Source organism: Brevibacterium marinum (assembly GCF_011927955.1).
In the GTDB taxonomy this organism is placed as follows: Bacteria; Actinomycetota; Actinomycetes; order Actinomycetales; family Brevibacteriaceae; genus Brevibacterium; species Brevibacterium marinum.
This window is the reverse complement of the sequence record NZ_JAATJN010000001.1, coordinates 1-57,085: the sequence shown is the minus strand read 5'-3', so window position 1 is coordinate 57,085 and position 57,085 is coordinate 1. Positions and strand designations below refer to the sequence as shown.

General features: G+C 64.0%; 52 protein-coding genes and 1 pseudogene (1 of these 53 cut by a window edge). 24 read left to right on the top strand and 29 right to left on the bottom strand.

Annotated features, from left to right (window positions below):
* The 4 genes from BKA07_RS00255 to BKA07_RS00240 form a co-directional block, all read left to right on the top strand.
* Positions 1–239, top strand: partial view of a bifunctional glycosyltransferase/CDP-glycerol:glycerophosphate glycerophosphotransferase gene (locus BKA07_RS00255; RefSeq protein WP_167949109.1) — the 3' portion only. Its footprint begins 2,374 nt before the window's first position; 239 of the gene's 2,613 nt are visible here — the last part of the coding sequence; its start codon lies off the left edge, out of view; the stop codon is at positions 237–239.
* A 606-nt stretch (positions 240–845) separates the two neighbouring features.
* The gene (locus BKA07_RS00250; RefSeq protein WP_167949108.1) at positions 846–1,655 is read left to right on the top strand and encodes an SDR family NAD(P)-dependent oxidoreductase; all 810 of its coding nucleotides are present in this window, start codon (positions 846–848) and stop codon (positions 1,653–1,655) included.
* A gap of 26 nt (positions 1,656–1,681) precedes the next feature.
* Positions 1,682–2,881 carry a serine hydrolase domain-containing protein gene (locus BKA07_RS00245; RefSeq protein ID WP_209043816.1) on the top strand — a complete coding sequence of 400 codons (1,200 nt, stop codon included), beginning with the start codon at positions 1,682–1,684 and terminating at the stop codon, positions 2,879–2,881.
* A gap of 36 nt (positions 2,882–2,917) precedes the next feature.
* Entirely contained in the window at positions 2,918–5,170 is a 2,253-nt protein-coding gene (locus BKA07_RS00240) for a cytochrome P450 (protein ID WP_167949107.1), read from the top strand.
* Between the two features lie 4 nt (positions 5,171–5,174).
* Here the strand turns inward: BKA07_RS00240 and BKA07_RS00235 are convergent, their stop codons facing one another.
* From BKA07_RS00235 to BKA07_RS00225, 3 genes are all read right to left on the bottom strand, one after another.
* Complete coding sequence (locus BKA07_RS00235) at positions 5,175–5,771, bottom strand: TetR/AcrR family transcriptional regulator (RefSeq protein ID WP_167949106.1); 597 nt, start codon at positions 5,769–5,771, stop codon at positions 5,175–5,177.
* Positions 5,772–6,672: 901 nt separating this feature from the next.
* Positions 6,673–7,854, bottom strand: a complete 1,182-nt coding sequence (locus BKA07_RS00230) for a YbfB/YjiJ family MFS transporter (protein ID WP_342448941.1) — start codon at positions 7,852–7,854, stop codon at positions 6,673–6,675.
* 112 nt (positions 7,855–7,966) lie between these two features.
* Positions 7,967–9,961, bottom strand: a complete 1,995-nt coding sequence (locus BKA07_RS00225; protein WP_167949105.1) for an FAD-binding monooxygenase — start codon at positions 9,959–9,961, stop codon at positions 7,967–7,969.
* 118 nt (positions 9,962–10,079) lie between these two features.
* Here BKA07_RS00225 and BKA07_RS00220 point away from each other — a divergent pair, with 118 nt between their 5' ends.
* Complete coding sequence (locus BKA07_RS00220) at positions 10,080–10,844, top strand: IclR family transcriptional regulator (RefSeq protein ID WP_167949104.1); 765 nt, start codon at positions 10,080–10,082, stop codon at positions 10,842–10,844.
* Here BKA07_RS00220 and BKA07_RS00215 read toward each other — a convergent pair.
* Both BKA07_RS00215 and BKA07_RS00210 read right to left on the bottom strand, forming a co-directional pair.
* Entirely contained in the window at positions 10,834–12,579 is a 1,746-nt protein-coding gene (locus BKA07_RS00215) for a CocE/NonD family hydrolase (RefSeq protein WP_167949103.1), read from the bottom strand. The genes BKA07_RS00220 and BKA07_RS00215 overlap by 11 nt on opposite strands.
* Positions 12,572–14,023 carry an MFS transporter gene (locus BKA07_RS00210; protein ID WP_209043815.1) on the bottom strand — a complete coding sequence of 484 codons (1,452 nt, stop codon included), beginning with the start codon at positions 14,021–14,023 and terminating at the stop codon, positions 12,572–12,574. Before BKA07_RS00210 ends, BKA07_RS00215 begins: the two co-directional genes overlap by 8 nt.
* Positions 14,024–14,137: 114 nt before the next feature.
* Between BKA07_RS00210 and BKA07_RS00205 the strand changes: the two genes are divergently transcribed.
* The 3 genes from BKA07_RS00205 (at position 14,138) to BKA07_RS00195 (ending at position 16,646) form a co-directional block, all read left to right on the top strand.
* Positions 14,138–15,085 (top strand): MBL fold metallo-hydrolase, encoded by a 948-nt coding sequence (locus tag BKA07_RS00205; RefSeq protein ID WP_167949102.1) that lies wholly within the window; start codon positions 14,138–14,140, stop codon positions 15,083–15,085.
* A 161-nt stretch (positions 15,086–15,246) separates the two neighbouring features.
* A complete protein-coding gene (locus tag BKA07_RS00200) occupies positions 15,247–16,005 on the top strand; it encodes an SDR family NAD(P)-dependent oxidoreductase (protein ID WP_167949101.1) in 759 nt (252 codons plus the stop codon).
* Complete coding sequence (locus tag BKA07_RS00195; protein WP_167949100.1) at positions 16,005–16,646, top strand: NAD(P)H-binding protein; 642 nt, start codon at positions 16,005–16,007, stop codon at positions 16,644–16,646. The genes BKA07_RS00200 and BKA07_RS00195 overlap by 1 nt, the downstream gene beginning before the upstream one ends.
* 87 nt (positions 16,647–16,733) lie before the next feature.
* Here the strand turns inward: BKA07_RS00195 and BKA07_RS00190 are convergent, their stop codons facing one another.
* The 6 genes from BKA07_RS00190 to BKA07_RS00165 form a co-directional block, all read right to left on the bottom strand.
* The gene (locus tag BKA07_RS00190) at positions 16,734–17,663 is read right to left on the bottom strand and encodes an alpha/beta hydrolase (protein WP_167949099.1); all 930 of its coding nucleotides are present in this window, start codon (positions 17,661–17,663) and stop codon (positions 16,734–16,736) included.
* A gap of 73 nt (positions 17,664–17,736) precedes the next feature.
* Complete coding sequence (locus BKA07_RS00185) at positions 17,737–18,861, bottom strand: FAD-dependent monooxygenase (RefSeq protein ID WP_167949098.1); 1,125 nt, start codon at positions 18,859–18,861, stop codon at positions 17,737–17,739.
* 22 nt (positions 18,862–18,883) lie between these two features.
* Complete coding sequence (locus tag BKA07_RS00180; RefSeq protein WP_167949097.1) at positions 18,884–19,837, bottom strand: phosphotriesterase family protein; 954 nt, start codon at positions 19,835–19,837, stop codon at positions 18,884–18,886.
* A gap of 34 nt (positions 19,838–19,871) precedes the next feature.
* Complete coding sequence (locus BKA07_RS00175; RefSeq protein ID WP_167949096.1) at positions 19,872–20,855, bottom strand: phosphotriesterase; 984 nt, start codon at positions 20,853–20,855, stop codon at positions 19,872–19,874.
* A 228-nt stretch (positions 20,856–21,083) separates the two neighbouring features.
* Positions 21,084–21,827, bottom strand: coding sequence for a GntR family transcriptional regulator (locus BKA07_RS00170; RefSeq protein ID WP_167949095.1), 744 nt, complete (start codon positions 21,825–21,827; stop codon positions 21,084–21,086).
* Positions 21,828–22,051: 224 nt separating this feature from the next.
* Complete coding sequence (locus tag BKA07_RS00165; RefSeq protein WP_167949094.1) at positions 22,052–23,425, bottom strand: cation:dicarboxylate symporter family transporter; 1,374 nt, start codon at positions 23,423–23,425, stop codon at positions 22,052–22,054.
* A gap of 190 nt (positions 23,426–23,615) precedes the next feature.
* On the opposite strand from BKA07_RS00165, the gene BKA07_RS00160 reads away from it, so the two are divergent.
* The 4 genes from BKA07_RS00160 to BKA07_RS00145 all read left to right on the top strand — a co-directional run bounded on the left by BKA07_RS00160 (position 23,616) and on the right by BKA07_RS00145 (position 27,283).
* Positions 23,616–24,044 carry a hypothetical protein gene (locus BKA07_RS00160; protein ID WP_167949093.1) on the top strand — a complete coding sequence of 143 codons (429 nt, stop codon included), beginning with the start codon at positions 23,616–23,618 and terminating at the stop codon, positions 24,042–24,044.
* Positions 24,045–24,078: 34 nt separating this feature from the next.
* Positions 24,079–25,788, top strand: coding sequence for an ATP-binding protein (locus BKA07_RS00155; RefSeq protein WP_342448940.1), 1,710 nt, complete (start codon positions 24,079–24,081; stop codon positions 25,786–25,788).
* The gene (locus BKA07_RS00150) at positions 25,775–26,485 is read left to right on the top strand and encodes a response regulator (protein ID WP_167949091.1); all 711 of its coding nucleotides are present in this window, start codon (positions 25,775–25,777) and stop codon (positions 26,483–26,485) included. Before BKA07_RS00155 ends, BKA07_RS00150 begins: the two co-directional genes overlap by 14 nt.
* A gap of 123 nt (positions 26,486–26,608) precedes the next feature.
* On the top strand, positions 26,609–27,283 hold the full coding sequence (locus BKA07_RS00145; protein WP_167949090.1) for a phosphatase PAP2 family protein: 675 nt from the start codon (positions 26,609–26,611) through the stop codon (positions 27,281–27,283).
* Positions 27,284–27,321: 38 nt separating this feature from the next.
* On the opposite strand, the gene BKA07_RS00140 is transcribed toward BKA07_RS00145, so the two are convergent.
* Entirely contained in the window at positions 27,322–28,275 is a 954-nt protein-coding gene (locus BKA07_RS00140; RefSeq protein ID WP_167949089.1) for a LysR family transcriptional regulator, read from the bottom strand.
* A gap of 105 nt (positions 28,276–28,380) precedes the next feature.
* On the opposite strand from BKA07_RS00140, the gene BKA07_RS00135 reads away from it, so the two are divergent.
* Positions 28,381–29,931: an aminotransferase class I/II-fold pyridoxal phosphate-dependent enzyme gene (locus BKA07_RS00135; RefSeq protein ID WP_167949088.1), complete on the top strand. Its 1,551-nt coding sequence runs from the start codon at positions 28,381–28,383 to the stop codon at positions 29,929–29,931.
* Between the two features lie 84 nt (positions 29,932–30,015).
* On the opposite strand, the gene BKA07_RS00130 is transcribed toward BKA07_RS00135, so the two are convergent.
* Positions 30,016–30,792 carry an AraC family transcriptional regulator gene (locus BKA07_RS00130; protein ID WP_167949087.1) on the bottom strand — a complete coding sequence of 259 codons (777 nt, stop codon included), beginning with the start codon at positions 30,790–30,792 and terminating at the stop codon, positions 30,016–30,018.
* On the opposite strand from BKA07_RS00130, the pseudogene BKA07_RS19655 reads away from it, so the two are divergent.
* A pseudogene (locus BKA07_RS19655) lies at positions 30,694–31,080 on the top strand (DUF2000 family protein); the annotation flags it as partial. The gene BKA07_RS00130 and the pseudogene BKA07_RS19655 overlap by 99 nt on opposite strands.
* A 74-nt stretch (positions 31,081–31,154) precedes the next feature.
* A complete protein-coding gene (locus BKA07_RS19090) occupies positions 31,155–31,319 on the top strand; it encodes a DUF2000 family protein (protein WP_342448939.1) in 165 nt (54 codons plus the stop codon).
* Positions 31,320–31,321: 2 nt separating this feature from the next.
* Here the strand turns inward: BKA07_RS19090 and BKA07_RS00120 are convergent, their stop codons facing one another.
* The 4 genes from BKA07_RS00120 to BKA07_RS00105 form a co-directional block, all read right to left on the bottom strand.
* On the bottom strand, positions 31,322–31,975 hold the full coding sequence (locus BKA07_RS00120; RefSeq protein ID WP_167949086.1) for a histidine phosphatase family protein: 654 nt from the start codon (positions 31,973–31,975) through the stop codon (positions 31,322–31,324).
* 290 nt (positions 31,976–32,265) lie between these two features.
* Complete coding sequence (locus BKA07_RS00115) at positions 32,266–32,967, bottom strand: GntR family transcriptional regulator (protein ID WP_245161777.1); 702 nt, start codon at positions 32,965–32,967, stop codon at positions 32,266–32,268.
* Positions 32,968–32,973: 6 nt separating this feature from the next.
* Positions 32,974–33,909 carry a beta/alpha barrel domain-containing protein gene (locus tag BKA07_RS00110; protein WP_167949084.1) on the bottom strand — a complete coding sequence of 312 codons (936 nt, stop codon included), beginning with the start codon at positions 33,907–33,909 and terminating at the stop codon, positions 32,974–32,976.
* Positions 33,909–35,129: a CoA transferase gene (locus tag BKA07_RS00105; RefSeq protein WP_167949083.1), complete on the bottom strand. Its 1,221-nt coding sequence runs from the start codon at positions 35,127–35,129 to the stop codon at positions 33,909–33,911. The genes BKA07_RS00110 and BKA07_RS00105 overlap by 1 nt, the downstream gene beginning before the upstream one ends.
* Positions 35,130–35,284: 155 nt before the next feature.
* Between BKA07_RS00105 and BKA07_RS00100 the strand changes: the two genes are divergently transcribed.
* A complete protein-coding gene (locus BKA07_RS00100; RefSeq protein ID WP_167949082.1) occupies positions 35,285–36,637 on the top strand; it encodes a 2-hydroxycarboxylate transporter family protein in 1,353 nt (450 codons plus the stop codon).
* Positions 36,638–36,677: 40 nt separating this feature from the next.
* Here BKA07_RS00100 and BKA07_RS00095 read toward each other — a convergent pair whose 3' ends face one another.
* The 7 genes from BKA07_RS00095 to BKA07_RS00065 all read right to left on the bottom strand — a co-directional run bounded on the left by BKA07_RS00095 (position 36,678) and on the right by BKA07_RS00065 (position 44,153).
* The gene (locus BKA07_RS00095; RefSeq protein WP_167949081.1) at positions 36,678–37,571 is read right to left on the bottom strand and encodes an oxidoreductase; all 894 of its coding nucleotides are present in this window, start codon (positions 37,569–37,571) and stop codon (positions 36,678–36,680) included.
* A gap of 41 nt (positions 37,572–37,612) precedes the next feature.
* Positions 37,613–38,347, bottom strand: a complete 735-nt coding sequence (locus BKA07_RS00090; protein ID WP_167949080.1) for an SDR family NAD(P)-dependent oxidoreductase — start codon at positions 38,345–38,347, stop codon at positions 37,613–37,615.
* Positions 38,348–38,422: 75 nt separating this feature from the next.
* Complete coding sequence (locus tag BKA07_RS00085; protein WP_167949079.1) at positions 38,423–39,547, bottom strand: mandelate racemase/muconate lactonizing enzyme family protein; 1,125 nt, start codon at positions 39,545–39,547, stop codon at positions 38,423–38,425.
* The gene (locus tag BKA07_RS00080; protein WP_245161776.1) at positions 39,544–40,710 is read right to left on the bottom strand and encodes an alcohol dehydrogenase family protein; all 1,167 of its coding nucleotides are present in this window, start codon (positions 40,708–40,710) and stop codon (positions 39,544–39,546) included. Before BKA07_RS00080 ends, BKA07_RS00085 begins: the two co-directional genes overlap by 4 nt.
* Before the next feature lie 68 nt (positions 40,711–40,778).
* Positions 40,779–40,922 (bottom strand): hypothetical protein, encoded by a 144-nt coding sequence (locus BKA07_RS00075; protein ID WP_167949078.1) that lies wholly within the window; start codon positions 40,920–40,922, stop codon positions 40,779–40,781.
* A gap of 78 nt (positions 40,923–41,000) precedes the next feature.
* A complete protein-coding gene (locus BKA07_RS00070) occupies positions 41,001–42,527 on the bottom strand; it encodes an MFS transporter (protein ID WP_245161775.1) in 1,527 nt (508 codons plus the stop codon).
* A gap of 333 nt (positions 42,528–42,860) precedes the next feature.
* Entirely contained in the window at positions 42,861–44,153 is a 1,293-nt protein-coding gene (locus tag BKA07_RS00065) for a flavin monoamine oxidase family protein (protein ID WP_167949077.1), read from the bottom strand.
* Positions 44,154–44,635: 482 nt separating this feature from the next.
* Between BKA07_RS00065 and BKA07_RS00060 the strand changes: the two genes are divergently transcribed.
* From BKA07_RS00060 to BKA07_RS00040, 6 genes are all read left to right on the top strand, one after another.
* Positions 44,636–46,051, top strand: coding sequence for an LLM class flavin-dependent oxidoreductase (locus BKA07_RS00060; RefSeq protein WP_167949076.1), 1,416 nt, complete (start codon positions 44,636–44,638; stop codon positions 46,049–46,051).
* Between the two features lie 109 nt (positions 46,052–46,160).
* Complete coding sequence (locus tag BKA07_RS18975; RefSeq protein WP_209043813.1) at positions 46,161–46,724, top strand: flavin reductase family protein; 564 nt, start codon at positions 46,161–46,163, stop codon at positions 46,722–46,724.
* The gene (locus BKA07_RS18970; RefSeq protein WP_209043812.1) at positions 46,721–47,176 is read left to right on the top strand and encodes an ester cyclase; all 456 of its coding nucleotides are present in this window, start codon (positions 46,721–46,723) and stop codon (positions 47,174–47,176) included. The genes BKA07_RS18975 and BKA07_RS18970 overlap by 4 nt, the downstream gene beginning before the upstream one ends.
* Positions 47,166–47,948, top strand: a complete 783-nt coding sequence (locus BKA07_RS00050; RefSeq protein ID WP_167949075.1) for a 2-keto-4-pentenoate hydratase — start codon at positions 47,166–47,168, stop codon at positions 47,946–47,948. Before BKA07_RS18970 ends, BKA07_RS00050 begins: the two co-directional genes overlap by 11 nt.
* Before the next feature lie 140 nt (positions 47,949–48,088).
* Positions 48,089–49,546 carry an aldehyde dehydrogenase (NADP(+)) gene (locus tag BKA07_RS00045; protein ID WP_167949074.1) on the top strand — a complete coding sequence of 486 codons (1,458 nt, stop codon included), beginning with the start codon at positions 48,089–48,091 and terminating at the stop codon, positions 49,544–49,546.
* A gap of 56 nt (positions 49,547–49,602) precedes the next feature.
* Positions 49,603–50,220 (top strand): riboflavin kinase, encoded by a 618-nt coding sequence (locus BKA07_RS00040; protein ID WP_167949073.1) that lies wholly within the window; start codon positions 49,603–49,605, stop codon positions 50,218–50,220.
* Between the two features lie 104 nt (positions 50,221–50,324).
* On the opposite strand, the gene BKA07_RS00035 is transcribed toward BKA07_RS00040, so the two are convergent.
* The 3 genes from BKA07_RS00035 to BKA07_RS00025 form a co-directional block, all read right to left on the bottom strand.
* Positions 50,325–51,101, bottom strand: coding sequence for an IclR family transcriptional regulator (locus tag BKA07_RS00035; protein ID WP_167949072.1), 777 nt, complete (start codon positions 51,099–51,101; stop codon positions 50,325–50,327).
* A 162-nt stretch (positions 51,102–51,263) separates the two neighbouring features.
* Complete coding sequence (locus BKA07_RS00030; protein ID WP_167949071.1) at positions 51,264–51,896, bottom strand: NAD(P)H-dependent oxidoreductase; 633 nt, start codon at positions 51,894–51,896, stop codon at positions 51,264–51,266.
* A 53-nt stretch (positions 51,897–51,949) separates the two neighbouring features.
* Positions 51,950–52,498, bottom strand: coding sequence for a TetR/AcrR family transcriptional regulator (locus BKA07_RS00025; RefSeq protein ID WP_167949070.1), 549 nt, complete (start codon positions 52,496–52,498; stop codon positions 51,950–51,952).
* A 93-nt stretch (positions 52,499–52,591) separates the two neighbouring features.
* On the opposite strand from BKA07_RS00025, the gene BKA07_RS00020 reads away from it, so the two are divergent.
* Both BKA07_RS00020 and BKA07_RS00015 read left to right on the top strand, forming a co-directional pair.
* Positions 52,592–54,064 (top strand): MFS transporter, encoded by a 1,473-nt coding sequence (locus BKA07_RS00020; protein ID WP_245161774.1) that lies wholly within the window; start codon positions 52,592–52,594, stop codon positions 54,062–54,064.
* A 375-nt stretch (positions 54,065–54,439) separates the two neighbouring features.
* A complete protein-coding gene (locus BKA07_RS00015) occupies positions 54,440–55,648 on the top strand; it encodes an NAD(P)-dependent malic enzyme (protein WP_167949069.1) in 1,209 nt (402 codons plus the stop codon).
* A 131-nt stretch (positions 55,649–55,779) separates the two neighbouring features.
* On the opposite strand, the gene BKA07_RS00010 is transcribed toward BKA07_RS00015, so the two are convergent.
* Together BKA07_RS00010 and BKA07_RS00005 are read right to left on the bottom strand one after the other, a co-directional pair.
* Positions 55,780–56,202: an organic hydroperoxide resistance protein gene (locus tag BKA07_RS00010; RefSeq protein ID WP_167949068.1), complete on the bottom strand. Its 423-nt coding sequence runs from the start codon at positions 56,200–56,202 to the stop codon at positions 55,780–55,782.
* A gap of 56 nt (positions 56,203–56,258) precedes the next feature.
* Positions 56,259–57,085, bottom strand: an 827-nt coding sequence (locus BKA07_RS00005) for an SPFH domain-containing protein (RefSeq protein ID WP_167949067.1), incomplete at its 5' end; no start/stop codon positions are given.

Genomic DNA, 57,085 nt, shown 5'->3' with positions numbered 1-57,085 from the left:
GCGCCGGTTTCGGACCTGTCGCGCTCGAACATGACCAGGTGCTGGAAGCTCTGCACATGACTCTCGGTCATGGCAAAGAACCGGCACCGGAATACATGCGAAGAATTGAACGAACCTTTGTCACCCCCGGCCACGCATGCAGCCGAGTCACAGAGATGATCGAAGAACTCGACCATCCGGTGTGCATCGGCGACCATCGCCCTACCCCGAAGGCTCCAGAGATCCAGTACACCAACTGATTTGCTCGACAGAGTGACTTCGCGCCCAAGCGCACGGGCGACCGACCTGCCTCAGCCCCACACGCCCTCGGTCTGGTGGGCGATCGTCGACCTCGTCGCGGAGGCCGAAGCCCACCAGCTCCTCGGGGGATTGCGGGTTCGGACATCATCCCTCCGTGGCTGTTTTTCAAGTTCTAAGACTTCTTCTCGGGCTTCCTTATGTCTGGAGAAATCGCTCTGGCTGCCCAGCGACTGCGGCCCGTCAGGGTTGGTCACCGCAGCAGAAGTGTGCACGCGTCGGTGGACTGCCACCGGATCTGCTCGGGCGCTGCCCAGATCCTTGAGTGATCCGAGGGTAGAGGCCATTTTCTTCAGCTTTGCCATTGCGAGTCTTCCCAACTTTCAGAATCGACGATCATCTGAGACTGCAAGCATAAATGTGAGTCATGCACTTACTTCGTCTGGGAACTTATAATGTAGTGCTTTTCATTGACTTCGGTAGAACGTCATCGATCCGTCCGCCTCGGAGAGGGCAGATATCGGCCGGAGAGGGCAAGGGTCCTCACTTGACATGTGTCTACTGAAACAGAAGACTGTTCTCCACATCACAACCAAGGGGGCAGTGCAATGAAGCTGGCAGACAAGGTCGCCATCGTCACGGGTGCGGCATCGGGTATGGGACAAGCCGCTGTCGAGGAACTGGTCGGCAACGGTGCCACCGTCTACGCAATCGATCTTCGAGAACAGCCTTTGGCTCAGGCATTTGCCGACGAGGCAGCAGTCCACACCCTCGCCTTGGACATCTCCGATTCGGCTGCGGTCTCCCGCGCAGTTGGACGCGTCAAAGATGAGCAGTCACGGCTGGATGTCCTGATCAATGCGGCTGGGGTATCCACACCGAACCGCGAGAAGCAGGACTGGGTCGACGAAATCAACCAGGAGATGATCACCGCCGCGAAAGAAGGGCGGGAATACCACCCGGATTTCCTCTCGGGAATCTCGGACGAGGACTTCCGTCGGGTCGTCGAAATCAACCTCAACGGCACCTTCTTCATGATCCGCGAAGCCGCGCCGCTGATGAAGGCGACCGGCGGCTCCATCGTGAACTTCGCATCGGTCGCGGGACTCATGGGCCTGCCGATGCCCGCCTATTACCCGGCGTCGAAGGCAGCGATCGTGGGGATGACCAAAGCCATCGCGGCCGAACTCGCCCCCTACGGCGTTCGCGTCAACGCCCTCGCTCCCGCCGGAATCAACACTGCGATGTTCGCCGCCTCAGGTGACGAGCACATGGACGCGCTGCTGGCCCTGCAGCCCCTCAAGCGTGTGGCCGAACCCGAGGAGATCGCCAAGACCGTCCTGTTCCTGGTCTCCGAAGACTCCGGACATTACACCGGTCAGACACTGTCGCCCTCCGGCGGCGCAGTGATGATGTGAACCCGCCCAGCGAAAGGAATCGACATATGGATATGCACAGAGATGTCATCATCAATGATGTCGACGGCATGGAATCGCGTTTCGTCAACCGCCTCGACGAAGCGATCGTCGAAGACCTGCACGCACAGTCCTATTATGGCGCCAGCGTGGTCGTCGCCCGGGGTGGGGAGATCGTGCTGAAGGGAACCTACGGGCAGTCGGACCGACACCGAGGTCGTGCCACCGGACCCGACGACGTCTACCGAATCCTGTCGATGTCCAAAGGATTCACCAACGCCCTCGTCTTCCGCGCCCTCAGTGAGGGCCGGATCATGCTCTCGACCCGAGTCGTCGACCTCATTCCGGAATTCTTCGGCACCGAGCCGTTCCGCGCCGCTCGGAAGGAACGCATCAATCTGGCGCACCTGCTCACACACCGTGCGGGAATGCCGGCCACTCCCAACCCGGGACTGGGACCGGAGTCCTTTGCGGTCCTCGCCGATGTCATCGACGCCCTCGCCTCGGTGGATGTGGTCAATGAGCCCGGAGGCAATCTCAACTACTCGGCGGCGATCAACCATGCCCTCATCGGTGAGATGCTGCGCCGAGCCTACGGTGCCGAGTCGTTCCGCGATCTCATGCATGAGAAGATCTTCGCTCCGGCCGGGATGGACACGACTCGATTCGGCCTGACCGACGAATGGGCGGATCGGGCGGTTCCGCTCGAGGTCATCGTCGCCAACGACTCGTGGCTGAAGCCCGAAGACATCGAAGTGCTCAACGAGGTCATCGCCCGCCCCGATGCAGAGATGCCATGGGTCGGGGCCGTCTCCACGATCGACGACGTGTTCACCTTCACCGAACTCTTGCGCAACAAGGGACGCACCGCCTCGGGGGAGTTGCTCTTCAGCCCCGCGGTGCTCGACTTCGCCACGACGAAGCAGACGGGCGATCAGATCAACGACCTCTACGGCATGGTCGCCGCAGCCCGCCACTGGGACGCACCCGAAGGAAACATGGGCCTGGGCATGGCGCTCGCGGGCACCGGCACCTACGCTCGCTTCTTCGGGCCATTCGTATCGCCCCGGACGTTCGGGTCCTATGGCGCCGGCTCGTCCCTGCTCTGGGTCGACCCGGTCTCGGACGTCAGCTTCTGCTTCCTGTCGAGCGGCGTGATGGACGAAGGCGACAACGTCGCCAGGTTCCAGCGCCTGTCATCCATCGCCGCCTCCGCGGTCATCGACTGACCGGCCCGCCCCGACGAGAGGAAGACTTCGATCACCATGACAACCACATCACACGACACCCGCCCCGTCGGCCGCTGCCCAGTCGCGCACGGCTTCGACGTGATGGGCGATGACTACTACACCGATCCAGCCGTCCACCTGGCTGAATTCAGGGAGCAGACCCCCGTCTTCTGGTACGAACCTCTGCACGCCTGGATCGTGACCAGACGCGAAGACTGCCTCGAAGTCCTCTCGGACTGGCAGACTTTCTCCTCGGCCTCGAACTCCGCCGCGGACGTTCCCGAGCGTCACCGGAGCGTCTACCCGCCGGAACTCGTGGCCAAGATGATCGTCGGCATGGACCCGCCCGACCACACTTCGGCGCGATCGGTGGCCCAGAAAGGCTTCGTCAAGGAGCGGATGGACCGGCTCCAGCCAGAGATCGAGGCCCGAGCCAACCGCATCATCGACCGCTTCGAGGAACGCGGAGCGGCGAACCTCCTCGAGGAGTATTCCCTCGAGCTGACGACACAGACGATCATGGCGCTCCTGGGATTGGACTACGAACATGAAGACATGCTGCGCCAACTCCGTGATGACCTCTTCTCCATCCTCTCCTCGGCCCATGCGCCGATGGAGGAGCCCGAGAAGTCCATCGTCTGGGACCGCTTCGTGGAAGCCAATCTCGTCCTCCGCAGCATCATCGACGCCCGTCGCGACTCGAATGCCGATGACCTCATCTCCGTGATGGCGTCGTCGCGGAACTCCGATGGGTCATACGCGCTGTCGTCGGAACAGATCGGCCTGCACATCTCGGAATTCTCGGCAGCGGGCACGGACACCACGGCGCAGGCGATGACGAATGCCGTGCTCTTCGTGACACAGCACCCGGATTCACTCGACGACGCCTTGATGGAACCTCAACTGTGGTCGAACGTCTTCGAGGAGACGATCCGGCGTCGCCCATCATCGACCTTCACGTCCCGCAAGACCACGGTCCCGGTGACGCTGTCGGGTGTCGAGATTCCAGCCGGCGACATGATCTTCGTCGGCCTGGCATCGGCCAATACGGACCCGTCCTACGTGCGCGATCCCTTCGAATTCGACATCCACCGGCCGGCCCCGACCGACCATTTGGCGTTCACCTCCGGGCGCCACACCTGTCTGGGCAATCCGCTCGCCCGTGTGCAGGGCGCCACGGGGCTGCGAGTGCTCTTCGAACGGCTGCCCTCGCTGCAGCCCGACGACGTCGCCGAACTCGACTTCGCGCGTCTGCCTCTCCTCCCGATCCGCCGCTCGCTGCAGGTGCATTGGGATGTCGAGGACGTGCACCGCAACCGTGCGCAGACCGTGCGACAGCTCAACCTTCGGGTCGCTGAACGCACCGAGCTGACCGCCTCGGCGGCGGCAATCACTTTGAAACATCCGGACGGAGGGATCCTTCCGCGGTGGAAGGCAGGGGCCCATATCGATGTGAACCTGACCGACGCGAACGGCGAAACACTGGTGCGACAGTACTCGCTGTCATCCGACCCGGCCGACACCACACGGTATCGCATCGGGATCCTACGGGAAGACGATGGGCGAGGAGGTTCGACACTGGCTCATAAGCATCTGCAGCCCGGAACCGATGTCACCGTGTCATGGCCGCGCAACAACTTCCGCCTGTCGGGAGCGAAGAAGTATCTCTTCATCGCCGGTGGAATCGGAATCACGCCCATGCTTGCGATGATTCGTGAGGCAGAGGCCGCCGGTGCCGACTGGAAGCTGCACTACGCAGGGCGCTCGCGCGAGACCATGGCCTTCCTCGACGAGCTCTCCGGGTTCGAGGACCGCGTCACCCTCCACCCGGGTGACGAGAACAGCCGACTGTCGCTGGACCGGATTCTCGAGCATGCGCAGGACGACTGCCTGGTCTACGTCTGCGGGCCCGAATCACTGATGGACGCCGCAGAGCAGGCGATGGGCCATTGGCCCGATGACGCGTTGCGGCTCGAACGATTCGCTCCGAAGACGATCGAACGCACCGAACCCGACATCCCCTTCGAAGTCCGTTTCGAAACCAGCGACGTGACCGTCGAGGTCGATGAAGATCAGACGATTCTCGAGGCAGCCGCCGAGGTGGGGCTGCCCGTGATCTCATCGTGTCAGGAAGGCACCTGCGGAACGTGTGAGACCCGCGTGGTCTCCGGCGACGTCGATCACCGGGATTCGATCCTCAGTCCCTCGGAACAGTCGGCGAACGAGACGATGATGATCTGCGTCTCCCGCGCCCAGGGAACCTGCCCGCTGCTCGTGCTCGACAGATGACGCCTCAGCCGAGGAAAGCAGCCCACTGTTCTGCGAGGCTCCGCAGGATGAGGCGTTCGGGGATCGACTGTCCGCGCACATAGAGATAGTAGAAGTTATGTTCCAGGCCGATCATCAGGGTGATGAGGTGGGCCTCCCACTGATCGCGGTCGACATCGCTGCGGGAACCGATCAGCGCTGCGGCCTTGGTCTGCGAGATGCGCCGGTGGAGTTCGAGCCATTCGGCGAACACCTCGGTGTCGACGGTCATGGCACGTGAAATGGCATCGAACTCGGCCCGATGCGACTTCCACAGCCGTGCGGCCTCCTCCAACCACGTCACGACATCGTCGACCGTGGGCTCCACGTGGTCCAGTCCGTCGTAGAGACCGAGGACCTCGGTTTCCAGCTGTCGCATGCGATGCAGAACGATCTGCGACTTGCTGGTGAAGTGCAGATACAGGTTGGCCCGGCTCGTTTCGGCGCTCCGGGCAATCCGCACCATCGAGGTGGTCTCGTAGCCGGTGGTCTCGAACAGCTCGAGCGCGGAGTCGACGATGCGCTGCTGCGTCTGCAGCTTGTCGATATCGCGCTGGGTGGCCACCCGTCTCCTCTTCGTCATTCGTGTTCGACCCTACAAGACTAGCGAATCCGGCGACGCTGAGTCTCCCGAGGTTGTTGACCGACCGGGCTTGGTTGCCTGGATGATGCGCGGTTCGGATATGCGAAGATGAAGTGAGCTGCAACCGACTCCTCTTTGCATCTGACACTCGTGGACCGGAAGCCACCCTGTCCGTCTCGGAAGAGAACACTCAGAAGAGCTTCCGCGCGGACAATATCGGCCTCTCGCTCGAGTCCACAGTGCTCGCCGACACCCGACTCGACCCCGACGCCCCGATCATCGGTCCCAATGTCTACGACGGTGCCTGGATGGAGGCATTCGCACAATCCGGTGTCACAGAGAAGACAGCGCTCTCACAACACTGGTATCAGCTCCCGGAATGCGAATCCGACGCCGTCCCAGGACGCGGCCCGCAGGCACAGAACCTCGTCGATACGCTCGCGAAGAAATCCGCGCAGAAGAACTTCGGCATCGGCAAGGACCACGCCGATGCGGCAGGACTGCCGCTGTGGCTCGAAGAGACCGGCCGCACCAGCTGCCCGGGAACGAATGACACCTCACTGACGAACGCCTCGGCGCTATGGGCGGCAGACTATGCTCTCTTTGCGGCGACTCTCGGCGTTGAGCGGATGGCCATGCATTCGATGCGCGGTGCGTGTGAGGGTGGAGCGCCGATGTCGCTGGTCTGCGACCCCGCCGATCACGGCACGCGTTCCGATGCCTTCCAGGAGCCACCCCACTTGGCCGGGATGCGTCTTGTGGTCCCGAGCATCGGTGGAATGTTCACACAGACTGCCGTCACTGGCGATGGGAACATCAGCGCCTACACCGTGGTCAAGAACGATGGCCGCCCCCTGGTCACGACGGTGACCAATGCGAATGATGCTGCGAAGGTCGGCGGTCATCTCTCGACGTTGCCGATCAGCAAACCGAACAGGGTCAGAGCCATCGCGAGAACCAGAGCGATCGCGGCGGCGATGAAGCTGCCGACGATGGTCTCACTCAGCGCGAGGGCAACCAGGGCGGGACCGGCGATCTGGCCGAGGCTGTACCAGGTAGTGAGCTTCGCAGCAGCGGCGGTGATGCCCATCTGTGTGCCCTCTCCGATGGTCATCATCACTACTCCGACGAAGGTCCCACCGAACAGTGCCGCAGAGATGAGGAGCAGGACCGGGTCGGTGCCGAAGACCGCGAGAAGGGCACCGCCGACCTGCAGGCTGTAACACACGACGAGGCCGCGGCGAGAGCCGATGCGGGCGGACACGCTCGACCAGATCAACGGTGAAGCTGCGGTTGCAAAGCCTGCGACGACCCAAGTCGAAGCGGCGGCCGTGTCGCCGAAGACGGGTTCGGCCAGCACGACCAGATAGGTGCCGATGATGATGTAGCCGAAACCTTGGAAGAAATATCCTGCGGTCAGGACCGCCATGGCCCGGCGGACGTGTGGGGCAACGGCTGTGACGGTGGGTTGATCGCGTGGGACAGCCACCTCTGCGGAATGAGTGACATGTATGGTTTCGCCGCGTGTAGGCAGGGGCCAGGTCCACGCGATGGCGGTGAAGACGGCACTGAGCAGTGCACAGATCAGCCAGAGTCCGCGCCAGTCGACGAGGCCGCCGGCGGTGAGGACGATGGTTCCGGAGATGAGGATGCCGGTGCCGATTCCCGCATAGACGAGGCCGGAATCGACCGGTCTGCGGGCCACGAACGGGATGCGCTGGGTGATGCAGACGAAGATCAGGCCCGAGGCGATTCCGGCCAGTGTGCGCACCGATCCCTGCCAGACCAAATTCGACGTCAGGGGAATGGCAGCCAGGCACAGGGTGGAGACGATGAGGCTCGAGCGGTAGACGCCCCGGGTGGGCTCAACCCAGTCGCGGGCGATGACCAGGGAACCGATGAAGTATCCCACGTAGTTGAGTGTGGCGATCCAGGCACCCGGAGCCGAGGTCCAGTGGAGTGCGACGACCATGAGTGGGAGGACGGGTGTGTAGAAGAACCTGCCCATCCCCATGGCCAGCGCCAGCCCGAGGGTGCCGCGGACGGCGGTGGGATTGATGGCGCTTGGGGAAGTGGGCCCCACAGCTGCACCCTCTTTCGTTCGGAAATGCGTGGTCTCGTGACCTCAGCATGTCACCGATTCGATTCGGGTGGTGCCGAAACGACGCGGGGCGCATTTCGTGCTCCCACCAACCCTACGGCGTCATCAGGTTCATGTTCCCAGCGAAGAAATCTGACAGTTCGGCATGTGCGTTCAGCGGGAGTACGTGAGCAACATACTGGTCGGGGCGAACGATGACCAGCGCACCTCGTTCGCGGCTGATGTCGCGGCGGGTGAAGATGTCCGCTTCGGCTGCGAGGTCGGCGCAGAACATCTTCTCGTAGTCGATGAGACCGAGACGACCCTTGCGCGGGAGCAGGAAGGCCGGCATCGTCTCGAGCGCGAGATCACGGTGACCCTGCTGGAAGACGGCCCGCACATCGAAAACCGCATCGGGGTCTGTGCCAGCAGTGTGGCGACGAATCGGCGAGTCGCGAGCCTCGTCGAGGAAGCTGCACAACCGCGCGATCGGCGAGTCCGCTGACTGCGGGTCGGAGCGATCAGCGAAGGCGTAGAGGCGCCAGCGCCCGTCTGCCTTCGCCTCGTGGCCGAGTTCCACGGGTTTGGCATCGGCGAGGCGGATCACGGGTGCCGAGTGGAAGCGCTCGCCGACGGGGAATCCCGCAGCAAGGTGCTCGTTCCGATCGTGGCCGGTGATCATGTTCGGCGGATAGTCCGTGGCGAACCCTGCGGTGAACCGGCCGCCGGCGGTGAAGATCTCCTGCCGCTCCTGCGCGCTCATCCCGCCCGCCTCGGGGTCGTTCGGATCGGCGGGTCTGGCCGCCATGGCCTCCGACCACTTGAGGTCGAAGTCGATGAGCTCCTGGGCGATCGCCTGCCGCTCCTGAGCGTACGTGTCGAGCAGGCTCTCCGGGCTGAGCCCGCGCAGGACCGAGCCGAGCTTCCAGCCGAGGTTGAACGCGTCCTGCATCGACACGTTCATGCCCTGCCCGGCCTTCGCGCTGTGGGTGTGGCAGGCGTCGCCGGCGATGAAGACCCGAGGAGAGCGCGTGCCGCGGTCGGCCTCGGTCACGTCATCGAAGCGGTCGGCGATGCGCTGTCCGACCTCGTAGACAGACCACCATGCGTTCTCTTTGACCTCGAGAGAGTAGGGGTGGAAGATGCGCTGCGCGGCGGCGATGATCTCATCCGAGGTGAACCGTGTCCGGGCCGCGCGGTCGGTCGGATCGAGATCGCCGAGGTCGACGTAGAGGCGGACCATATAGCCGCCCTCACGCGGGATGAGGAGGACGCTGCCGCCGGTCGCCGACTGGATCGCCGACTTGAGGCGGACATCGGGGAAATCCGTGACGGCGAAGACGTCCATGACGCCCCAGGCATGGTTCTTAGCGTCGCCATTCATCTCGATGCCCAGCGAGCGGCGCACGGCCGAGCGTGCGCCGTCGCAGCCGATGACGTATTTCGCACGGATCGTCGTCGACTGGGCTGCGTCGGTGTCGTCTGCATTGCCGGTACCGACTGTGTCGTCGGTTCGGGCCGGTGCCACGGTCACCGTGACGGGATGGTCGGAGGAGTCGTCGAGCTCGAGGGAGGTGACCTCGAGTCCGTAGTCGGGGACGAGGCGTGACGACGACTTCGCCATGCGATCGAGGAGGAAGTCCTGCATGCGGGCCTGATTGACGATGACATGCGGATACTCGGACAGGCCCTCCTCCACATCGTCGATGCGTCCGGTGCGCACGATGTGGGAGGAATCAGAGGGATCGGGTCCCCAGAACGTCGTTTCGTTGACCCAATAGGCCTCGCGGATGAGCCTGTCGGCGAGGCCGAAGGCGTCGAACATCTCTACGGTGCGGCAGGCGACGCCGTCGGCATGGCCGAGTTCGAGGGGGCCGCCTCGGCGCTCGACGACTCGGGTGGTGATGTCGGGGAACTCGGCCAGTTGGGCGGCGAGGACCGTTCCGGCCGGTCCGGTGCCGACGATGAGGACGTCGACGGTCTCAGCGGAATTTACGGGATGGTGGCCCGGAGTGGAGGACGCCACCTCGGCGGGTTCGCGGTCGGCCGTCGGTGCGGCGGGGCGGATCTCGGGATCTCCGGGACGGAACCCGTCGAGGTAGAACTGCATGGTGCTCCAATCGTCTGGGAATCGTCGTTGATCGGCGACGTGCTCCCGATCACTGTCGCGTCATCCCGAGGTCGATGCAATCATTTTCTGCACAGTGGAAAACAACTAGAGTCGAACCATGGAACGCCGCGTGGTTGCCGAGAAGCCGACTCATCTGCTCGCCTCGGTCGACAGCGCTCTGCGGCTGCTGCAGATCCTGCGGGACACCGGTGCGCTGCGGATCACCGATGCCGCTCGCGAGCTCGGCATCAGCGTGTCCACGGCTCATCGGCTGCTGAGCATGCTCGTCTACCGCGGGTTCGCCGTCAGGGACGAGTCGCGGGTCTACCATCCCGGCCCGGGAATCGTGGCGAATGCGCGGGCGCAGTCGGAGCATCGCGGTGTGCTGTTGAGGATGCGGCCCAGGCTCGCCGAGCTCTCCGAGGTGACCGGTCAGACCTGCAACCTCATGGTGCGTGTGGGCACGACGACGAGGTTCCTCGACAGCCACGAGGGCGCTGACCGGCTGGGAATCGGGTCACGGGCCGGTGAGATCCTTCCGGCGTCCCTGACCTCCGGAGGGCAGGTGCTGCTGGCCGAGGCCGAGCCGGCCGTCCTCGAGAGCCTCTACCGGTCGAACTCCGCACGCACCTCGGGCGACTATCTCGATGACGCGGCCTTCGTCCGATTCCGTCGACGGCTGGAGTCCATCCGAAGAACAGGGTGGGCACTCAACCGGGAACGCACAGAGCGGGGCGTCGCCGCCCTGGGGATGGCGGTGCGGGAGACCGACGGCGCGGCCGTGGCCGCCGTGAGCATCTCCGTGCCCGCCCGGCATGCCACGATGCTCGATGCGCCCGAGATCCACGCGGCGCTCGGGCGGGCATGCCGGCTCAGCGTCTGAGGATTTCCGACTCACCGACGCTCTTGGTCACCGGCAGCACGAGTCGGGACTGATGCTTCGCGTCGCGGTAGATCTTGTGCGACACCGGGCGTCCGATCGGGAGGTGGAACGCGTCCGGGGGCAGCAGCGAGTTGTGGTCGTCGACGAGCGGTTCGACGTTCGACAGTTCCGCCACCAGGCGATGCCCGGTGTGGAAGGTCGCCGCGAAGGGATAGAGCCTGAGGATGTATTCGTTGATCACGCCCGGCTCGACCGGCACCGCACGTGTATGCGGATGGTACGGGTCGCCGGGGCTCGTCTTCTCCTCGTCGAGTTCGCGGTGCGTGGCCTTGAGGTACCCGGTCGTGATGAGCTGACGGGCACCTCCGGGGGCGACGTCCCACATGCGGAGGATGAAGTTCGTGTCCTCCTGGTCGATCTCGGCGAAGATGTGCGCCGCACCGGTGCCCATCATCTGTGTGTCGGTGTCGAAGACGGGAGTCGACCACGTGAGGATCTGCACCTCGTCTGTCACTGTCAACGGTGCCTGGTAGAAGCCGTCGGGTGCGGCATAGTCGGCGGTCATCGGTTCCGGCTCGATCGACAGCTTCCCCCGAGGCCGCAGGTAGAAGGACTGATGCTCCGGAGCCTGTGGCGGCCACTGCGACCCGGAGACGATCTCACGGGAGCCTTCGACGAAGATGTTGACGCTCGGTTCGTCCATGATGCCGTTGTCGATGCCTTTGAGCCAGTACTCGTACCAGCGGAACATCGTGTCGTGCTCTTCGACGAACGGCCGCGACTGCATCGGCGGGTAGGCGCCGATGTCGAGTCGCTTGGGCCCGCCGAGGTTGTCGAACGTCTCGATGGTCGAATCGATCGTCCATCCGCGGCCCTGGTCGATCTGCAGCCATGTGGGGATGTCGATGTTCGTCGCCAGGTTGACCGGGTTGCGTTCCTCGTACCACTGCCCGTCGAGTTCGTTGGTGATGATGTCGAACCAGGCTTCGTGGTGCTTCGGATAGTTCAGGGTGTGGACGAGGTTCGGCCAGGCCTGGACGTCGGGGTCGGCGAGGCGCTTGTCGACGATGGTCTTGAGCTTCTCTGGCGAGTACTCCTCGAGCATGCGAGACTTCGTCCGGTCGGTGAATGCCCAACCGGAGTCACCGCCGCGGCCCTCCCGGGCGGCTCTGGGCATGAACCACATGATGCCGCCGTGGTAGGTCGTCTCGTAGAAGTCGTAGTGGCCGCCGGAGACGAAGATCGCCTTGAGGTGCGGCGGTCGTTCCGCCGCGGCGATGACCTGCATGGAGCCGAAGTAGGAGATGCCGATCATGCCGACATTGCCGTCGCACCAGGGCTGTTCGGCGACCCACTCGATGAAGTCGTAGGCATCCTCGCCCAGGGAGACCCCGCCGGCGTTGTAGTTGCCGATGTGCTCGCCTTCCGAGGCACCTGAGCCGCGGAGGTCGCCGATGACGTGGACGTAGTCCTCGGCGACGACGCGGGAGATGTCGCCGGCCTCGATGCAGCCGTCCCACAGGGGGCTCGGGCGCTTCTGCGGAGGCATCGTCAGGGCCATGGCCTGCAGCTCCTTGCCGTACGGGCTGAGTGCCACCAGTGCCGGGCGAGGCTTCTGGTCGTTGCCTTCATAGGCGTCGGCGGCCAGGAGCGTTCCATCGCGCATGGGCACGCTGAGGTCCTTGCGGATGCGGATGTCCTGGCGTCCGTCGTTCCAGGTGCGGGTGTCAGTCATGAGAGGAAGCCCTTTCATCGGTCGGGGTGGTGGTGGTCGTGGGGTGCACCGTTCGGCGCGGTGCCTGATCGGGGTCCGATCGCCTCGGCGGTGTGGTGGCGCGGGCGAGCGGGACGCAGGCGAACGCCGCGGCTGCGATGAGGCCGGGGACGGCGAAGAAGAGGAACGTCGACTGGACGGGAAGCTCGAGTGCCTGGAGGAATCCGCCGAAGGTGGGGCCGAGGATGGCGCCGGCGCGGCCGATCCCGGAGGCCAGCCCCAGGGCCGTCGACCGCACCGAAGACGGGTAGAACTGGGAGACGAAGGCATAGGAGATGTTCTGCGAGCCCATCGTGCAGGCACCGGCGACCGCGACGAAGAGGAGCAGGAAGACGATGTCGGCGCGCACACCGAGGAGGACGAGGGAGACGGCGGCGATGACGAACATCGGCACGAGGACCCGCTTCGTCCCGATTCGGTCGGCCAGGCGCCCGAGCGAGAGTGTGCCGACGATCGCACCGACGTTGAGCACGATCATGAACGTCAGGCTCGAGTCGAGGGCGTAGCCGGCGGTCATCATGAGATTGGGCAGCCAGGTGGTGACTCCGTTGACCATAAGCAGGCACATGAAGAACGCGATCCAGATCATCACCGTGGCCAGGCCGCGGCCGTGCCCGAAGATCAAGGCGAGAGACGCTCGCGGATGCGCCTGGCGGGAGTCGCGGGCGGTCGGCTCGGCAGCAGTGGCCGCGGTCGCCTCGGTGCTTCCCATATACAGGTCCGCGATCCCGAGGTCACCCGCGGTGGGCGCGAGGCGGTGCAGGGTCGTCCGCAGCGTCTCGATGCGGCCGCGGCGGATGAGAGTGGTGGGGGAGTCGAAGAACCAGCGTGCCGCCAGCGGCAGGGTCAGAACCGGGATGAGTGCCACCCAGTACACGCTCTGCCAACCGAAGGCGGGGATGAGTCCCATAGCGGCGAAGGCCGCGACGATGCCGCCGACCGAGAACAGGCAGGTGACGATCGCGACCATGGTGTTCGCTGTCCGCTTCGGGGCGTAGTCGGTGATCATCGCGATGATGTTCGGCAGGATCCCACCGATGCCCACACCGGCGATCGCCCGCAGGGCGCCGAAGACCTCCGGGCCGGATGCGAAGGCGCAGCCGAATGTCGCGAGGCTGAAGATCAGCACACTGGCGATGAGCATCCGCCGGCGCCCGAAGCGGTCGGCGAGGAAGCCGAAGCAGATCGCCCCGATCATCATGCCGAAGAGGCCGACGCTGCCGATCACCCCCGCCTCGACGGGGCCGATCGCCCATGCGCGCATGAGGATCGGCAGCACAGAGCCGTAGACGACGAGGTCGTACATATCGAAGAGGACAATGAAACACGACCAGAACAGCAGCCAGCCGTGGAAGCGGTTGGGTCGGGCATTCTGGATAAACGCAGCAGCATCGATGGTTCTCACAGAGACGGTCTTTCACAGAAGGAGTGGCGCCAAAGGCGTATAGACAATATTATTATGACAAAGATTGGATCGAGAATCCACCACGGCAGTTCGACGACGAAAGCAGGAGCCTCCATGGCAGTCACCGTGTCCCCTCTCTTCTCTCCCTGGGGCCGATTCGGCCTGTACTCGTTCCTCATCGATGCCGAGGAGCCGGCCATCGTCGATGCGGGAGTGACCTCGACAGTCGACGGCACCGTCGCTGAACTGGAGAAGTCAGGCCGGCGCATCGAGGACGTCCGCTGGATCCTGCTCACTCACGGACACATCGACCACCTCGGCGGAGCTCATGCTCTGTGGGAGCTGACCGGGAGGAAGGCGAAGGTCGTCATCCACGAGGCGGACCTCGACTATCTGCGCAGACGTCGGGCCCACGTGGAGAACTACCTCGAGCTGCGCGACCACTACCTCGACAATCCCGAGGCGGAATCGCAGCAGACCGCCGCGACCGAGGCGGCGATCTCCGGCGAGATGAACGCCGATGTCATCCTGCGCGGAGGAGAGAGCCTCTCGCTGGGCGGCGGGGTGAGCGTGAGTGTCCACGGCATCCCCGGGCATACCGCCGGATCGGTCGCCTATGTCATCGACGGTCAGAACGACGTCTTCGTCGGAGATGCGGTGCAGATCCACGGGGCGGCCAACGGCTTCCCCGGCTATGAGGACCCCGATGCCTACCGCGGCAGTCTCGAGTTCCTCCGCGACACCATCCGGCCCGCCCGCCTCTTCCTCGGCCACCCGTACCGCGATTCGACCGGAGAGCCCTTCGAGATCGGCCTTGACGCCGAGGGCGCTGCTCGTGCGATCGACGAATCGCTCGAGATCGAAGCCCGCATCCGTGCGGCGGCCGCGAGAGCGATCGAGCACGGGCTTTCTGAGTCCTCCTCACCGTATTCGCCGTTCGAATCCGTGGCCGCCGAGCTCGGCTACACCAGTGACCCGAGCCTCGAACCCTCTCCGTTCTTCACGACCATGGACGGGTACCGGCGACGGATCGCACTTCGCGAGCAGCCGCCGCGAACCTGACCGTCGAACAGGTGTGGAGAGACAGCCGAACCGACGCTTTTCCCGCTCGTCGCGAGCACGGCCAGAACTTTCAACTGCTGCATCGTCAGTTCGCAGGCAGAGGAGTACAGTGAAGAAGGCTGAGACGTACACACTTGCGCATCGCACCAGAAGGAGCCAGTTTGTCTGACCAGGAACCGATCGTGGTGGTCACCGGGGGCGGCAGCGGCATGGGCCGCGACATCGCACTGTCGCAAGTGGCCGCCGGCAGGCGCGTAGCGGTGATCGGGCGACGCGAGGATGCCCTGGAAGAGACCATCGAGCTCAGCGATGCTCGGAGTCGGATGCAGGCCGTCTCCGGTGACCTCTCCACTGTCGAAGGCGCAGAGAGCGTCGTCGCTCGACTCGGCGGAGCACCGGTCATCGGTCTCGTCACGGCGGCCGGCGGTCAGGGCGACTTCTTCCGCACCGACGAGCGCTCCCTTGCCCAGGTCGCCTCCGACTGGTCCGAGGCGATTGCGAAGAACTTCACCAGCGCCTTGCTCATCGCCGAGGCACTCGCCGACAGATACATCGAGCACCGATCCAGGGTCGTCCTCATCGGCTCGACCGCGGGTATCGACGGGGCGGGTGGCCCCTATTCTGTGGCGAAGGCCGCGGTGCATGCCTATGCGCGAGACCTCGCCCGCCGCCTCGGGCCGCGGGGGATCACCGCGAACGCGATCGTCCCGGGGTTCGTCGCCGACACCGAGTTCTTCGAAGCAGGTGGCTTCGGCTCGTCGGACCCGATGGTCGACCGCGCTGCGCAGTCCACACTGGTCGGCCGCGTCGGCAGGCCACGCGACATCACGGCCGCCGCTGATTGGCTCCTCAGCGAGGACGCCGGATGGGTGACCGGACAGAGCATCGTCGTCGACGGCGGCACACAGTTGGCCCGCTGATGCGTATCCTCGTCATCGGAGCACATGGCCGAACCGGCTATCGCATCGTCGAACAGCTGAGAACTCACGGACACGAGGTGCTGGGGACAGTCCGCCAGACTCAGCACCTCGACACGCTTCGTGCCATCGGTGCCGAAGGAGCCGTCCTTGACCTGATGACTGCCACGACGACTGAAATCGAAGCACTGGCCGCGCGAGCGGATGCTGTCGTCTACGCTGCAGGAAGCGGCCACGGAAGTCCCCCGAATGAAGTCCTCCGCTTGGATCGCGACGCGATCATCGCCGCAGCTGATGCGAGCATCGCCGCTGGAGCAGACCGATTCATGCTGATCTCTGCCCACCGTGCCGACCAGGACTACGGCGTCCCCCACATCGACCATCTGCTCCGCGCAAAACGAGCTGCTGACAGTCATGTCAGTCGCCTCGACTTGGGTTGGACCATCGTCCGACCCGACGATCTCGTCGATGACCCAGGTCAGGGCACGGTGACTATCGCCGATGAAGTCCCTCAAGGTGTGCTTTCCCGAGACGACCTGGCGGCCGTCCTCGTGACGGCGATCGAACTCGACCTGGCCCGCTGCAGACGATTCGAAGTGATCGGTGGAACCCGAGAGATCGAGAAAGCTCTCCACGACCTTTAGCGCCCGTCCTCCGATGGCCTCGACGTGGCGGCCTTCGCTCAGCTTGTCAGCGAAGGAGATATGTGGTTCGCCGCTGCGCAAGCCCACTCAGCCGCGCAGGAATTCGCCGATCTCCGCGAAAGCGGGGTAGAACTCGGGCAGCTGACCGAAGTTCGCGAGGAACCCGTGGTTCGCCGTCTCATACCGGTGGACGGTGACGTCGACTCCGGCTTCTTGCAAGTGCTGACCATATTGCTCGCCCTCATCGCGCAGCGGGTCGAACTGGGCGGTGATGATGAGCGTCTTCGGCAGGCCAGTGAGGTCCTCCCGCTTGATGGGGGAGACGCGAGGGTCGGCCGTGTCGGCTCCGGACTCCAGATAGAAGGAGTTGTGAGGTTTCAACCCCGCCGTCTCGAGCCCATAGCCGCGAGCGTTCTCCCGCAGCGAAGGGTAGCGGTCGAGATCGAAGTCGAGGTCGACCGAAGGGTAGAGCAGCACCTGGTGAGTGATCGCATCGATCCCTTCCTCCAAGGCCCGGGCCGCGACGACCGCGGCGAAGGTTCCACCGGAGCTGTCGCCGACCACGGCCAGACGGTGAGAGTCCCAGTCGAGGTCCCTACCGTGGCCGATCGCCCATTTCAATGCGGCGAAACAGTCCTCGAGTCCCGCAGGGAAGGCCGCCTCGGGTGCCCTGCGGTATCCGACGGCCACGACGGTGAACCCGGTCTCCACGGCCAGCGACCGGGCGACGACGTCATGGGTCTCGAGGCTGCCGGAGAAGAAAGCGCCGCCGTGGAAGTACAGCAGCACCCCGGTGGGCTCGCCCGGGCGCTGCCGGTAGATGCGCAGCGGCAGACCACCGGCGGTCGTGTCGATGCTCGTGTCCTCGACACGAGTCACCGGCAGACGATCGGCCAGCGGCGGCACGCGTGCTTCCTCATCGGCGCGCCACTGTTGCGGGTCGACGGTCGCGGTTCCGTCCTCGGGGGTCGGCGGGATGTCGGCCACCACCTCGGCGATCACCGGGTGCAGGGGCATGTCATGTCCTTTCCGTTGCTGTGTCTCCCGCAGCGCGAGAGTGACGTCGGCTGCGAGCCGGGCCGAGAAGCACTCAGGCGATGTTGCCCTTCTCGGGAAACGCAGTGCTGAGATCCTCGATGGTCGGCCAGTTCTGTCGCGAGATCGCCTGCAGTGCCTGGGTATCGGGCTTGCGACGCTGGGTATAGGCGGCCAGGGCTTCGGGAATCGTATCGAATTCGACGAGGCAGTCGGCCAGCTCCGAGGAGTCCTGGATCGTCTGATTCGCCCCCTGCCCCTGGTGATGGAGCATCGCATGGGCGGCGTCGCCGATGAGGACGACGGAATCCGAATGCCAGGTCTCGACCTGATCGATGTCATAGACTCCCCGCGAATTCACCAACTCGAGGTCGAGTTCGGCGGTGATCGCCTGGAGACGGTCGTCGAATCCTTCGACCGCCTCGGCGAGGATCTCGCGGGTCAGGGTCGGGGCCCAGGAGTCGTCGTCGCTGTTGCAGGTGATGTCGAAGGACAACTGCCCGTTCGGTCCTCGATGGCGCAGCGGCAGGAAGTAGATGAGTGTGCCGTTGGCACCGACGTACATGCGCAGATTGTCATCGGTGAGCATGCCGTGAGTGTCCGCACCGTCGACGATGACCCGGTGTGCGTGGGCCCCGGCGAAGACGGGCTGGTAGTCGCCGAAGAGCTGCGAGCGGACCTTCGAGCGGATGCCGTCGGCCCCGATGACGAGGTCGACCGTCGTGGACTCGCCGTTGGCGAAGGTCACCGTCGCCGAATCGCCGTGGTCGTCGATCTCGGTCATCTTATGGCCCAGATGGAAGCGTTCGGTCGGCACATTGCGGATGAAGGTATCGATGAAGTCGCCGCGGTGGATCATCCGGGTGCGGGCGTCGAAGTCGAATTCGTCCATCTTCGGCCAGGTCTCGCGCACGACCGGCGTGCCGTACCCGTCGAGGATCTCGAAGAACTCCGAGGCCGAGCTCACGGCGTTCATCTCCTCGAGGATGCCCCATTTGCGGAAGACCTCGAGGGTCTTCGGCCGCATGCCGATGCCGGCACCGACCTCTTTGATGTCCTTGGCCTGTTCGTACAGATGCACATCCGCGCCGAGGCGGTTGAGGAAGACGGTTGCGGCCGCGCCGCCGAATCCGCCGCCGATGACGGCGATGCGCAGGTTCTTGATGTCGGTGTCGTTCATGGTGATGTCCTTGGGATCGAAGTCAGTTCGCGATGGTGAGGAATGCGGCCGGGTTGTCGACCAGGAGGCGGTGGAGTGAGTCGTCGTCGACTCCGGCGCTCTTGAGGTCGGGCAGCAGCTGCTCGAAGATGTAGTTGACGGTGTGGCCCTTGACGCCGGGCCAGCCGAGCGGGGAGCAGTTCGCATCCGCGGACACGAGCAGGCGGTCGAACCAGCCTTCTTCCGACAGTCGCAGGAAGTGGTCGAGGCGCTCCTGGCGCGGTCGTGCCCAGAACGGCGGGTCCGGCAGCTCGGTCTCGTAGCCGAAGGTGTCGAAACCGAGGCGGGCCCCGGCGCCGAGGATGCGGGTATCGGGCGTCAGCGGGGCGTTGACGCCGTCGTCGGCATGACCGAAGAGCACCTTGTCCAAGGGCATGCCCTCCTCGGCGAAGATCGCCAGCGCCGGTTCGGGATCGATGGCCAGATGGGTGAGGATCGAGACCCCGGTGGTCGCTCCAGCACGGGCTCCGGCCCGGTAGATCTTCTTGTCCAGTTCGGTCATCCGTCCCCCGCGGGAGACGCCGACCTTGATGACTCCGGCCTTCGCGCCGGTGTGCCCGATCTCCTCGGTGATCTCGTGGACGAACACCTCGGTGATGTAGTCGACGGAGGCGCGGGCGAAGTGCGGCAGCGCGGTGTCCCCGCCGACGAAGCCGGTCGCTGCGACGATGTGCACGCCGGTCTTCTCCGACAGCGACTGGTAGTAGTCGACGTCGCGGCCGTTGCAGATGCCGGTCGCGTCGACGAAGGTGCCGCCGCCGTAGTCGTGGAAGGCGCGCAGCTTCGGAATGGTCTCGGTATAACGTTCCTCCGGAGACTTCCACCAGGTGGTGTCGAGCTCCGAACCGGGCATGCCGTAGCCGATGTGTTCGTGGATGGCGACTGCGCCCAGCTCTGCGGGGGCGACTGGTCCCAGTACTGTGTTGATCTTTGACATGTCTCTCACCTGTCAGTCGTGGAAGGGCGGCCGGTCAGCGCCGGGTCAGCAGTGCGCGCGGGTTGGCGGTGACGAGGCCGCGGGCGGCGGCGTCGCTGACTCCGCGGGAAGTCAGCATGGGCAGGAAGTCCGTGAGTACGAATCCGAAGCCGATGTCGTTGGCCGGCACGCCCCGGGCCGCTCCCGTCGCCGAGGCGGACAGCAGGATCCGTTCACCGTGGCCGTCGGCGATGAGGCCGGACACGAGATCGGCGCGGGCGCCGTCGGTCAGCCAGCCGTCACCGTTCGAGCCGACGTGGTCGAGAAGGACGAAGGCGCCCCGGTCGAGGGCCCGGACGATCGCGGCTCTGTCGACTTCGGAGCGGTCGAGACCGGCGATGACCGCGCGCTCGGCGCTCAGTCCCTCGTCGAGGAGGACATCGAGATCGGCCACGGGATCGGCTCCGAAGCGAGCGATGACGGGAGCCCCGGTGCTCAGGGCCGTGCGCGCTGCGCCCCGGAAGAGACTCTCCTCGGTGGGGGTCATGCCCTCGGTCGCTGCGGCGGTGACGACGAGTCCGGCTGGGCCCCGACGTTCGATGCGAGGCACGACCATGCCCTCGGCGATCTCCTTTGTGAACAGGTCGGCGAACTTCTCGGCGGGCCACGGGGTGGGAGGGTTCGTCTGCGGAGTCAGGAAGTAGCCGCCCAGCAGCTCCTCGGGCCCCATCCCGGTCGAGGCCACGATGGTGACTCCCGTCGACCGGGAGAGTGCCTCGAGGAGGGGGACGTCGCGGCCGTGGAACATGCCCGTCGTGTCGACGACGGTCGATCCGCCGGCTTCACGGAAGGCGTTGAGCGCGGAGGCCGCCTCGGCGAAGATCTGGCTGCGATCCATGCTGATGTCGTGGGCGTGTTCGGCTCCCGGCAGGACCGACAGCAGCGCTTCGCTGACGGCGATGACGCCGAGCTCGTCTGCGGGGATCGGACCCAGAACCGTGGTGACCGTGGTGGCGCTGTTCTGAGCGTCGTTACTCATTGGTTTCTGCTCTTTCTCGGCGGATGCCGTGCTGACATCACACGCCGGTGTGTGGTTGTGCGAAGCCCGCGATGGGGCGATGTCAGTCGAGGAGGCGAGGCACCAGGAGGATGACGACGATCATCATCTGCAGTGCGCTCGGCGAGGAGGTGTGAGCTGCCTCGCAGGTTTAGTTTTACATATTGTCATACTAAAGTCAAAGTGGGCATCGTGTCGCCGGGCGGTCGATCAGCGTCCCGTGAGGAAGTGGAACTTGAACTCGTCGGGGCGGTGCATAGCCGAACGCCACCCCAGTGGGCGACCGTCTCGGGCGTAGAAGACCGAGTCGATCGAGAGGACGGGCGTGCCCACCTCGATTGCGAGAGCCGAAGCCAGGCTCTCGTCGGCTCCGGTCGCCCAGGCCTCGTTCGCTGCCCGGACGACTGTCAGGCCGAAGCGGTCCTCGAGCAGGGCGAATACCGACCCGGCGTCGATGAGCTCGTCGACGGTCGTCTCGAACCCTTCGGGGGTGATGACGTAGACCTCGTTGGCGGCTAATGGTTCGCCTTCGACGGAGATGATCCGGCGGAAATGGAGCACCTCGGCGGTATCGGCGAGTTCGAGCAGAGAGCGGACGTGCTCCGGCGGGCGAACGCGGCCGAGGTTGTTGACGACCGAGGTCGGGTGCATGCCGCGTTCGATGAGGTAGTCCTGGAAGCCGCCGGGACGGATGTCGGCGGGACGATGGACCTGGGCCCCGGGAACGGGGAAGGTTCCCTTGCCCTGCCGGCGATAGACGAAGCCTTCGTCGGAGAGTTCTTTCAGCGCCTGCCGGATCGGCGCGCGACTGACCTCGAAGCGGTCGAGCAGCAGCGCCTCGGTGATGGGGGTCTGGCCGTCGACCTCCCCGTTGGAGATCTCATGGCGGAGGATGTCCTTGATCTGACGGTAGAACGGCACCCCAGATGATGAGTCGAGTTCCCGAACAGGCATGAGCGCGCATGCCCCCTCTCCGTGATGCTGTGCCGCTGGACAGTTCTCCATCCTGCCACATCGGCTCACAGCTCCCCCACATCCGCAGCGCTGTTCGTGCCCGTCTTCCTCCGACATGCTCTCGAGCCGGTGGCCGAATCTATTTCCGCAGTCGGCGACCACGTGCAGGATGAACCACTATCCGTCGACACTGTTCCGGCTGCGTCGCTGGGTCTTTGCGCGGTTCAGCTCACGGACACCTTCTCCTTCTCGCTGTCCTCGGGGGCAGCCGACTCGGTGTCAGCCGGTACTCCGTGGGCGTCCGGTTCGAGGGACTGCTCGTCGAACGGACTCTTGCCGGCCAGCGTTGCCCGTGCCTGGTCGATGTCGATCTCGTTCGTCCATTTGCCGATGAGCAGAGTGGCCACAGCGTTGCCGGTGAAGTTGGTCAGGGCGCGGCATTCGGACATGAACTTGTCGATGCCGACGATGACGCCCATGCCGTCGAGCAGCTCCGGGCGGTGGGACTGCAGGCCGGCGGCCAGGGTGGCGAGTCCCGCACCGGTGACTCCGGCGGCTCCCTTCGAGGCGATGATCATGAACACCAGCAGCGAGATCTGCTCGGGTAGGCTCATCGGCATGCCCATGGCAGTGGAGACGAACAGCGACGCCATGGTCAGGTAGATGGCGGTGCCGTCGAGGTTGAACGAGTACCCGGTCGGTACGGTGATGCCCACGACGGGCTTCGAGACACCGGCGTGCTCCATCTTTGCCAGCAGTCGAGGCAGTGCCGACTCTGACGACGAGGTCGAGAAGATGAGCAGGTATTCGCGCGCCAGGTACTTCATGAGGAGGAAGATGTTGAGGCCCGTGACGATCTTGAGCAGACCGCCGAGGACGATGACGATGAACAGGGCGCAGGTGAGGTAGAAGGCACCCATGAGGATGGCCATGGATCCGATCGCTGCCCAACCGGTGGCGCCGACGACCGCGGCGATGGCACCGAAGGCGCCGACGGGGGCGGCCCACATGATCATCATCATGAGCTTGAACACCACCGCCTGGATGTGGCGGATGCCGTTGACGACAGGCTCGCCGGCCTTGCCCATCGACTGCAGGGCGAAGCCGACGAGCAGCGCGAGGACGAGGGTGGGCAGGACGGGGATGTCGCCGGGGATGAGGCTCATGAGGAACTCGACGGTCGAACCCTCACTGCCGCCCGAGGACTCCTCGTAGGGCTTGAGGTGCAGACCCGCGCCCGGATGGATGAGGTTGCCGACCACCAGGCCGATGACCAGGGCGAAGGTGGCCATGATGAGGAAGTAGACCATCGCGAGTCCGCCCACCTTGCCGACGGTGGCCGCACGGGCCACGGACCCGACGCCGAGGACGATGGTGCAGAAGATGATCGGTGCGATGATCATCTTGATCAGTGCCACGAAAGCGGTGCCCAGCGGTTTGAGGGCGATGCCGACCTCGGGGGCCATGAGTCCGATGGCCGCGCCGAGGACGACGGCGATGATGACCATGATGTAGAGCCAGTGCGTGCGGTCCTTCTTCCGCTGCGGTGGGGTGGGCCCCGCCTCGGCGGCCTCTGCGTTCGATGGCAGCGTTGCCATGTCTCCTCCTTGAGTGGTTGTTCTCGCGACATCCTGGTCGCGTCGATCTGCTCGCACAGCCTCGCAGGGAGAGTGACATGTGTCTCGGTTGCGTTCATAGTGTTCATGGCACCGGTCACGCAGTCGACTAATGTGGTCCCTGAGGCACGAGCAGAGACCACCGTGCCCCAACCAGATGAAGGGATAGCTCATGCAAATCAGCACCGCACTTCTGCGTGCCGTTCCCGGCGCGTTCATTCTCAACTCCGGCATCGGCAAGCTCGGCATCGACGAGGAGTCGGCCGCCGGTCTGCAGCAGATGGCCGCCAACGGTGTCCCGATGGTGGAGAACATGACCCCGGCCCAGTTCGGGAAGTTCCTGTCCTACGGTGAGATCGCCGTGGGTGCCTCCCTGCTGCTGCCCTTCGTCCCCACCCGGATCGCGGGAGCCGCGCTGACGACGTTCGCATCCGGGCTCGTATCGAACTACTTCTCCATCGAGTCCATGACCGAAGACGACGGCATCCGCCCGTCCCAGGACGGCATCCCCGTGGCCAAGGACACCTGGCTGGCCGCGATCGGCATCTCGCTCATGCTCATCGGCGGATCGAAGAAGACGAAGAAGACCAAGAAGAAGTAGTCGTCGAACGGAAGTGATGGTGAGGAGAACCGGTGTGCCCGGCCGAGTCCGGGGCCGAGGCGGACCGCTGGCACGCCGACTCTTCTTCCTTCAGCTCGCGCTCATCGTCATCGTCTGCGCCGCACTGTCCATCACCAGCTACGTCTCGACGTTGGGTTCCGCCCGCGACGCCACCTCGGAGCGGGTGCTGTCCATCGCCGAGACCCTGGCCCACGACCCCTTCGTCATCGAGTCCGTTCAGGGATCGGAGGCGTCTGAGACCTCGGCGAAGCTGCAGCCGTATGCGCTGACCGTGATTTCGACCGCGGACGTCGACTTCGTGACGATCATGGACCGCGACCGCACCCGGTACACACACCCGGATCGTCGGCAGCTGGGTAAGGACTACATCGGCAGCGTCGACCGGGCGCTGACGGGCCACAGCCAGGTCGAGGAGTACGAAGGCACGCTGGGGGAGTCGGTGCGCGCAATCGTGCCCATCACCGACTCATCCGGCGAGGTCACGGCAATGGTTTCGGTCGGAGTGACGTTGCAGACCCTGTCGGTGGCCCGGGCGGCGGCACTGCCGCAGATCATCATCGTCGGTCTCGCGGCGATCGGACTCGGCGGACTCGGGTCCTGGATCCTCAGCCGCTACCTGCGCCGAGTCACCCTCGGCTACGGGCCCGAGCAGCTCAAGAGCCTCTTCGCGTTCTACGACTCCGCGCTGCATTCGCTGCGCGAGGGCCTCGTCCTCGTCGACGATGATGGGCGTCTGGTCCTCTACAACGATGAGGCCGCCGCGCTGCTGGGTCTGCCCGAGCCCGATGACCGCACCCCCATTCCCCTCGCCGAGGTGGACCTGCCCGTATCCGTGGATGCTCTGTTGTCGTCGGGCCGGGATGCCGTCGACGAGATCCACCTGACACAGGAGAGGGTGCTGGTGGTCAATCAGAAGCGGGCCAGTCAGCCGGACGGCGGCAGGGACGAGGACCGGGGCGGCGGCACCGTGGCCACCCTGCGCGATCGCACCGACATCCAGGAGCTGACCGGTGAGCTCGAGACGATGACGACGCTGACCGAGGCGCTGCGGGCCCAGACCCATGAGCATGCCAACCGGCTGCACACGGTCTCGACGCTCATCGAGCTGGGGCGCTCCCCTGAAGCCCTGGACTTCGCGGTCCGCGATCAGCAGGAGTCGCAGCGGCTGACCGATTCGTTCGTCGATTCCCTTGACGAACCCTTCATCACGGCGCTGATGATCGGCAAGGCCGCGCAGGCCAATGAGCGTGGGATCGAACTCACCGTCACGGCCACCGGTCAGCTCCCGCCGGCCAGCCTCGACGCGCGTGATCTCGTCACCGTGGCCGGCAACCTCCTCGACAACGCCTTCGACGCCGCAGCCGACTCCGAGGAAAGACACGTGTGGGCCGATTTTGTCGCCGCCGACGGGGAGCTCATCATCACGATCGCGGACTCGGGCCCGGGCATCGAGGACACGGACATCGACGCGATCTTCCACCTCGGCGCCTCTGAGAAGGCGGCGGCCCCGCGCACAGGTGGACGCGGGTTCGGGCTGGTCCTCGTCAGGCAGGCCGTGACCAGGCTCGGTGGGGAACTGGACGTCGAATCGGATGGCGGTGCGATCTTCACGGTCACACTGCCACTGACGGAGGACAACCTCGGCGAGGGCGCAGCGAATGACAGCGCCGCGACGAACGAGAGAACCGGAGACGGACGGGATGGTGGCGATGACGGGCGATGATGCCGAGCTGCGGGTGCTCATCGTCGAAGACGATCCGATGACCGCCGAGGCGCACGGGGACTACGTCCGCAGAGTTCCGGGGTTCACCGTCGCGGCCATCTGCCTCAGCGGATACGATGCGCTCGCCCGCATTGATGCGCTGGCGGATGCCGGCACCCCGGTCGACATCGTCCTGCTGGACATGAGCCTCACCGACTCGCACGGTCTCGACGTGGCCAAACGCATGAACACGCGCGGTCATGGGGCCGACATCATCGCGATCACCGCAGTGCGCCACCTGCAGGTCATCAAGTCCGCGATCTCGACGGGGATCACGCAGTACCTCATCAAACCGTTCACCTTCGCCGCCTTCCGCGAGAAGCTGGAGAACCAGCGGGCGTTCCGCCTCAATCTCAGCGGCGACGAGGCGGGGTCGTTGGCGACCCAGGCGGCCGTCGACAATGCGCTCAGTGCGCTGCGCTCGGTGTCATCGGAGCGCTTGCCCAAGGGGCTGATCGAGGAGACGCTGGCGGCGGTGTCCGGCGTCGTGCGGGACTCGATGTCGCCCGTTTCCGCGACCGAGGTGGGCGCGCGATTGGAGCTCTCCCGCGTGACGGTGCGCCGGTATCTGGAGCATCTGGTGAAGACCAAGCAGGCGGTGAAACAGCCGCGACATGGGACGCCGGGACGGCCTGAGTATGAGTATCGGTGGGCGTGAGGGCGGGTCGGCTCGGCGCGTTCCGGCCATCACCGTGATAGTCCGGGATGGAATCAGAACGGGCAACGTCAGATAGAGTCACTCGGGTCCCTGCGGCCCACCCAGTTTGTGAACTATCAGATCATGCTCACCCCCACACGCCGTGTACTCATCGCTGTGTCACTGTTCTCAATCGGAGCAGCCGTCCTGGTGCTGCTCTCCCACGGACTGCAACTGAGCACCGACCTCTTTCGCTTCATCGCCGCCTGGGATGCCTTCGAGCTGGGGTATCGTCTCTCTGAAGCATCCCTGCTGGCGTTGGTGGGCACCTGGGCAGTCACCGCGGTCATTCTCTTCTTGAGACGTCGAGGAGGCTCCTTGTCCGTGCTGATAGCGGGCGGCATCGGTGCTGTTGTGGCCTATGCGTGCAACAAGGTGCTCAAAGCACTGTTCGAAGAGGCCCGCCCGTGCAACATCTATGATTATGCTGTGACAAGCTGCCCTCCGGTGGAGAACTGGTCGTACCCCAGCAACCACACCGTGATCGCCGTCGCTGTGGCGACCTCTCTCGTCGTCGCCGTACCTCGTATGGCCTGGGTGGCCGTCCCGCTGACGCTCATCACTGCGGTCTCCCGGGTGGTGGCCGGACACCACTTCCCACACGATGTGGCGGCCGGAGCAACCGTCGGTGCGATGATCGTCCTGATCGTCGTTGTGCTTGCAGCGCCCCTTGCCGACGCCGTGACCGTCACGCTGTGGAACCGTCTGCCACTCAAGGCTCCGACCGATCGTGATCCCAGGCGCTCCCCTCGCCACTAGGGCGCGGTTGGAACGACCGAGGCTTCCTCTGGCGTTCACTATGGCTTCAGCTCTGATCCGTGGACCGAAGCATCTTCGATCAGGCTCGTGCAGTCAGTGATGATGCCGGAGAGCTTGCGCGTGTTCGCCGCCAGCTCGGACCCGGCCGGGCTGTGCGGGGTGGCCACCAGGAGGGACCTGGAGAAGGCCGGATCGTCGATGGGCAGCAGCGCCACCCCCGGGTGGTGGCCCATTGAAGCCAGCAGGGGGACGAGGCCGACGACCATCTCCGCGGCGACCATTCCGAGCATCACCGAATAGTCGTCGGTGCGGAACTCAACCTCGAGCTGATGGCCGGCGCCCTTGAACGCATCGACGACGATCGCATCGATGGGGTCGTCGCGAGTCGAGCCGAGCAGCCAGTTCTCGTCCTGCAGTTCGACCAGGGCCTCCACGCCGATCGACTTCCGCCGTGCCAGTGGGTGGGAGACCGGCAGCGCTAATTGCAGCGGTTCGCGGAACACCTCGGTCGTGCTCACCGTCGGAGCGAATGGCAGGTCATAGCCAGGAACCGAATAGAGCAGGACGGCGTCGTAGTCGTGCTGATTGACGTGGGCGACCAGCTGGTAGATCTCCTCGAGCGTGCTGTCGATGTGCAAGCCGGCTTGCTTCGACCTCTTGACGATCGAAGGCAGAAGCGCGGAGGCCGCAGTGGGGAAGGTGCCGAACTTCATCCGTGTCAGACCGCTCTGAGCATACGCCCGTACATCGTGCAGGGCACGCTGGGAGAGAGTGAGAATCCGCCGGGCCCGATCGAGCATGATGTCGCCGGCCGCTGTCAGCGACGAACCACGCGTCGAACGCTCGACGAGGGCAGTGCCGCAGAGGCGATCGAGATTGCGCAGATGATAGTCGACCGAAGGCTGGCTCCAGCCCAGCTGTTTCGCCGCACGCGCCACCGAACCCGTCTGGGCCACTGCCATGAGCGCCTGCATCTGGCGAAGATCGATCATGCCCCTGATACTACGCAGTACATCGCCTCTGTTCCATACAGTGTATGGATCTAACCAGAATTCTGGGGGATTCCGCCAGCTCATCTGATGCGAGACGATAGAGACATGTTGGAATCGCTCACGGACACACCAGTACTGCAGCACCGCCTCGGGCACCGCCATTTCTGCCTCGATCAGAACCAGGCCCCCTATTCGGACGCGCTGAACGCTCTGGCCTCCCGCGATTCGACCAACCTCATGGTGCCCGGCCACGGCGGAACGGATGCCGGCATCAGCGGCCTGCTCACCGACTTCATCGGCGAGAAGGCGATCCGCCTCGATCTGCCGATGCTCCTCGCAGGCGTCGACCTCGAGGAGGACTCACCCTTCCAGGACTCCCTGGCACTGGCCGCCGACGCATGGGGAGCCCGCCGCACCTGGTTCCTCACCAACGGCGCCTCCCAGGCCAATCGCACCGTCGCGCTCGCCGCCGCCGGCCTCGGAGAGAACGTCGTTTCCCAGCGCAGCGCCCACTCGAGCTTCAGCGACGGTGTGGTGCTCGCCGGACTCCACCCCCAATACGTCCTGCCCTCCGTCGACGCCGTCAACGGGATCGCTCACGGCGTCTCCGTCTCCGCCCTCGACGCGGCCCTTACCCAGGCCGAGGATGAAGGTCGCGCCGCCTCGGCGGTCTATATCGTCTCCCCGAGCTATTTCGGGTCCGTCGCCGATGTCCGAGGGCTGTCCGAGGTCGCCCACACTCACGAGGCACCGTTGATCGTCGACGGTGCCTGGGGCCCACATTTCGGGTTCCACCCGCGCCTGCCGGAATCCCCGGCCCGCCTCGGCGCCGATCTCGTCATCTCCAGCACTCACAAGCTCGCCGGGTCGCTCACCCAGTCGGCGATGCTTCATCTGGGCGAGGGGCCGTTCGCCGATGTGCTCGAGCCCCTCATCGCCCGGGCGATGACGATGACTGCCTCAACCTCGTCATCGGCGCTGCTCATGGGCTCTCTCGACGTCGCCCGGCGCGCCCTGGCCACCGGTGAAGAGATGATCGGCCGATCGCTCGACACGGCCCTGCGCTTCCGTGAGCTGCTGGCCGCTGACGATCGCTTCGCCGATGTCGGCGAGGGCTTCGGAGCCTTCGCCGATATCGTCGACACCGATCTCCTCCGGGTGCCCATCGACCTCTCGGCCACCGGCATCAGCGCCCATTGGGTTCGTGACAGGCTCATCACCGAACACGACCTGTACTTCGAATTGTCGACCGAGACCACCCTCGTCGCGGTCATCGGCGCAGGCAAGACCCCGGATGTCGATGCTGTCTTCGACACCCTGGTGGCGGTCGTCGAATCCCCCGAGGGGCGGACTGAGGCTGTGAGCGGTCGTGCGCAGACGGGCTTCCCGGAGCTGCCCGCCCCCGGTCGGAGGCGCGTAAGTCCTCGCGAAGGGTACTTCGCGGCCACCGAGATCGTGCCCGCTGCCGAGGCCGTCGGGCGGATCTCCGCCGACTCCCTGGCCGCTTACCCGCCGGGAGTGCCCAATATCATGCCCGGTGAGGAGATCACCGCCGAGGCGGTCGAATTCCTCACCGCGATCGCGGCCTCCCCCTCCGGTTTCGTTCGCGGATCCGTGACCTCGAACGTCGACAGCTTCCGAGTCCTCAAGAGCTGAGCGTCGACTGGGGGTGCCGAAGAGGCCGGGGGCCGATTCGCGAACTGTATGAGCGATCGCGGAGGACGGAGGTTCGCCTTTGCCTCAGGCCGCGAAGACGCCCGGCGTCATCCCCAACGTCCGGCGGAAGTGCCGAGTGAGGTGGGACTGGTCATGAAAACCGGACTCAGCAGCCGCCTCGGCGGGGGAGTGGCCGGACAGGAGCAGTCGGCGGGCGCGGTCCACCCGACGCCCGACGACGTATTGATGCGGGGCGATCCCGTAGGTGTCGGTGAACACGCGGGCCAGGTGACTGCGGTGGGCGCTCAAGTCGGCGGCCGCCTCGGCGATGGTGAAGGTCTCCTCTAAGCGATCATCGAGCAGCTGCCGCAGACGCCGGGCCAGTGGTTTGTCAGAAGCCGTGTCGACTGGTGATTTCAGGTGCGGCTGTACGAGGTCGCGCAGGGCGAGGACTGTGCATTCGGCGGCGAGGGCGTCGGCCGGGTCATTCAGTGCAGAGTGGATGTGATCGACAGCGGCGGTTACGTCCGGATTGAACAGCGTCGGGGTCTGAGTGGCGGCATCGACAGCTGTGTGCGGCAGCCATTCGGGATGGAGGTAGAGGACGCGTTTGCGGAAGGGCGCATCCGGTGTTGCGGAGCGGCCGTCATGGGGCACCTGCGGGGGCAGCAGCGTCACCGCCGACCGCGAAGTCTGGTGTTCGTGACGGTCCAGGTCGTAGGTCACGGTGCCCTGGTCGACGAGCAGCACCGTCCACGAATCATGGGTGTGCGACGGGTAGGCATGATGCTCGAATCGCGCATGCAGCACCTCCTGCACCAGGGGAACATCCGGGTGCCACGCGTGGATCACATCTGCCATGTCACAAACGTACAAGACCGGACCTGTGAAGTGAATAAGAGTGTGAGTATGCACGAAGACCCGAACACAGCAGAAGTCATCACCCAGTCTGAAGCATCCACCGGCGCCGAGGCGGCACGGTTCGACACGAAGGTCGTTGTGGTCCTTCGCAACGACCTGCTGCCCTGGCAAGAGCTCAACGTCACGGCGTTCCTCATGAGCGGCATCGCCACCAGCACATCGGGTGTGGTGGGTGAGGACTACCGAGACGCCGACGGCAACGTCTACCTCCCGATGCTGCGCCAACCCGTCCTTATCATGGCCTCCGGCGCCGAGGTGCTGGCGAAGGCCCGGACGAAGGCGCGCTCGGTCGTGGCATCCCCGTGGCGGTGTACACGGAGGAGCTGTTCTCGACCGGCCACGATGCGGCCAACCGGGAAGCCGTCGCCTCAGTGGCGGCCGAGGAGCTCAACCTGGTCGGCATCGCTCTGCGCGGGCCGAAGAATGCGGTGGATCGAGTGGTCAAGGGGGCGCGGATGCATGGGTGAGGTCAGCGGTAGGTGATCGACCCCGCCGACAGGTGGCTGTGCTCGTTGAAGGAGATCAGGCTGACTCCGCTCGAACCCTTGACGATTTTGGTGATCCCCGAATTCACGGTGACGCGGTTGAGCGCCAGCCATTGCTCGAAACCGCCTCCGAGCAGACGCGCAGCAGTCCAGGCGATTGCTCCTGAGCTCGACACCACGACCGTCTGCTCACCCGAATCGAGCGAATCGACCGCCTCGTCGAGGGCATGATCGACACGGGCAGTGAAAGCTGAGAAGGCTTCCTCATAATCGTCGTCGTTGTCCCCTGCGGCCCATCGCGCGGCCGCTTCCTCGAGCACGCGTTGGAAGATCCGAGAATCAGTCGCCGCCCGGGGATCATGGTCGGGCAGAGCATCGAGAAGATTGCTGGCGTTGAACTCGTTCCACCCGGAATCGATGTGAGAATCCTTCTCACTGTCGAGACCGGTGACGATGCCTTCAGTCGTCTGGCGCTGACGAAGCATGTCGCCGTGGATCAGGAGAGAAGGCGAGACGCCGAGGTAGGCGAACTGTTCGCCGACGGCTCGACTCTGCGCGACCCCGAGCGGAGAGAGTCGATCGTAGTCATCGGTGCCGAACGACGCCTGACCGTGCCGGATCAGGTACAGAACACTCATACTTCTCCTTTTGTTTCTGCTCCGATCCTCTCACGGGGTTTGCGATGGCGATGGCGCACGTCCTGTGATGTGGTCGTCGACCAGCTCGTCGCTGTACCCCGCAGCTCGCACCGGAACTCCTTGCGGGGTAGCTACGACCGAGCCCCTGGCAATGCTAGGGGCGGACCCCTTCGACCGGCTGAGCATCCGCGACGCCTACTCGACACCCGTCAACTGTGGAGACCGAGCATGACGACAACCAGACCTGACGCGACCAGCACGCACAGCAGCGGGGGAGAGGCCACGAGCAGCTAGGGCTCAGGCTCTCCTTCGGACGTGGTATCGGCGATCATGGCTTTGAATCGGTTGAGCCCGCTGATGATGTGCGTCTTGCTCACGGCCGCAGCCCATTCTTTGTCCTCGGCCCGAGCAGCAGCGATGAGCTCATCGTGGTGATTCATGCTCGAGGTCACATCGCTGTCCGAATAGGAGGAGAAGAGCTTGGCCACGACAATGGGGATCATGAGATTGAACGTGGTCGAGATGAGAGATTGAGCCGCACTCCTGCGAATGAAGATGCCGTGGAAATCGTTGTTCACCGACGCGATTTGAGAACGCGTCGCAGGATCGGACGCAAGGCGTTTCATCTCTTCGGCCAGTATGTCCAACGATGCAAAGTCATCGGCGGTGAGCCGGCCGATGCTCTCCGACATGACATAGGGTTCGATGACTGCGCGTGATCGGTATATCTGCTCGATCTCTTCGGCGTCGTAGCTGCGCACACGGGTGCCCCTGCGCGGCACGACCTCGACGACGCCGACCCCCACCAGCTCGCGGAAGGCTTCGCGAATCGGAGTTCTGCTGACACCGAGGCGACCCGCAAGGTCATTCTCACGAATCCATGAACCCGGTGGAAGATCGCCAGAGATCACCAGGCCGAGAATGCGCGAGCTGACCTCGGTCCAGTGTGATTCGCCGAACCGAGGTGGTTCAGCTCCCTCAGTCACCGACATGCTGGTCTAGTCCCATGTTGCGTTGGCGAGTTCCTCACGGGTTCCTCCTCGGCTGACGAATGAACTGACGGGGAAATTCGTCTCTTCGATGAGACTCTCAGATATTTGTCTGACACGCCGCAAGTCTATGTCGGTGACAACGCTCATTCCATCCAGTAAGTGGACGAGATCTTCCGTTGCCATATTCCCCAAGACGGTCGGATCGCCGGGGAACCACATGTCACCTCCGAGCCCGGCAACCGAAGATTCGAGCCAGTCCGCACCGGCCGACAGCGCAGCCAGCGCATTCGCGGGGGCAAATCCGTTGCGATTGTGCAGGTGTGTGCCGACCTCGATGCCGGGGAAATCATTCTTCGTCTCGCGGATCCCTGAGAAGACCTCGAGCGGCGTCTCTTCACCGGTCGTTGTGGCCAGATAGACTCCGTCGGCGCCGACCTCGGTCGCCTTCCGGACAACTGAGTCACGAGCAGCCTTCGATACGGGGCCGTAACAGGGCGAGAAGAACGCGCAGGCGACGGCGACGATCAGCCGCTGACCCGCGTCATGAGAAACTTCCCGTACCTCCTCCAACTGGTCCAACAGTCCTTGGGTGGTGGTGCCCTGATTCTTCAGGGCCATCCCGTCCTCGGCCGGGACGACGAAGGTCACCTCGTCGAGTTCGCATGCGGCCGCCCGTCGGGCACCTCGGGCGTTGGGCACCAGAGCACGAAATCGCACGTCGGGTGGGCGGGGAATGTCGGCCAGGACCGCCTCGGCGTCGGCCAGCTGTGGCAGAACCTTCGGGTGGGCGAAGGAGGCGATCTCGATCTCCTTGAAGCCGGCGGCGATCATATCGGCGACGATGGCAACCTTGCGGTCGGTGGACAGCGGGGTCTCAATGGCCTGGAGGCCATCCCTCAATCCCACTTCGACGAGCCGTGCTCGATCTGGCAGACTCCACATCAGCGGATCACTCCCTTGTCTCTGAGATCTGTGAGGGCGCCCCGATCGTAACCAGCCTGGGTGAGCACAGCCTCGGTGTCCTGACCGAGTTCTGGCCCAGCCCATCTCACCGTTGTGTCCGTCCGGCTCAGTCGTGGGAAGGCATTCTGCATCGTCACTGTTCCATAGTCGGTGCTGTCGACTTCGATGACCGATCTCCGGGCCTTGTACTGAGGGTCGCTGAGCATATCCTCGACGCGGAAGATCTTACCGACTGGAACGGAATTCTCGTTGAGCAGTTCGACCAGGTCATCGGCGGTGAATTGCAGTGAGAACTCGGCAACCAGTTCGTCGAGTTCAGCTTGGCGCTCGCCCCGAGCCGTGTGAGTGGAGTACTCGGGGCCGTCAGCGAGACGGGGATTTCCCATGGCTGCAGCCAGGCGCCGGAAGACCGTGTCCTGATTGGCTGCGATGATGAGCCACTGCCCGTCAGCGGTGGGATAGACGTTGCTGGGCGCGATCTTGGGAAGCGTCGACCCGCTGCGTTCGCGCTGAATGCCGTCTTCTGCCCATTCGGGCACCAGGGACTCCATCATTCCCAGCACTGATTCGTAGATAGCCGAATCCACAACCTGGCCGAGTCCGCTGTTGTGCCTTTCCTGGAGAGCGGCGAGCACGCCCACGGTGCCGAACAGGGCCGCTAAGGAATCTCCGATCGAAACGCCGACCCGTGATGGGGGAGTCGATGGATCGCCGACGACGTACCGGAGGCCCCCCATGGCCTCTCCGATCGCCCCATAGCCGGCCTGTGCCGAGTAGGGGCCGGTCTGACCGAACCCGGAGACGCGCAACATGATGAGTCCTGGATTGTTCTTGCTGAGCTCTTCATGACTGAGGCCCCACTTCTCGAGTGATCCGGGACGGAAGTTCTCAACGACGATGTCAGCCGATTCCGCAAGTGTCGCTGCGGCAGCCTGTCCTTCGGGCGTGCGCAGGTTGAGGGTCACCGACTTCTTGTTCCGTGCCAGAACTGACCACCACAGGGAAGACCCCTTGACCGTTGCCTGTCCCCATTGGCGCATCGGATCGCCGTTCTCGGGATCCTCGATCTTGATGACCTCTGCGCCAAGATCGCCGAGGAGCTGCCCGCAGAACGGTCCTGCGATGAGCTGGCCCATCTCAAGGACTCTGATTCCGCGCAATGGGCCCGTGCCGGACGGGCGAGGTGTCTCTACGTTCACTGGTTCTCCCTTGAATCAATATGTTGCATACAATCATGTCCAATTGTGAGGTATGCTTTCAATCATTCCCTGATATGGAGCCGATACTATAAACACCATACACGGAATTGTATGCAATCAAAGAAGTTTGTCTACCAAATAGGACCGGAGCAATCATGACGAGCCGAGAAGTCGAAGACGACTCTGCGCAGGCGGAGCTCACCCAGGAGAAGAAGCAGACGATCGACCGAACGATTATGGGCCTGCCGGTCCTCGCGTTCATTCCGCTGGCGATCATCGCTCTCATCGCCGTGAGCTTCACGACCGAGGGCACGGGAATGACTGCGGCCTTTGCAGTGGTCATCTCCCTCGGCGGAGTGCTGATGTGGGTGGGAAGCTCGATACCCTACTTCAAAGTCATCGGCGGAGGGGTGGTCCTCTGCATCCTGGTCCCCGCGATCTTCAAATACGTCGGCGTCCTGCCCGGGTCGATCGAGGGCTTGGTCGCCAGCTTCTACGACACGTCCGGGTTCGGGGAGTTCGTCGTTGCGGCCCTCATCACCGGCAGTATTCTCGGCATGCCGCGCAGCCTGCTCATCAAAGCAGGTGCGCGAATCCTCATTCCCATCATCGTCACGATCGCGGCGTGCCTTGCTGTGCTCGGACTGGTCGGAGAGCTCACAGGCGTCGGCGCCGGCTATGCGATCTTCTTCGTGGCCGGGCCCGTTCTGGGCGGTGGTGTCGCGGCCGGTGCGATTCCGATCTCAGAGATCATCGCGCAGAACGGTGACCAGCCTGCGTCGGCCTACCTCACGGTTCTCGTCCCCGCAGTGGCCGTAGCCAACATCATCTGCATCGTCGTCGCCGCGGTGCTCAACACCGTGGGAAAGAAGCAGGGGCATCGTTTTCGGGCGTTCAACGGTGAAGGAGTTCTCGCGCAGGGAGTCAAGCTCCCCGAAGGAACCGCTGAGAAACTCACATCACCTGCGGCCGCGGTCAAGCTCGCGACCACCGGGTTCTTCTTGGCAGGTGCTCTCTTCACCGTCTCGAACCTTCTCAGCGACCTGGCTCCGGCGCTGCACGCGTATGTCTTCCTCATCGTCATCTGTGCACTGGTCAAGGTGTTCGTTCCTCTGCCTGAGTACGTCGAGGCTTCGGTCGACCTCTGGTACGTCTTCGTCGCCAACTCCATGATCCCTGCGATTCTCGTGGCCATCAGCATCATCGCCATCAACCTCGAAGAGGTACTCTCCCTGGTCTCCGACCCGGGGTATATGCTGATGACCCTGCTGACAGTGGTGATTGCCGCCGTTGTTGCGGGCTTCGTCGGCTGGCTGGTCAAGCTGTACTGGATCGAATCCGCGATCTCGGCGGGTTTGGGTCTGGCGGATTTCGGCTCCAGCGGAGACCTTGCGGTGCTGCAGGCGTCTCAACGGTTGAATCTGCTGCCGTTCCTGTCGATCTCGTCACGGATCGGCGGAGGAATCGTTCTCGTCGCACTGTCGGCATTGGCCCCCTATCTGCTCTAGGGCCGCAGCGCGGAATTTTCAGAACGTGGCCCGTCAGAAATTAGTCAGCGTCAAGCCCGAAGCCGACGCCCGTGAGCTCTTCGGAAACCTCCCACAGGCGACGGGCTGTGGCCGGGTCGCTGGCGGCGGCGGATCGGCCGACCAGTGTCGGGGAGCCGCGGAGTTCGCCGCGTCCGTCGGGGCCGATGTAGCTGGCTCCAGGCAGGTCCTGAGCCGCTGCGAACAATGAGGGCAGAGCCCCGTGTTGGGCGCTCTGAGCGAAAATGCTTCCGGCCAGGTTCGCGGCCGCAACGAGTGTTTTGGGCTGGCCTTTCGTGCCGAGGTTCGTGGCCGCATAACCGGGGTGCGCGGCGAGTGAGCGGACGGACGAACCCGCCTCTTGGAGACGACGCTCGAGTTCGAGGGTGAACAGCAGATTCGCCAGCTTGGACTGACCGTAGGAGGCTGCAAGACCGTACTTGCGCTTGCGCAGGGCCAGATCGTCGAAGTGGATCGTGCCCGACCTATGCGCACCGGACGCGACCGTGACCACCCGGTCGGTGAGGTGCGGCAGGAGGTGGTTGGTCAGGGCGAAGTGGCCCAGATGATTGGTGCCGAACTGCAGGTCGAATCCGTCCTTGGTCGCAGTTCCCGCGAGTCCGGCGACCCCGGCGTTGTTGACGAGGATGTCGAGCGGACCGCTCCACGACTGCGCGAATGCCCGGATTGAGCTCAGGTCGGCGAGATCGAGTTCGCGAACCTCATTGCTGCCTCCCAAGGCACGAGCAGCCATCTGCCCGCGCTCCGGGTCACGGACAGCGAGGACGACATGCGCTCCTACTCGGGCGAAGGCGGCCGCGGTCGCGGCCCCGACACCGCCGTTTGCTCCGGTGACCATCACAGTACGGCCGTCCATTGCGGGCATGTCGGCTGCGGTCCAACGATATCTCGTCATAATCCGACCATACTCTGTGGTCCGGGGTCCACGCTTCGATCTCAGGGCAGGCTGAGCTGGGCCATCCTTCCTCCGTCCACCGAATAGATCTGGCCGGTGATGAAGCTCGCCTCGTCCGCTGCGAGGAAGGCGACCAGGGCGGCGACCTCTTCGGCCTTCCCGGATCGGCCGACAGGGTGGATGCGACCGATCTCGCGGCTGAACTCCTGCGGATCAGCCAGGCTTTCGATGAACTCGCGATTGAGTTCGGTGTCGATCCACCCGGGGGCCACGGCGTTGCAGCGGATTCCCTCGTCTCCGTGATCGACGGCGATAGCACGGGTCAAGCCGTGGAGACCGGCCTTGGATGCGGAGTAGGCGGCGTGGCCCGGATTGGACCCCAGCCCTTCGAGCGATCCGACGTTGACGATGGTGCCATGAGTCGTCCGAAGATGCTCCAGTGCCGCGCGGATCATCAGGAACGGGCCGGTGAGGTTGACCGCCAGATTGCGGTTCCAATCCTCGACCGACATGTCCTCGACGGTCGACTCCTGCATCATGCCGGCATTGTTGACGAGGACGTCGAGGCGACCGGTACGTGCGACCACCTCGTCGACGGCCGACTGCGCCCCGGCAGCATCGGAGATGTCGGCCGAGATCGAGGGGAATCTGTCATCGCCGCTCCTCTGCACCGTGAAGACTTCGGCACCTTCGTCCTGCAGCCGAAGAGCGATCTCCCGGCCGATCCCGGACCGTCCTCCGGTCACGATGGCGACCGTGTTCTCGAAGCGCTTCATCTCACTGCCTTTCCAATCTTGAATTCGTTGAGGACTCCGTCTTCGCGACACAAGAGCCGGGACAGGCGAGGCTCCTCAGATACTCCAACTCGCCGTGGGCGTCCCGAGGACGGTTTCGTCGACATCGACGCCCAGCCCCGGTCTGTCAGGCGGGAGTACTCCCTCTGACAGCTGGAGCGGCCGAAAGTCGGCCGTCGTCAATGTGACCATATCGGAGGCTTTGAGGATGCAACGCAGCAGCTTCGAGGGAACAGTGGCACCGAGGTGTGTGATTGCAGCGTAGGCGATGTCCGAACCGACGGTGTCCTGAACGCTCAGTGTCATTCCTGCAGCAACAGCGATATCACGCTGCCGTCTGCCAGGAGTGAGTCCTCCTGCCGGTGTTACCTTGAGACTGATTCCGTCGGCGACGTCGTGGGCGACGGCGCGCACGAGATCGGCAGCATCGACGGCGAGTTCATCCAGAATGATCGGATAGGGGGAGCGTCTGCGCAGAGACTCCGTCTCGCCCCAGCTCGCGCAGGGAGACTCGAGGACGAAGTCCAGGCCCGGTGGGAGAAGATTGAACATTCTCAGTGCCTCTTCACTGCTGAGGCCCGTATTGGCATCAACTAGGAAGAACTCACCTGGCCTGCGATCTGCTAGGCAGGCGCGGATTCTCTCCGCATCGAGTCCTGGGTCGATGCGACCATCAGTCGACCCGATCTTGATTGAATGTCCTCGGTAACCGAGCTCTCGATGCGCCCCGACTCGGGAGCGCATCTCCTCGGGGGGTCCGATATGTATCGAGGACATGATCGGCATGGGGCTGCCGGTAGAACCGCCCAACAGCTCGCAGACCGGCAAGTTCACCGACTTGCCGAACAGATCCCAGCATGCGACGTCGAGCGGCGCTTTCGCGTGATTGTGCCCGGTCAGGTTCGCATCCATGAGATCGGCGATTCGATCAACTTGGCGGGGATCTCTTCCGAGCAGGACAGGCGCGAGTTCCGCGATCCCGGCCGCAGTGCCAAGTGCGTGAGCGGCGACATAAGTGGATCCGAACGGAGTCGATTCGCCCCATCCCTGCACTCCCTTGTCCGTCGTGATCCGGACGATGCTCGCACCGAACTCAGTGTATTCTCTGCCTCCCGACAACAGGTAGGTTCCGCCTGAGTAGGGGAGAGGGACCTCGAACAGGTCGATGGATGTGATCTTCATGCGTTCGTGCCTTCCGAACGCACCGCCGGCGGGAGAAGGACGAGTTTGCCAGGCAGCTTCTTTGAGGTGAAGTCCTCCTGCGCGGTGCGGATGTCAGACAGGGGGTAGGTCTTCGAGATGAGGGGGCGGATCTCGTTGCGTTCGATATAGGCGACGAGACCGGCGAAGACCGAGTCCTCTTGGAACGTGCAGCCCAGAAGACTCAGATCCTTGAGATACACGGTTCTCAGATCGATCTCCGTGATCGGCCCTCCGATGGCGCCCGCCACGGCATAGGTGCCTCCCCGCCGCAGCAGCGTGAGACTCTCGCCCACGTCAGGGCCACCCACGACATCGATGATGGCGTCGAGGGACCCGGAAGAGATCGACTCGACGAGGCGTGTGTGGCGATCGATGACCTCGTTAGCGCCGTGGCCGCGCACATCCACGGCCTTCGACGGTGAACTCACGCCCAGAACCGTGGCTCCCCGCCGCGCTGCGAGCTGGACGGCGGCCAGCCCGACTCCACCCGATGCTCCCACGACCAGAACCTTCTCGCCTGCTTTGACGTCGGCTCGGCTGAGCATATTCTCCGCCGTCGAATACGCACACGGTATCGCTGCGAGCTCAACATCGGACAGCTCGGAATCCACTGCGTACGTCTCCTGGGCCGGGGCAACTGTGAACTGGGCGAATCCGCCGTCGCATTCGCTGCCGAACGTCCAGCATTCGAACGGACGGTAGTCGACATAGGACCGCAGCATGTTCCTCACCAGGACGCGTTCGCCGATGCGGTCGCTGCCGACATTGCTGCCGACCGCGCGGATGCGGCCGCAGACATCTGCTCCCTGGATTCGAGGGAAGGCGAGCGGCTTGCCCGCCCACCCCGCATCGGAATCGTCGACGTCGTCGAACCCTGCGGAGGCTCCGGCCTCGGTCTCGTCGTTGACCGACTTCGAATACCAGCCGATGCGAGTGTTGATGTCCGTGTTGTTGACGCCGGCAGCACTGACTTCGATGAGCACCTCGTCGTCCCCGGGAGTGGGGACGACGACGTCGGTGCGATACTCCAGAGCTTCGAGTCCACCGTGCCCGGTCAGGAGGACAGCGGACATGGTCGTCGGTATCGCCGTGCGCTGCTCTGCGGACTGCTGTGGAGGCGAAGTGGGACTGTTCTGAGGCATCGCTCGCCTTTCGTCGGTTCGGTTATCGGGGTCGTCGGCATGGGCCGGCAGGTCTGTTGATGCGCCGCTCAGCGGTCGACGCTGATATAGAGACCCTCCCACGGAAGCGCCTCTATCGCATCACCCGCCGACAGAATGAATGGTTGAGTGCATGCGCTCATATCTGCTGTGCGGGTGCGGGTGGTGTCTGCGGAATTGTTGAGTGACAACATGATCTCTCCTTTGGCGATGCATAGGGTGACTGGGGTGTTCTGTACTACGTCTGGCGGCAGGATTGACCGCCGGTGACTCTATTCTGCGCTCGGTTCGGCTTCCGACTGCCTGTTCGTGTGGTTGGCCTCCGAGAACACCGGCATGGTCGACGTATCGATGAGTTCGTTCGTGTCCTGGTCTGCGACGAGTTCCTTGGCCTCTTCTGTGTTGTCGACGACGGGCACCGAGCCGATGAGGGGGCGCCTGGCGCTCTCCTTCATGAAGAACACTGCAACGAGGGCCAGCAGAGAGAAGAACATCGCGTAATAGGCCGGCGAGTAGGGGCTGCCGGTGACCTGGAGAATCGCCTGGCTGAAGAACGGCGCGGTGCCGCCGAACGCCGACAGAGCAACATTGTGTGTCAGCCCCATTCCTCCGTATCGGGAGGCCGTGGGGAACAGCGCAGGCAGTGCGCTGGCCGTCAGCGCCAGGAAGCAGACTGCCGGGATCGCGATCATGGCCATGGCGATGTACACGGACCACTCTGTCCCGATCTGAACGACGGCGAAAGCCGGTACCATCAATGTCAGGGAGAAGACGATTCCGATGAAGTAGACGGGACGGCGGCCGATCTTGTCCGAGAGCAGGGCGACGAACGGGATGAGGATGGCGACGCCGACGAGCACGGGAACCGTGGCGATGGCCGCGCGGAGGGTCGAGACACCGACCTCTGTCTCCAGGTAGGTGGGCATGTAGCTGGTGAGGATATAGGAGATGGAGCTGTCGGCGGCGGTCAATGCGCAGCCGATGAGCACCTCGGGCCAGTAGTTCTTGAGGATCCCGAGGAGTCCGTAACGGTGGAAGAGCGAACTCTTGGGAAGCCCATCGGGAAGCTTCTGTTCGAGTTCGAAAGCCGGTGTCTCCGGGGTGCGGGTGCGGAACCAGATGACAACTGCTCCGAGCGGGATGGCCAGAAGGAACGGTATTCGCCACCCACCTTCGAGCATCGCGTTCTCGCCCCAGAAGTTCGTCGTCACGACGGTGGTGACAGCGACGGTGGCAGCACCGGCGGCGAACCCGATCATGGATTGGCTGTTGAGGAACGAAGTGTTGATTCCGCGACGTTTGTCAGTGGAGAATTCCGAGACATACGTTGCGACTCCGGAGAATTCGCCGCCTGTGGAAAAGCCTTGGACTGCTTTGAGGAGATAGAGCGGGATCAGCGCCCACAGCCCTATCGACTCAGAAGTCGGCAACATCCCGATGAGGGCTGTGGCCAGTGCCATCATAGTGATCGTGAGGAACAGGATCTTCTGACGTCCCAGCTTGTCGCCAAGAGGGCCGAGGACCATGCCGCCAAGAGGGCGGACGAGGAAGGAGACGGCGAACCCGGCTAAGGTGACGAGGAGTCCGAGGCCTTCGTCCAGCCCTTGAGTGAAGACAGTGGTGATCGTGACCGTGAGATACCCATAGATGCCGAAGTCGTACCATTCCATGAAGTTGCCGACACCGGCACCGATCTGTGCCTTCTTCATATCTGCTTTGTCGACGACGACGCAGTCGTCGACACGCAGTCGACGGCCCATCCGCTTCGCCAGATTGCGGCTCTTCTCAAGCTTGGGCATGGGCAACACCTCCCGCTGGCTGAGGAATACAGAGCGGCAGTCTGCTTCGACGGTAGATGAGATCGGTGGTGTGAGCGTTCATGTGCGACATCTCCTTCGGCGCCTCACGGAGAATCAAATGTTCATCCAGTGAACGCAGTGTTTATTGATTGAGAAAATCGTAGAGTGCGCCACGCCACTCGTCAAGCATCCGCGGCGATTCGGCTTGCGCCTTTCCGGTTGGCCGAGCGCACCTCCGCGAGGATAGCGGAGTCCGAAGTCGGGGGTCGAACCAGGGAGGCAGCGACAGTGCCGCTCCCTGGTTCTCTGTCTGCGGCTGAGGACCAGGGAGATTCAGCTCTCGAGTTCCTCTTTCACGGTACGTGCGGTGCGAAGGGCGCTCTCGATCGCACCGTCGAAGAATCCGGCCCAGATGTTGGCGATGTCGGAGCTGGCGAAGTGCAGCGATCCTTCGGGGTGCTGGAGCTCGGCTTGGCCGCGCGTGTACTGGCCCGGACGCTGGATGAGCCACGTTGACTTGGCCAGGGGATCCTCCATCCATTTGTGGGCGGCGACTTCGAGTACCTCCAGGTCGTCGCGCCAGGTCTTCAGGGCCTCGCCGACGGCCTCGACGTCATCGACGTCGAGACGCGTGCTGTCGGCTCCGAAGGCGACGAGAACGGCATCGTCGTCACGGACGAACTCCGTTCGCACGACGGAGAGCGGATGTGACTGCGAGGAGTAGGCGAAGAACGGCTTGATCGGGCCCTTGACCCGAATCCAGAGTTTCAGTCCCTGTGAAGCGGCGCCCTCTTGGCTGATCTCCTGCTTGATCGGTGAGATCGCAGGCTGGATGTCGAGTTCGTGGAGGATGTTGATCGGGATCGTCGAGATGACCTTCTTGGCTCGGATCTCGCCGCCGTGCGCGGTCGCCACGGTGGCGCCGGTCGAATCGTGTCGGACGCTGGTGACCTGGGTATTCAGTTGGATGTCTCCGTCTATGTCTCCGGCGATCGCCTTGACCAGCTGATCGTTGCCTTCGGGCAGTCGGTAGACAGCGCTTGCGGAGTGCATGAGCTGCCAGAGACCTCCGGTTGCGGCCGTCCAGCGGATCGCGGCCCCGAATCCGACCTGGTCGAGTGGGCCATTGCAGTGTCCGACCCAGGCGGCTTCATTGGCCTGGCGCTCCGAATCGTCGAGGTCGAGGCTGTCCAGCGCCTCCTGCAGCGTGATGGTGTCCGCCTCTCTCCAGTCCTCCCCCGTCTCCACGGTGTCGGGGCGGGGCATGATCGCGGCGCTGGCTCCGACGAGGCGTTGCATTCCCGAGTCGATGAGATCCATGAAGCCGTCGAGCGTGCCTGTGCGGACTTCGTCGTTCGCCAGCCAGAACGTCTCTTCTGATTTGGGGCCGCGATCGGCACGAAGTCCGTAGCGGGCGACTTCGGCCCAGACGTGAGGCTGCACCCAGTGAAGCCAGTTGCCTCCGAGCTCGAGATTCACCCCGAATCGCTGATCGGTGTAGCAGCGGCCGCCGAGGCGATCACGGGCTTCGAGTACGAGGACATCGTGTCCAGCGCTGCTGATTTCACGTGCTGCGGTGACTCCGGCGAGGCCGGCTCCGATGATGAGGACGTCAGTGTCGGTCATTATCTGTATCTCCTTCTGGAGCGGATTTCCGATTGTCGACATGGGGCAGGTGTTGAGGCACTGTGCGCCGAGTGGAAGGTGCCTGGGTGCCACGTGCATCCGTCCGCCGCCGAAGCGGCGCTCAAGTCCATGTGTGATTCGCACTGGGAAGCGGTCTGGCGTCCGTGCGCCAAAGGAGCGACCAAGCGTCTTCAGGTTCGTTGAGTGGCTAGAGAGACCACAATATGAACGATGAATCGAGCCTAGAGCGTGGTTGGGGCTTCGTCAACTCGGTCTGACGAGCCGATTTCAATTGGCGGGCAGGTGACTTCTATGCCCATGGAACCTGAAGAAAACAGGGGAGATGCGGGGTTGGAAGGATTTCTCGAGGAAAGTTCCACCGACGTATTGACGGATTCTCTCTCGCCCTCGTAACGTTGTGCACGAAATGAACGTATAGTTCAGTCAACGAACACATTGAGGTGATTGTCTTGACCAAGCCAATGAGATTGTTTGCTTTCGATTTCGCGGGACCGGCCCATCTTTCGGCGGGCCTGTGGCGCCATCCCGAGGATCGCAGCGGCGAATATACATCGATCGACTACTGGGTCGAATTCGCGAAGCTCCTCGAGACGGCTGACTTCGACGGAGTCTTCTTCGCCGACAACGTCGGATACCACGATTCCTACAGAGGAGCGGTCGACGCGGCTCTGCGGGACGGCGCACAGCTGCCGGCCAATGACCCCGCGTACCTGATCCCTGCGATGGCCGCGGCGACGAAGAACATCGGCTTCGGCGTCACCTCCTCGACTGCCTACGACCACCCGTATGCGATTGCGCGGAAATTCGGCACGCTCGACCATCTGACCAACGGACGGATCGGGTGGAACGTCGTGACCTCGTACTCGGACGCGGCCGCCCGCAATCTGGGCACCGGTGAGCAGCGTGCCCACGATGACCGCTACACGCATGCCGAAGAGTTCCTTGACGTCGTGCTCAAGGTGCTCGAAGGCTCATGGGAAGACGACGCCGTCATCGCCGATGCCGAGACGTCGACGTTCGCCGATCCGGCAAAGGTTCATCCCATCGAGCATCAGGGCGAGTTCTTCTCTGTCCCGGGAATCTCGCTGACGGCTCCTTCGCCGCAGCGCTCTCCGGTGATCTTCCAAGCCGGCGGTTCGACTCGCGGTGTTCAGTTCGCGGCGAAGAGCGCTGAGGCGGTCTTCCTCAATGCCACGAGCAAGGCATCGCTGAAGACCCAGGTCGACAACCTGCGGGACAAGGCGGCGGAGGCCGGCCGCGATCCCGGGTCGATCGCCATGCTGCAGATGATCACTGTGATCAGCGCGGAAACCGATGCAGCTGCTCAGCGCAAGTACGAGGACTACCTTTCTTATGTCTCCTATGAGGGAGCAATGGCGCGCTACAGCGGATGGACCGGACTCGACATGTCGCAATTCGACCCCGATGTTCCGTTCGAGAACGTGGAGACCAACGCGGGCCAGACCATGGTCAGCATCTTCAACAAGCTCAATCCGGAGAAGAAGTGGACACCGCGCGACATCGCTGAGTACATCGGGATCGGTGGCACCTCACCGGTGATCGTCGGAGGGCCGGAGACAGTGACGAGAGAACTTGCCTCCTGGATCGATGGGACCGGCATCGACGGATTCAATGTCGCGCATGCGCTGAAGTTCAAGGACATCGCGGACTTCGCCGAGTTCGTCGTCCCCGAACTCAAGCGGCAGGGGCTGATGAAACCGGCCCACCGTGGTGGAACACTGCGCGAAAGCCTGTTCGGCACCGACAGCCCACGACTGCGTGACGACCATCCCGGTGCCGCCTATCGGGTACGGAGCGAGGAAGCGCCGACCGTCGCTCGGATGACTGGAACCGTCGAACGTTCAGACGTCGCATGAGACCTGCTTATCAACAGATGTGAGCACTGCTCATCAACTGACAACAACCTCGGTGCCGGTGCACAGAAGCACAGGGTCACCACCAGCACACCAGAAGGAGGGGCACCACATGGTTGCCATCACAACCGCGGCAGACGGGTCGATCGAAGCTGCTGACTTCAGACAGATCTTCGGTCTGCTGCCGACAGGAGTCGTCGCCATCACCGGCAAATCGGAATCGGGCAAACCGCTGGGATTCGTCGTCGGCACCTTCCAGTCATTGTCCCTCGACCCGCCCTTGGTGATGTTCGCCGTCGACAAGGGGTCGAGCACCTGGCCGTGGATCCGCAATCTCGAGCAGTTCACCGCGAACATCCTGTCCACCGAACAGCTGCCAGTGTGCAAAGCCCTTGCACGCAAGGGGGACGACAAGTTCAAAGACCTGCCCTTCGAATGGTCAACTATCGGCACTCCACGGCTGCCCGGCTCGACAGCATGGATCGACTGCGATGTGGCGTCGGAGATCGTCGCCGGTGATCACTACGTCATCGTCGGAGAGATCAAGGAGATGGAGCAGGCAAGCGACTGTGAGGCGCTGCTGTTTCGCGGAGGGAAGTTCGGAGAATTCGACTTCTGGGATCGACCGGCTCCGGAACCCAAGCCCATCGCAGAAGAAGTGGAGACACAGGAATGAGCACCATGCTGGCCAAGATCGCCGTCGCCTGGACGCGTGCCTGGGGCTTCGGCGAGACCGACGCTTTCGAAGCTATCGCGTCAGAGAATTATGTACGCCACTCGAAGACAGGAGATGAGGGACTCGAATCGGTGCTCGCCCAGATCCGGGAGTCCCACGAGGCATTCAGCGATTTCGACGTCGAGATCATCAATGCTGTCGATGACGGACAGCTCATCGCCATCCACTGGCGGTCCAAAGGACGCCATACGGGAACCTTCATGGAGGTTCCGCCGACTTACCGTGAGGTATCGGTCGACGGCGCAGCGTTCCTCAGCTACTCAGAGGGAAAGATCACCGACGAGACCTCGATCTGGGATCCTCGGGAGCTGCTGTCTTCGATGCGGATCTGGCACCTTGGCAAACGTCGCCCGTCGCCCGCTGATGAGAAGGGTGTCCGCAGTGCGAGTTGATACGGACGCCGTTGCCGCATCGCTGGTCAGGGCTCAGGACGAGCGGCGGCCGGTGGACACGGTGTTCGGGGCCGATGCGTCCACGGCCGAAGAAGGCTTCCGCGTCCAGCAGCAGGTTGTCAGGATCAAAGAATCCCGGGGCGACAAGGTCGTCGGATTCAAGCTCGGCAATATCGCCAAAGCCATGCAGGACAAGTTCGGAGTCGACGAACCCGACTATGGCTATCTCCTCGTCAGTCATTTCCTCCCGGAGAACCTTGCAGTGGCGCAGTCGGACTTCATCGAGCCCTTCATCGAGCTCGAGATCGGCTTCGTCCTCAAGCGGGATCTTTCCGGCCCGCACATCACTGCGGCTGATGTGATCTCGGCGACCGACTACGTCCTGCCGGCATTGGAGATCATCGACTCGAGGGTCAAGGACTGGAACATCGGTCTGGGAGACACCCTCGCGGACAGCGGATCGGCAGGGGCCGTCATCCTCGGCGCGCAGCCCCGCGGCCTCGGCGAGGTCGATGTCAGCGATATGCACGGTGAGATCCGGTTCGACGGTCATACGGTGGCCGAAGGCAACAGCAGCGCCGTCTACGGCAGTCCGGTCTCGGCGATCGCCTGGCTGTGCCGCCGAATTTCGGAGTACGGCGTCGGGCTGCGTGCCGGCGACCTGGTGATGCCGGGCAGCTGCTTGGCCGCCGAGAAGCTGCGACCGGGAACGACGGTACTTGGAGAATTCCACGGATGGGCCGCCGTGCAGTTCGACTTCACGACGTCCTAGACGACGCTGCGTCCGGGCCTCGCCCGATGACACAGACACCACACCCTCTCCTGCCGTTCGCACCAACCGGGCAGGAGGGTGATGGGCGGGGCGGCATGCGGTGCCGACCCGCCCGTCGAACGACACAGGAAGGACATGCCATGACGATTGCACCTCCGGACACGACCACCGAGGCGACTCTCGACCAGACTCTCGCCGCAGCAGAACAGGCTGCGGTCGTCTATCGACGCTGGGACCGCTCCGCTCGCGCTCGCCTGCTGCGGACGATCGCCGACGCACTCGACGCCGCAGGCGATCGGCTCGTGCCGATCGCCCAGGAGGAGACTCACTTGGCCGAAGGACGCCTGAGCGGTGAGCTCACACGCACCACATTCCAGCTTCGGCTTTTCGCCGAAACCATCGACAACGGTGACTACCTCGGAGCGCGCGTCGACGAAGCCGATCCCGACTGGCCGATGGGTGCTGCCCGCCCCGACCTTCGCCGGATCATGCGGCCGCTGGGTCCCGTGCTCGTCTTCAGCGCCAGCAACTTCCCCTTCGCATTTTCGACTGCAGGAGGGGACACGGCATCGGCGCTGGCCGCCGGCTGCCCCGTCGTCGTCAAGGCCCATCGCGGCCACCCGCGATTGACCGAAGCGACGGCCGAAGCGGTGCAGAAGGCCTGCGCGGAGGCCGGGGCGCCTGAAGGAATGTTCGCAGTGATCTTCGGCACCGAGTCCGGTCGCATCGCCGTACAGGATCCGCGCATCAAAGCCGCAGGGTTCACCGGATCCATCGGCGGCGGTCGCGCCCTGTTCGATCTGGCGAACTCCCGTCCGGACCCGATCCCGTTCTACGGAGAGCTGGGCAGCAACAACCCGGTGTTCGTCACCGGTGCCGCCGATTCCGAGCGCGGCGTTGAGATCGCCGACGAATTCGTCGGATCGTTCACCATGGGTGCCGGCCAGTTCTGCACCAAGCCGGGGACCATACTGGTTCCCGTCGGCTCTCGTCTCCTCGAACGCCTGCGCGAAGTCACGCTTCCTCCGGGAGCGGCGATGCTCAACGAGGGCATTCGCGACGGTTATGTGGCCGAGATCGAGAAGCTCCAATCGAATGGGGCCGAGGTCGTGAATGCCGGAGCCGGGCCGTTCTCCGAGACCGCTCCCGATCCGATCATCCACCGAGTCGAAGCCGCCGAGGCACTCGGACGTCCGGACGATCTGCTGGGGGAGTGCTTCGGACCCTCGACTCTGGTCATCGAGTACACCGACGAATCCCAGCTGCTCGAGCTGGCCAGGGCGTATACCGGACAGCTGACCGCGAGCCTGCAGGCGCAAGGCCACGAGACCGTGCTTCCCGACCTTCTCGACACCCTTGCCGAAGTGGCGGGACGGCTGCTGTTCAACCAATGGCCGACCGGAGTGTCGGTCACCTATGCCCAGCAGCACGGTGGTCCGTACCCGGCGTCGACGGCCGGAGGGTCCACCTCGGTGGGCACCGCAGCGATCGAGCGCTTCCTGCGCCCCGTCGCCTATCAGGGAATGCCAGAGCACCTTCTCCCTGCCGAACTCGTCGCCGGCGCCGGAGTCGCACAGATGATCAACGGACGACGGTGAAACCATCTCGGTGGCAACCGAGGAGTCGGTTGCCCGCGAGCGTGAAGGGGTCAGCAATGTACACAATCGAAGGTGAGATCGTCCATGGAGATGAGATCGGCCGAACTCTGGGGTTTCCGACCGCGAACATCCATATGTACGACGAAACAGTGCCCGACGGTGTGTGGGCCGCTCGAGCGGCCTTCCGCGACGGGCGGACTCATTCGGCCGTCGTCTCGGTGGGGCGCAGGCCCACCTTCTTCGAATCGGATGCCGTTCGGCTGTTCGAGGCCCATATCATCGATTTCGCAGAATCGATCTACGGAGAGTGGATCATCGTCGAGCTGCTCGACTACATTCGCCCGCAGGTGCGGTTCGACTCCATCCGGGAACTCGTTTCGGCCATGCACGCCGATCGCGAGAGGGCGGCGGCGATCACGCCACCGACGTCAGAATGTGAGCGGTCGACGGGCGGCGATGCACGTGGCCCAGCGACGAGGGCCCCCAGATGGGCCCTGCGGAGAGTCAGAACGGCGTCGGCCGACATTCATGCGACGAATGAGGGGGACGCCGCTTCGGGCCCTGCGGGGTTACAGGCGCAGGTGAGAAGCTTGTCGCGTCAGCTCGGCATGAGCCGGGGGCTGGTTCGCAGGTGTCTTCGTGAGCTCAATGATGCGAAGGTTCCGACGTCTTAGTTCCGACCCAGGATCAAGGGATTTCCGACCCAGTGGGAAAGGCCGCCGGTGGCATCGATGATCGGGTCCGTTCGAGAGAACGGGCCCGATCACTTTGGGTGCACTCAGTCGGCCTGGTGTCGATAGAGAATCTGGGTGAGTTCCTCAGCTGTGGCGCGCAGCGGTTCGATGAAGCTCTGGATGTGAGCCGACTTCATCCTCTGGTCGAGACCCGAGGCAGACAGCACTCCGATGACGTTGCCCAATTTGTCGTTGACCGGCACGGCGACGGCGTAGAGTCCTTCCTCGAGTTCTCCGTCGAGGATCGAATACCGGCGCGACCGGATCTCGGCGAGCTCGAAGCGCAGTTGGTCCGCCTCGGTGATCGTGTAGCGGGTGAACTCCTCCAGCGGATTCGTAAGGAGCGTATCGAGCTGATCGGCGTCGAGATCGGCAAGCAGGATCTTGCCGGTGGCACTCGCGTGCAACGGCAGGTCTTCGCCGATGTAGCCCTTGTTGGGGGAGAGCAGATGAGTGCTCTGTGCTTCCGCCACGAGGTCGAACGTCGTCGGGCCGGTGACGACGGCATAACCGACGGTCTCATTGATCTCTGTGGCGAGTTGGTCGACGTTGACCTGAACATGGGCGGCGATGCCGCGGTGGGGGTCTGCTCTCCTGCCGAGGCGGGCGATCTCCCAGCCGAGGGAGAAGACTCCCTCGTTCTTCGCCAGGAAACCGGAGTGTTCGAGACTGAGGAGAAGTCGAAATACCGTGGGGCGGGCAAGCCCGACGTCATTGGCCAACTCTGTTGCGGTGGCGCCGTCGGGATAGTTGCTGATCCGTGAGAGCAGCGTCATCGCTCTGATGACAGAGCGATTCATCATGTCAGGTGCACTGTCCATGCCGTCGCCCTGCACGTCGTCGCTCGATGGTCTGTTATCGCTTCCCTCAGTGATGTGATCCGTCCTCTCGGCGCTAGCTGTCTTGTGTGTTTCCTGGCAACCAGTCTAGCGTCTCATCTGTCCACCGCGGCGTGACAGTTCGCTCGTTGAACGTGTGATTCGTCAAGCGTTGCGAGGCTGGCGGGCGGGGGAGATGAGGGACCCGGCGATGCTGCGAGCCTCATCGAGCCCGGCGGCACGATTCGCGGCGTGTTCGCGGGCCTCGATGTCCGCGATGAGGTGTGACTCGACGTCCGTGATCCCGGTGTAGGCGAAGACGCCGATGTCGAGCTGGGTGCGCATGGCGTCCTGGTACCCGTATTTGTCATAGGTGCGCTGTTTGGAGCCGCCGATGCCGATGAGCGCCGTCGGAACGTGGGGGAGGAGTCCGTGGAGCGGCTGCGTGCCGCGATCGGCCACCCCGGAGCCGTACTGGTAGGCCCACCCGCCGGTGAAGACGCGTTCGATCCACCCCTTCATCATGGCCGGCATCGACCACCAGTAGACGGGGAACACGAACGCGAACCTGTCTGCGGCCTCGACTCGCCGATGCATGCTCGCAATGCCGTCGGGGATGTCTCCGCCCCAGAAGTGCTGGTGATCGGCCTCGGTGAACCGCGGATCGAAGCCTTCGGCGTGCAGGTCGAGGACGTCGACGGAGTGGCCCGCGGCGTGGAACGGCTCGTGGAAGGCATCCATGACCTGACCTGGGTAGCTGGAGCGGATCGGGTGCGAGAAGACGGTGAACAGGTGCATGGGGTGGCCTCCGGAGCGGGCGGGTGGCACAACGAGGAGATGTACAGGTGTGATCAGCGGCGGCCGCGGGCGTCGTTCATGAGAGAGGCGGCGGCCTCCCGCGCCGAGGTGACCGCGGCAGCACCCAGGTACGACGCCGCCGAGGTGGCGCCTTCGAAGAGAACGAGGATCTGGTGCACGATGGCATCGTCTTCGCGAACGGTGCCATCGTCTCCCAGGTCCTGACCGATGAGCCGGGCGATCATCGATCTCAGCTGTGCGCGGTAGCCGGCGACCGCCTCGGCGATCTCCGGGGTCGATTCCCCGGCCTCGCCGTGGGCGCGGAGGAACAGGCAGCCACGGGAGCCCTCCTTCGCGACCCATTCCTCGAGGCCGGCGAAGAGCTCGTCGACGCTCGCCGCTTGAAAGTGAGCGAAGAATCGCGAGGTGCGGGCTTCGAGGACGGAGACGACGAGACCTGTCTTGCTCCCCACATGTTTATAGAGGGTGCGGGTCGAGACCCCCGCGGCTGCGGTGAGATCGTCCATGCCGGAAGCGGCGAAACCGCGGTGGTCGAAGACGTGTTCTGCGCTGGAGACGATCTGATCTCGTGAAACTGCCATGCCCTCAATGTACAACGATCGTTTTACATTCGCAAGCGAGATCACAACGGCAGGGTGTTGTGCCGACCTGACGGGCGGAGTAGAACTGGAGCAATGATGGGAACCTCGGAGACGGCGACGATGTCGGCACAGCAGCGCAAGATCCTCACCGTGATGCTCGTGCCGATGTTCATGTCTCTGCTGAGTGTGTCCATCGTCAACGTCATCCTGCCCGATATGCAGAGATCCATCGGGGCCTCGAACACCGCGATCCAATGGGTGCTCTCCGGCTACACGCTGGCCTTCGGCGTCCTGCTTGTCGCCGCCGGTCGCGCGGGCGACCTCTTCGGCCGGGGCAGGCTCTTCGTCGCTGGAGTCAGCGTCTTCGCTCTCGGCTCCCTCATCGCCGGCTTCGCTCCCGATCCGGTGATGCTCAACCTCGCACGCATCGTCATGGGCATCGGCTCGGGACTGCTGAGTCCCCAGGGCGTGGGAATGCTGCAGCAGTACTTCCACGGCAAGATCCGAGGCCGCGCCTTCGGCATGTTCGGCACCATCGTCGGTGTCTCCGTCGGCATCGGACCTGTGCTCGGCGGCGGCCTCATCGCCGTGCTCGGTGAGGAATGGGGCTGGCGTTCGGCGTTCCTCATCAACGTGCCGATCGCCGTCGCCGCCATCGTCCTCGGTCGGTTCTGGTTGCCGCACAGCGCGTGGCGGGGGAGCGGAGACGACACCGAAGGCTCCGACAGTCGGCGCGCCGACTTCGATCCGGTCGGCCTGGTGCTCCTGTCGTTGGGGACCCTGTTCGTCATGCTGCCGTTCCTCGAACGCTCCGCCGGTGCCTGGATCTACGCTCTGGTCCCCGTGGGTGCGATCGTCATCTGGCTGTGGGTGCGCTGGGAGAACCGATACGCCCGCCGAGGCGGTGCCCCGATGGTCGACATGAACCTGTTCCGCACCCGGACATTCGCCTACGGCGCCTCCCTGACATCGATGTATTTCGTGGGCATGCCCGGCGTCTGGGTCATCGTCGCCCTCTATCTCCAGAACGGTCTCGGCTTCCCCGCGCTCGAGGCGGGGCTGATGGGCCTGCCCTCGGCACTGTTGGCGGCTGTCAGTGCCCAAGCCTCCGGCCGTGTGGTCCTCACCTTCGGGCGCAAGATGGTCGTGCTCGGAGTCGGCATCGCCATCGTCGGTGTTGTCGCCTCTGCACTGATCGTCCTCGCGCACGAAGAACTGGGAATCAGCATCTGGTGGATGCTGGCGAGCTTGGGTCTGACCGGGATCGGTCAGGGCATGGCGATCAGTCCCAACCAGACCCTGACTCTGGCCGATGTGCCCGTCGAATACGCGGGAAGCTCCGGTGGGGTGATGCAGACCGGGCAGCGCGTGGGCACGGCGATCGGCATTGCGATCGTCACCGCTGTGTTCTTCGTCGTCCAGTCAATGGCCGGATATGGGGCCGCGATCGTCGCCGGATTCGGATTCATCGCCGCGGTCATGGTCTTCGCCGGACTCATCGGAATCGTCGATCTGGTCCGCAGGCGGGCGAAGGACCGGCAGACTGCCGCGGTGGCAGGAGGCTGAGGTTCGGAACATGTCCGTCCGGATTCTTTCCATCCAGGTCAAAGGTATTGTGAACATGCCTCCAAACGGGGAGGTAACCTCGGCGAAGGTGTCTTTTTCGGGTGGACAGCAGTGACTCATCGGCTATGCTGGCCGAGTTGCACAGTGCGTTCCATGAGGTCGGAACTCGGCCGACTGCGAACCGCTCGTGCCCTGCGCACCCACGCACAGTCCTTCACAAAGGACGCGAACCACACTGCGCAGACGTCACCGCACCATCCATTTTGGTGACAGCTCTTCGATTCGACCGCCGCCAGATATGCCCCGTGGTATGGCACCGCGGTCTGACGAACACCGATGGCGATCCCAGCCGTCACGAGACCACGAGGATCAACAATGACGACAACGACCGACACATCCACCGCCGCCGCACAGAACTCGCTGCCGCCCATCACCGATGATGAGATCTTCTCCGGACACGAAGGCGGCAAGCTCTCTGCCGAGCTGACTCGTCCGCTCGAGACGCAGCGCGATCTCTCGATCGCCTATACACCGGGCGTGGCCAAGGTCTGCACGGCCATCAGGGACGAACCGGAACTGGCGCGGACCCACACCTGGACCGGTCGCCTCGTCGCCGTCGTCTCCGACGGATCGGCCGTGCTCGGTCTCGGCGATATCGGGGCCAAGGCATCCCTGCCGGTCATGGAGGGAAAGTGTGCCCTGTTCAAGCGCTTCTCCGGACTCGATGCGATCCCGATCGTCCTCGATACCAACGATTCCGATGAGATCGTCGAGACCCTCGTCCGCATGGCCCCGACATTCGGGGCGGTCAATCTCGAGGACATCTCCGCGCCTCGGTGTTTCGAGATCGAGGACCGGGTCAAGGCCGCCCTCGACATTCCGGTCATGCACGATGACCAGCACGGCACCGCCGTCGTTGTCCTCGCGGCGTTGATGAATGCGCTGCGGATGGTGGAGAAGTCCTTCGACGCCATCAAGGTCGTCCTCTCCGGGGCTGGGGCTGCCGGGGTTGCCGTGGCGAAGATCCTCGGCGATGCCGGCGTCAACGACGTCATCGTCCTCGATTCGAAGGGGATCATCGACTCCGACCGTGGTGACCTGACACCGACGAAGGAGTGGTTGGCGACGAATACGAATCCACGCGGCATCACAGGTGGGATCGACACTGCGCTCGCCGGGGCGGACGTGTTCATCGGCGTCTCCGGCGGCACGATCGATGAGGCGCATCTGCCGCAGATGGCCGATGATGCGGTGATCTTCGGTCTGTCGAATCCGACTCCGGAGATCACTCCGGACATTGCCGAGAAGTACGCCTCGGTCGTGGCCACCGGGCGCAGTGACTTCCCGAACCAGATCAACAATGTCCTCGCGTTCCCCGGCATCTTCCGTGGCGCTTTGGACGCTGGTGCCACCGACATCACGGATGCGATGAAGCTGGCCGCGGCTCGCGCGATCGCTGATCTCGTCGGCGAGGACCTGGCACCGGACTACATTGTGCCCGGCGCGCTCGACGCGCGGGTGGCACCCGCCGTCGCGGACGCCGTCGAGTCGGCCGCGAACGCCGATGGAGTGGCACGAGGTTAGAGGTTCGCTTCTGAGCCACAGAAAGGGGACCGGACGCATGATCGCGCCCGGTCCCCGATTTGTGTCTGGGCTCTGTGTTTGAGCTGATCGGCCGCAGCCGTGTGGCTGGGAGGTGCCATGTGGCTGGGAAGTCAGTCGTCGGTGACAGTGATGGTGACCTCGATGTTGTCGCGGGTGGCGTTGGAGTACGGGCACACCTCGTGGGCCTTGTTCGCCAGCGCCTCGGCCTCGGTCGAATCGAGGTGGGGGAGCGTGACCTCGAGCGTCACGGCCAGCTCGAGCCGGCCCCCGTCGTTCTTGCCGAGGCTCACCTGCGCTCCGACGGCGGAATCGTCGACATTGGCCTGGGCCTGACCGGCCACGAGACGCAGGGCCGAGTGGAAGCAGGCGGCATAGCCGACGGCGAAGAGCTGTTCTGGGTTCGTGCCTTCGCCTGCCCCGCCCATATCGGTGGGGGTGGCGAGATCGACGTCGACCTGTCCGTCGCTGGTGCGACCGTGCCCGTCACGTCCTTCTCCGGTGGCAAGTGCTTCTGCGGTGTAGAGCGTCTGCATCGTTCTTCCTTCCGTGGGCGGTGCGTTCTCTGAGAGGTCCGAAAATTGGCGAAGAGTCAGGAATCCTCGGGAGTCGACTCGTCGTAACGGGACCTGATGGCGTCCTCCACGCGACCCATTGCCCGCTTCGCCGCCGACTTCGGCTGTGCCGACGATTCGTTGTCCTGCTGGGGAGCGACCGGCTGTGGAGCACCGGACCGGTGGGATTCGCTATCGGTTGAAGCCTGCGGGGCCGACAGCGTGGAACCGTCCTCGGCTGCGTTGGCGGCGAACAGGGCGTTCCTGATCTCCTGACCCATCTCGCCGAGCCCGCCGGGGTTCGAGGGCATGAACAGTACGTTCGAGCGGCCCTCTTGGGCGACGTTCTGCATGGTGTCGAAGTACTGTGTCATCATGAGCAGCTGCTCAGCGGTGCGATCGATGCCGACCTCCTGCAGCTTGGAGTACTGCTCGGCGATCCCTTCGGCAATGGCCTTCCGTTGGGCCGCGACACCTTGGCCGTGCAGCCGCATCGCCTCGGACTCTGCCTGAGCCTGGGTGACGCGCTTGATCTTGTCGGCCTCGGCCAGGGACTGGGCTGCCACCCGATCGCGCTGCGCGGCGTTGATCGAGTTCATCGAGTCGCGGACCTTCGGGTCCGGCGTGATGTCGGTGACCAGCGTGCTCACGATCTTGAATCCGTACCGTCTCATCGACTCCGACAGGCGACGCTCGACGTTCTCTGCGATGTCGTCCTTGGATTCGAAGGCCGTGTCGAGGGTCAGGCCGGAGAGGGCGGAGCGGACGGTGTCGAAGACATAGGAGCGGATCTGCTCCTCGGAGTTCGCCAGCTTGTAGTAGGCGTCGGTGACATTGTCTTCCTCGACGACGTACTGGACTGCGA

Excerpts from the sequence above, each read along its gene's own strand:
- BKA07_RS00250 (WP_167949108.1), top strand. The coding sequence starts at position 846 with ATGAAGCTGGCAGACAAGGTCGCCATCGTCACGGGTGCGGCATCGGGT.
- BKA07_RS00245 (WP_209043816.1), top strand. The coding sequence starts at position 1,682 with ATGGATATGCACAGAGATGTCATCATCAATGATGTCGACGGCATGGAA.
- BKA07_RS00240 (WP_167949107.1), top strand. The coding sequence starts at position 2,918 with ATGACAACCACATCACACGACACCCGCCCCGTCGGCCGCTGCCCAGTC.
- BKA07_RS00235 (WP_167949106.1), bottom strand. The coding sequence starts at position 5,771 with ATGACGAAGAGGAGACGGGTGGCCACCCAGCGCGATATCGACAAGCTG.
- BKA07_RS00225 (WP_167949105.1), bottom strand. The coding sequence starts at position 9,961 with ATGCAGTTCTACCTCGACGGGTTCCGTCCCGGAGATCCCGAGATCCGC.
- BKA07_RS00220 (WP_167949104.1), top strand. The coding sequence starts at position 10,080 with ATGGAACGCCGCGTGGTTGCCGAGAAGCCGACTCATCTGCTCGCCTCG.
- BKA07_RS00215 (WP_167949103.1), bottom strand. The coding sequence starts at position 12,579 with ATGACTGACACCCGCACCTGGAACGACGGACGCCAGGACATCCGCATC.
- BKA07_RS00205 (WP_167949102.1), top strand. The coding sequence starts at position 14,138 with ATGGCAGTCACCGTGTCCCCTCTCTTCTCTCCCTGGGGCCGATTCGGC.
- BKA07_RS00195 (WP_167949100.1), top strand. The coding sequence starts at position 16,005 with ATGCGTATCCTCGTCATCGGAGCACATGGCCGAACCGGCTATCGCATC.
- BKA07_RS00190 (WP_167949099.1), bottom strand. The coding sequence starts at position 17,663 with ATGCCCCTGCACCCGGTGATCGCCGAGGTGGTGGCCGACATCCCGCCG.
- BKA07_RS00185 (WP_167949098.1), bottom strand. The coding sequence starts at position 18,861 with ATGAACGACACCGACATCAAGAACCTGCGCATCGCCGTCATCGGCGGC.
- BKA07_RS00180 (WP_167949097.1), bottom strand. The coding sequence starts at position 19,837 with ATGTCAAAGATCAACACAGTACTGGGACCAGTCGCCCCCGCAGAGCTG.
- BKA07_RS00175 (WP_167949096.1), bottom strand. The coding sequence starts at position 20,855 with ATGAGTAACGACGCTCAGAACAGCGCCACCACGGTCACCACGGTTCTG.
- BKA07_RS00170 (WP_167949095.1), bottom strand. The coding sequence starts at position 21,827 with ATGCCTGTTCGGGAACTCGACTCATCATCTGGGGTGCCGTTCTACCGT.
- BKA07_RS00165 (WP_167949094.1), bottom strand. The coding sequence starts at position 23,425 with ATGGCAACGCTGCCATCGAACGCAGAGGCCGCCGAGGCGGGGCCCACC.
- BKA07_RS00160 (WP_167949093.1), top strand. The coding sequence starts at position 23,616 with ATGCAAATCAGCACCGCACTTCTGCGTGCCGTTCCCGGCGCGTTCATT.
- BKA07_RS00150 (WP_167949091.1), top strand. The coding sequence starts at position 25,775 with ATGACGGGCGATGATGCCGAGCTGCGGGTGCTCATCGTCGAAGACGAT.
- BKA07_RS00145 (WP_167949090.1), top strand. The coding sequence starts at position 26,609 with ATGCTCACCCCCACACGCCGTGTACTCATCGCTGTGTCACTGTTCTCA.
- BKA07_RS00140 (WP_167949089.1), bottom strand. The coding sequence starts at position 28,275 with ATGATCGATCTTCGCCAGATGCAGGCGCTCATGGCAGTGGCCCAGACG.
- BKA07_RS00135 (WP_167949088.1), top strand. The coding sequence starts at position 28,381 with ATGTTGGAATCGCTCACGGACACACCAGTACTGCAGCACCGCCTCGGG.
- BKA07_RS00130 (WP_167949087.1), bottom strand. The coding sequence starts at position 30,792 with ATGGCAGATGTGATCCACGCGTGGCACCCGGATGTTCCCCTGGTGCAG.
- BKA07_RS00120 (WP_167949086.1), bottom strand. The coding sequence starts at position 31,975 with ATGAGTGTTCTGTACCTGATCCGGCACGGTCAGGCGTCGTTCGGCACC.
- BKA07_RS00115 (WP_245161777.1), bottom strand. The coding sequence starts at position 32,967 with ATGTCGGTGACTGAGGGAGCTGAACCACCTCGGTTCGGCGAATCACAC.
- BKA07_RS00110 (WP_167949084.1), bottom strand. The coding sequence starts at position 33,909 with ATGTGGAGTCTGCCAGATCGAGCACGGCTCGTCGAAGTGGGATTGAGG.
- BKA07_RS00100 (WP_167949082.1), top strand. The coding sequence starts at position 35,285 with ATGACGAGCCGAGAAGTCGAAGACGACTCTGCGCAGGCGGAGCTCACC.
- BKA07_RS00095 (WP_167949081.1), bottom strand. The coding sequence starts at position 37,571 with ATGACGAGATATCGTTGGACCGCAGCCGACATGCCCGCAATGGACGGC.
- BKA07_RS00090 (WP_167949080.1), bottom strand. The coding sequence starts at position 38,347 with ATGAAGCGCTTCGAGAACACGGTCGCCATCGTGACCGGAGGACGGTCC.
- BKA07_RS00085 (WP_167949079.1), bottom strand. The coding sequence starts at position 39,547 with ATGAAGATCACATCCATCGACCTGTTCGAGGTCCCTCTCCCCTACTCA.
- BKA07_RS00080 (WP_245161776.1), bottom strand. The coding sequence starts at position 40,710 with ATGCCTCAGAACAGTCCCACTTCGCCTCCACAGCAGTCCGCAGAGCAG.
- BKA07_RS00075 (WP_167949078.1), bottom strand. The coding sequence starts at position 40,922 with ATGTTGTCACTCAACAATTCCGCAGACACCACCCGCACCCGCACAGCA.
- BKA07_RS00070 (WP_245161775.1), bottom strand. The coding sequence starts at position 42,527 with ATGCCCAAGCTTGAGAAGAGCCGCAATCTGGCGAAGCGGATGGGCCGT.
- BKA07_RS00065 (WP_167949077.1), bottom strand. The coding sequence starts at position 44,153 with ATGACCGACACTGACGTCCTCATCATCGGAGCCGGCCTCGCCGGAGTC.
- BKA07_RS00060 (WP_167949076.1), top strand. The coding sequence starts at position 44,636 with ATGAGATTGTTTGCTTTCGATTTCGCGGGACCGGCCCATCTTTCGGCG.
- BKA07_RS18975 (WP_209043813.1), top strand. The coding sequence starts at position 46,161 with ATGGTTGCCATCACAACCGCGGCAGACGGGTCGATCGAAGCTGCTGAC.
- BKA07_RS18970 (WP_209043812.1), top strand. The coding sequence starts at position 46,721 with ATGAGCACCATGCTGGCCAAGATCGCCGTCGCCTGGACGCGTGCCTGG.
- BKA07_RS00045 (WP_167949074.1), top strand. The coding sequence starts at position 48,089 with ATGACGATTGCACCTCCGGACACGACCACCGAGGCGACTCTCGACCAG.
- BKA07_RS00040 (WP_167949073.1), top strand. The coding sequence starts at position 49,603 with ATGTACACAATCGAAGGTGAGATCGTCCATGGAGATGAGATCGGCCGA.
- BKA07_RS00035 (WP_167949072.1), bottom strand. The coding sequence starts at position 51,101 with ATGGACAGTGCACCTGACATGATGAATCGCTCTGTCATCAGAGCGATG.
- BKA07_RS00030 (WP_167949071.1), bottom strand. The coding sequence starts at position 51,896 with ATGCACCTGTTCACCGTCTTCTCGCACCCGATCCGCTCCAGCTACCCA.
- BKA07_RS00025 (WP_167949070.1), bottom strand. The coding sequence starts at position 52,498 with ATGGCAGTTTCACGAGATCAGATCGTCTCCAGCGCAGAACACGTCTTC.
- BKA07_RS00020 (WP_245161774.1), top strand. The coding sequence starts at position 52,592 with ATGATGGGAACCTCGGAGACGGCGACGATGTCGGCACAGCAGCGCAAG.
- BKA07_RS00015 (WP_167949069.1), top strand. The coding sequence starts at position 54,440 with ATGACGACAACGACCGACACATCCACCGCCGCCGCACAGAACTCGCTG.
- BKA07_RS00010 (WP_167949068.1), bottom strand. The coding sequence starts at position 56,202 with ATGCAGACGCTCTACACCGCAGAAGCACTTGCCACCGGAGAAGGACGT.